Here is a 57,671-nt window from a genome sequence, read left to right as displayed (position 1 = left end):
GACGGCCACTCCGGCGAGATGATCTTCCCGGTGCCGCGGGCGATCGCCGACCTCTCGGCGATCGTCGAGCTGTACCCGGGCGACCTCATCTGGACCGGCACGCCGGCCGGCGTGGGCCAGGGCCGCAAGCGCTACCTGCGGGCCGGCGAGCGCCTCGACTCGTGGATCGAGGGCATCGGCACGATGTCCCAGACCTTCATCGACTAGCCGCCACCTGCGGCGTACTTCGGTACCGAATCGGCGCGTCCCCGGCGTACCGAAGTCCGCCGCAGGTCGGCGGCCGTTCGGCGGAACCAGCTAGCGCAGGTACTTCGCCAGGTCGGCGGTGAGCTCGGCAGCGGCCGCATCGCAGGCCGGCGACATCCAGGCCATGCCGAAGAACCCGTGGATGAAGTCCGGGTAGGCGCGCAACGTGACGTCGACGCCGGCCTTCTCCAGCACCTCGGCGTACGCCGTGCCCTCGTCGCGCAACGGGTCGTAGCCGGCCACCGCGACGATCGTGGGGCACAGGCCACTCGGATCGCCGTACAGTGGCGACATCCGGGGATCGGTCCGGTCCGCGGAGCCGGCGTACGCCCGCTCGAAGGCGTCCATATCGGACTTCGTGAGCCGGTAGCCCGTGGCGTTCTGCGTCTTGGACAGGTAGTCGCCCTCGAGGTCGACCGCCGGGTAGAGCAGCAGCGCGGCGGCGAGCTCCTGCTGCTCGTCGCGGGCGCGCTGCGCGATCGCGGCCGCGAGGTTCCCGCCGGCCGAGTCGCCGGCGACCGCGATCTTGCCGCCGCCGAAGGACTCCACGTCGGCGGCGACGGCGAGCAGCGCGGCCCAGCAGTCCTCGTACGGCGTGGGGAACGGATGCTCCGGCGCCAGCCGGTAGTCGACGCTCACGACCGTCGCCCCGGTGTCGCGGGCGATCCGCGCGCAGAACCGGTCGTGCGAGTCGAGGTCGCCGACGACCCACCCGCCGCCGTGGAAGAACACCACGGTGCCGGGCGAGCGCTCGGCCGGCGTGTAGACGCGTGCTCCGAGGTCGGTCCCGGCCAGGGTGCGGTCCTCGGTGGCGATCCCGTCAAGGCCCTGCTCGGCCGCGCGGGCGGCGACCAGGTATGCCTCGCGCGAGGCGACCGGGTCGGTGCCGTCGAAGATCGGCGGTGCGCCCGCGGCCTCGATGGCGTCGAGCATCTTCTGGGTGTCGGGATCTACGGGCATGTGGCGCTCCTCGGCGTCGGCGCGAACAGGATCTCTCGCTCGCAACCTACGCCAGTCACCGCGCCCGCGTTACGGCCGTCACGCCGGCGACGGCTGTCGATCGCGGCACTTCGGGCGTAAGATAGTTCGCACTACTAAATGAATCTGGCCTTCCGCTTCCGACTCCGACGCCGCCCGCCGACGCAGACTCCCACCAAGGAACGCATGTCCTCGCCCACGCCCGTCCTGGCCTCGCGCCCCGCCCTCGTCGTCGCCGTCCTGTCGCTCACCGGCATGACGGTGAGCATCATGCAGACGCTCGTCGTCCCTCTCCTGCCGCACCTGCCCGGCATCCTGCACGCCGCGCCGGACGACGCCACCTGGGTGCTCACGATGACGTTGATGTTCGGTGCGGTGTGCACGCCGATCGCCGGACGGCTCGGCGACATGGTGGGCAAGAAGCGCATGCTGCTGATCTCGATCAGCGCGATGGTCGTCGGATCCGTGCTCTGCGCGCTCGCGACCGGTCTGCCGCTCATGCTCGTCGGGCGCGCCTTCCAGGGCGCGGCGATCGGCTCCATCGCGCTGGGCATCAGCCTGATGCGCGACGTGCTACCGCGTGAGCGCCTCGGCTCGTCGGTGGCGCTGATGAGCGCCACGCTCGGCATCGGCGGCGCGATCGGGCTCCCGCTCGCCTCGATAGTCGCGGAGCACCTGTCCTGGCACTACCTGTTCATCGGCTCGGCCGTGCTCGGCGCGATCGCCATCGTCGGCGTCGTCGGGTACGTGCCCGAGTCGCCGGTCCGCTCCGGAGGCTCCTTCGACGTCCGCGGCGCCCTGACGCTGTCCGCGCTGCTGGTGGCGGTGCTCTTCGCGTTCACCAAGACCCGCGCGTGGGGCTGGGGCGACGCGCGAGTGCTGGGCTGCTTCGCCGCCGCCGTCGTGCTCGCGCTCGTGTTCGTGCGTACCGAGCGCCGCAGGGCGCACCCGCTGGTCGACATGCGAGTCACCGCGCGGCCCACCGTGAAGTACACCAACCTGGCCTCGATCCTGGTCGGCTTCGCGATGTACAGCTCCAACCTGGTCATCACCCAGCTCATCCAGGCGCCGGTCGACACCGGGTACGGCTTCGGCAAGAGCATGGTCGTCGCCGGCCTGTGCGCCGCGCCGATGGGCCTGCTCATGATGGCCGTCTCGCCGTTCGCCGCCCGGCTCATCACCCACCACGGTCCGCGCTTCACCTTCATGGCGGGCATCGCGGTGATCGCGTTCGGCTTCACCCTCGGCGTGTTCCTGCTGCAGGAGGTGTGGGAGGCGGTCATCGTCACGATGTTCGTCGGCACCGGAATCGCGCTGTCGTACGCCGCCGCCCCGACGCTCATCATGCGTGCCGCGCCCCCGTCCCAGACGGCCGCCGCCAACAGCGTCAACACCCTGTCGCGCTCGATCGGCACGTCGCTCGCGTCGGCCGTGCACGGCGCGATCCTGGCCACCGCCTTCGTGGCCGGCGGGACGTCGTACGGCCCGTTCGACCCGTTCCAGCTGTGCTTCGCCCTCGCCGTCGGCGCGTGCCTCGTCGCGCTGGTGCTCGCCTGGCGGATCCCGCCGACCCCGGCCGCGACGACGGCCGCCGGTGACGCGGGCACCCTCGACGGCAGCGGGACGCCGGTCGCCGACGACGAGCTCGACAGCCAGCGCGTGTCGCACCCCGCGCGCCGCGTGCTCGTCGTACACCGTCCGCGCAGCCGCCGGACCGCCTCCCGCCGTCCGGCCGGGCACCGCCCCCGGAAGTAGAGTCACCGAGAATCCTGTTCGCGTGCGCCGACCGGGCACGCGTCGCCACCACTAGGAGACCCATCATGCGCAGAGCCGCCATTGTGAATCCCGTCCGCACTGCCGTCGGCACGTACGGCGGATCCCTCAAGGGGGTGCCGGTCGAGGACCTCGCGGCCACCGTCGTCAAGGAGGTCATGAAGCGCTCGGACGTCGATCCCGCACTGATCGAGGACGTCGTGTTCGCGCAGTCCTACCCCAACGGCGAGACCCCGTGCATCGGCCGCTGGGTGGCGATGCACGCCGGGCTGCCGACCGAGACCCCCGGCATGCAGCTCGACCGCCGCTGCGCCGGCGGGCTCATGTCGATCGTGACCGGCGCGATGATGGTCCAGTCGGGCGCCGCGGACGTCGTGGTCGCCGGCGGAGCCGAGTCCATGAGCCGGATTGAGCACTACACCACCGGCGCCCGCTGGGGCACCCGCGCCGGCGGCATGATGCTGCACGACCGCCTCGACCGGGGCCGCGAGCGCTCGCAGCCGACCTGGCGGTACGGCGAGATCAGCGGCATGATCGAGACCGCCGACGTCCTTGCCGCCCAGCAGGGCGTCACCCGTGAGGAGGCGGACGAGTACTCCGTGCGCTCCCACCAGCGCGCCGCCGACGCCTGGGAGAAGGGCGTGTTCGACGACGAGGTCGTCGCGGTGGAGGTCCCGCAGCGCAAGGGCGATCCGGTGCCGTTCACCAAGGACGAGGGCATCCGGCCCGGCACGAGCATGGAGTCACTGGCCAAGCTGCGCGTGCTGCGCAAGGACGGCGTGGTCACCGCCGGCAACGCCTCGCAGCAGAACGACGCGGCGGCGGCGTGCCTGATCGTCGCCGAGGACAAGCTCGACGAGCTGGGCCTGGAGCCGATGGGCTTCCTGCACAGCTGGAGCGCGGTCGGCTGCGAGCCGGGGACCATGGGTTGGGGCCCCGTGCCCGCCGTCGCGAAGCTGTTCGCCAAGAGCGGCCTGTCGTGGGATGACATCGACCTCGTCGAGCTCAACGAGGCGTTCGCCGCCCAGGTCCTCGCCGTGCTGAAGGGCTGGGGCTGGAACGAGCCCGACAAGCTCAACGTGAACGGCGGCGGCATCTCGCTGGGCCACCCGATCGCGGCCACCGGCGTCCGAATCATGACCTCGCTGCTGCACGAGATGCAGCGCCGGGACGCCAAGTACGGCCTCGAGACCATGTGCGTGGGCTCGGGACAGGGCATGGCCGCGGTCTTCGAGCGCGCCTAGGCCTGCGCGGCCGGCGACCCGGCGTCCGGCGTCCGGGGGCCGGCGTCCGGGGGCCGGCGTCCGGGGGCCGGCGTCCGGAGATCGTCGCCCAGGAGGCCCACTGTCCACCCCGAGTGGACAGTGGGCCTCTCGCGTGTGGTTTTCCGGAGTACCGGCTGGCGGAGAGCCGGTTCGGAGCCGGAGGCAGCGCGGCCTACCGGGACCCGACGGCCCGTCGGGTCCCGGTATCTGGGATCACGTTCCCGCGAATTGGAATCTTGTTGGGCCGCCTTGTAAACTGAAGAGCGCTCTGGCCAATGCCGTCCAGGCAGTACTTCGATGTCAAACCTCGGAAGAACAGGACGGTGGCTTCATGTCGTACGCCGGTTTCTCTGCACTGCCCGCCAACCAGGGGCTGTACAACCGCTCGTTCGAGCGCGATGCCTGTGGTGTGGCCATGGTCGCCACGATGCGCGGCCATGGCGGGCACGACATCATCCAGCATGCGCTGACCGCCCTGCGCAACCTCGACCACCGCGGCGCCACCGGCGCCGACCCGCTGGTCGGTGACGGTGCCGGCATCCTGATGCAGGTCCCCGACGCCTTCCTGCGCCAGACGGTCGACTTCGAGCTGCCGACCGTCGAGTCGTACGCCGTGGGCATGGCCTTCCTGCCCCGCGACGCCGACGAGCGCGCCGCGACCGTCGCGCAGATCGAGGAGCTGGCCGCGGCCGAGCACCTGAAGGTCCTCGGCTGGCGCGACGTGCCGATCGCGCCGGACATCCTCGGGCAGGTCGCCCGCGACTGCATGCCGCACTTCGCGATGCTGTTCGTCTCCAGCGCCATCGGCAAGGCGACCGGCATCGGCCTCGACCGTATGGCGTACTGCCTGCGCAAGCGCGCCGAGCACGAGGCCAAGGTGTACTTCGCGTCGCTGTCGGCGCGCACCCTCGTCTACAAGGGGATGCTGACCACCGGCCAGCTCGAGCCGTTCTTCCCCGACCTCGGCGACGCCCGCGTCCAGACCAAGCTGGCGCTGGTGCACTCCCGGTTCTCGACCAACACCTTCCCGTCGTGGCCGCTGGCGCACCCGTTCCGGATGATCGCCCACAACGGCGAGATCAACACGGTCAAGGGCAACCGCAACTGGATGCGGGCGCGCGAGTCGGCGCTGACCTCCGACATCCTGCCCGGCGACATCAAGCGGCTGTTCCCGATCTGCTCGCCGGAGGCCTCCGACTCGGCGTCCTTCGACGAGGTCCTCGAGCTGCTGCACCTCGGCGGCCGCTCGCTGCCGCACGCCGTGCTGATGATGATCCCGGAGGCGTGGCAGAACCACGAGTCGATGGATCCCGAGCGGCGCGCGTTCTACGAGTTCCACTCGATGTTCATGGAGCCGTGGGACGGGCCGGCCTGCGTGACCTTCACCGACGGCACCCTCGCCGGCGCCGTCCTCGACCGCAACGGGCTGCGCCCCGGACGGTTCACGGTGACCAAGGACGGGCTCGTGGTGCTCGCCTCCGAGTCCGGCGTCCTGGACCTGGACCCGGCGGACGTCGTCCGCACCGGCCGCCTGCAGCCGGGCCGGATGTTCCTGGTCGACACCGAGCACGGCCGGATCATCGAGGACGACGAGGTCAAGTCCGGCCTGGCCGCCGCGCAGCCGTACCGCGAGTGGCTCGAGGACGGCGTGATCCACCTCGAGAACCTGCCGGAGCGCGAGCACATCGTGCACACCGCGTCGTCCGTGGCGCGTCGTCAGCAGACCTTCGGCTACACGCACGAGGAGCTGCGGATCCTGCTCACGCCGATGGCCGCGACCGGTGGCGAGGCGCTCGGCTCCATGGGCACGGACACGCCGATCGCGGTGCTCTCCAAGCGCCCGCGGCTGCTGTTCGACTACTTCACCCAGCTGTTCGCGCAGGTCACGAACCCGCCGCTGGACGCCATCCGCGAGGAGCTGGTGACCTCGCTGGCGACCACCATCGGTCCCGAGCGCAACATGCTCTCGGTGTCGCCGACGCACGCCCGCCAGCTCGCGCTGCCCTTCCCGGTGATCGACAACGACGAGCTCGCGAAGATCGTGCACATCAACGCCGACGGCGACCAGCCCGGCTACGCCACGCACGTCGTGCGCGGCCTGTACGACCACCTGCGCGGTGGCCAGGGCATCGCCGAGCGGCTCGAGGAGATCTTCGCCGAGGTCTCCGAGGCGATCGGCAAGGGCGCGCGGTTCATCGTGCTGTCCGACCGCGACTCGGGTCGCGACTACGCGCCGATCCCGTCGCTGCTGCTGACCAGCGCCGTCCACCACCACCTGATCCGCGAGAAGACCCGCACCCGGGTCGGCCTCATCGTCGAGGCCGGCGACGTCCGCGAGGTGCACCACGTCGCGCTGCTGGTCGGCTTCGGCGCGGCGGCGGTCAACCCGTACCTCGCGATGGAGTCCGTGGAGGACCTCTGCCGTCGCGGCTTCATCGAGGGCGTCGGCCCGGACAAGGCGGTCCGCAACCTCATCAAGGCGCTCGGCAAGGGCGTGCTGAAGGTGATGAGCAAGATGGGCATCTCGACGGTGCCGTCGTACTGCGGCGCGCAGGTGTTCGAGGCGGTCGGCCTGAGCCAGCAGCTCGTCGACAAGTACTTCACCGGAACCGTCAGCCAGCTCGGCGGGATCGGCATGGACGTCATCGCGAAGGAGGTCGCGCAGCGGCACGCCGTCGCGTACCCGCCCGAGGGAGTCGAGATCCCGCACCGTCCGCTGTGGACCGGCGGCGAGTACCAGTGGCGCCGCGACGCCGAGCCGCACCTGTTCAACCCCGAGACGGTGTTCCGGCTGCAGCACGCCACCCGGCAGAAGCGCTACGACATCTTCAAGAAGTACACGCAGGCGGTCGACGGGCAGTCCGCCCAGCTGATGACGCTGCGCGGGCTGTTCGAGTTCGCCGGCGCGGACGTCACCGGCCGGACGCCGATCCCGATCGACGAGGTCGAGCCGGTGAGCGAGATCGTCAAGCGGTTCTCGACGGGAGCGATGTCCTACGGGTCGATCTCCAAGGAGGCGCACGAGACGCTCGCGATCGCCATGAACCGCCTCGGCGGCAAGTCCAACACCGGCGAGGGCGGCGAGGATGTCGACCGGCTCATCGACCCCACGCGCCGCTCGGCGATCAAGCAGGTGGCCTCCGGCCGGTTCGGCGTGACCAGCCACTACCTGACCGAGGCCGACGACATCCAGATCAAGATGGCGCAGGGCGCCAAGCCCGGCGAGGGCGGCCAGCTCCCGGGCAACAAGGTGTACCCGTGGGTGGCCAAGACGCGGCACTCGACGCCCGGCGTCGGGCTGATCTCACCGCCTCCGCACCACGACATCTACTCGATCGAGGATCTCGCGCAGCTCATCCACGACCTGAAGAACGCCAACCCGAGCGCCCGCATCCACGTCAAGCTGGTGGCGGAGATCGGCGTCGGCACGGTCGCCGCGGGCGTGTCCAAGGCGCACGCCGACGTGGTGCTGATCTCCGGGCACGACGGCGGTACCGGCGCCTCGCCGCTGACGTCGCTCAAGCACGCCGGCGCGCCGTGGGAGCTCGGCCTCGCCGAGACCCAGCAGACGCTGAAGCTCAACGGCCTGCGCGACCGGATCGTCGTGCAGGCGGACGGCCAGATGAAGACCGGCCGTGACGTCGTCATCGCCGCGCTGCTCGGTGCCGAGGAGTTCGGCTTCGCGACCGCGCCGCTGATCGTCTCGGGCTGCGTCATGATGCGCGTCTGCCACATGGACACCTGCCCGGTCGGCGTCGCGACACAGAACCCCGAGCTGCGCGCGCGGTTCAGCGGCAAGCCGGAGTTCGTCGAGACGTTCTTCGAGTACATCGCCGAGGAGGTGCGCGAGCACCTGGCGGCGCTCGGCTTCCGCTCCATCCAGGAGGCGGTCGGCCACGTCGAGGCGATCAAGGCCGACAAGGCCGTCGAGCACTGGAAGGCCTCGGGCCTGGACCTCGCGCCGATCCTGGCCGCGGTCGAGGATCCGACCGGCGGTACGCCGTACAACTCCGGCAGCCAGGACCACGGCCTGGACAAGGCGCTCGACCAGCAGCTCATCGCGCTCGCCCGCCCGGCGATCGACAACGGCGAGCAGGTGCGCGAGACGGTCGCCGTCCGCAACGTCATGCGCACCATCGGCACGATGCTCGGCCACGAGGTCACCAAGTCGCACCCCGGCGGCCTGCCGGACGGGTCGATCGAGCTGACCCTGCAGGGCTCGGCGGGACAGTCCTTCGGCGCGTTCCTGCCCAAGGGCATCACCCTGCTGCTGCAGGGCGACGCGAACGACTACGTCGGCAAGGGGCTCTCCGGTGGACGCCTCGTCGTCCGGCCCGCCGACAGCGCCCCGCTGATCGCCGAGGAGAACGTCATCGCCGGCAACGTCATCGGGTACGGCGCGACCAGCGGCGAGATCTACCTGCGCGGCATCGTCGGTGAGCGGTTCTGCGTGCGCAACTCCGGCGCGATCGCGGTCGTCGAGGGCGTGGGCGACCACGGCTGCGAGTACATGACCGGCGGCACGGTGCTGATCCTGGGCCAGACCGGCCGGAACTTCGGCGCCGGCATGAGCGGCGGCGTCGCCTACGTGCTCGACCTCGACGAGCGGCTGGTCAACCCCGAGCTGGTCGACGTCATCGACCTGCGCGCGGGTGACCTCGAGGTGGTGCACCGGCTGCTGAACGACCACATCAAGTGGACCGGCTCGGCGGTCGCCAAGTCACTGGTCGACGACTTCGACGCCGCCCGCGGGCGGATCAAGGTCGTGCTGCCGCGTGACTACCAGCGCGTGCTCGACGTACGCGCCGAAGCAGAGGCCGAGGGGCTCGACCCCGACGGCAACGAAGTGTGGAGCCGCATCATGGAGGTGTTCAATGGCTGATCCCAAGGGTTTCCTGAAGTACCGCGAGCGCGAGCTCCCGAAGCGCCGTCCGGTCGACGTCCGGATTCGGGACTGGAAAGAGGTCTACGAGGAGCAGGACGACGCGCAGCTGCGCCGTCAGGCGTCGCGCTGCATGGACTGCGGCATCCCGTTCTGCCACTCCGGCTGCCCGCTGGGCAACCTGATCCCCGAGTGGAACACCTTCGCGTGGAAGGGTGACACCGCCGACGGCATCGAGCGGCTGCATGCCACGAACAACTTCCCGGAGTTCACCGGGCGGCTGTGCCCCGCGCCCTGCGAGACCGCGTGCGTGCTGGGCATCAACCAGCCCGCCGTGACGATCAAGCAGATCGAGGTGCAGACGATCGAGAAGGCCTTCGCGGCCAACCTCGTGACCCCGCTGCCGCCGGAGCGGCTCACCGGCAAGACGGTCGCCGTTGTCGGCTCCGGGCCGGCCGGCCTGGCCGCGGCCCAGCAGCTGACCCGCGCCGGGCACACCGTCGCGGTGTACGAGCGCGACGACAAGCCGGGCGGCCTGCTGCGCTACGGCATCCCCGAGTTCAAGATGGAGAAGTCGGTCCTCGAGCGCCGGATCAACCAGATGAAGGCCGAGGGCACCCGGTTCCGCTGCTCGGTGCAGGTGGGCAGGGACATCACCGCCAAGGAGCTGCGCGACCGGTACGACGCGGTGGTGATCGCGACCGGCGCGACCGTGCCGCGCGACCTGCAGGTGACCGGCCGCGAGCACACCGGCACCTACCAGGCGATGGACTACCTGCCGCAGGCCAACCGCACGGCGCTCGGCGAGGAGGTCGAGGGCCAGATCCTGGCCACCGGAAAGGACGTAATCGTCATCGGCGGCGGCGACACCGGCGCCGACTGCATCGGCACCGCGCTGCGCCAGGGCGCCAAGTCGGTGACCTCGCTGGAGATCATGCCGCAGCCCGGCGAGGAGCGGCCCGACCACCAGCCGTGGCCGACGTACCCGATGCTGTTCCGCGTCGCCTCGGCGCACGAGGAGGGCGGCGAACGGCTGTACGCCGTCTCGACGAAGGAGATCCTCGCGGACGAGGACGGCAACGTCCAGGCGCTGCGGGTCGCCGACGTCGAGATGAAGGACGGCGCGTTCACGGAGGTGCCCGGCTCGGAGCGGGAGATCCCGGCGCAGCTGGTGCTGCTGGCCATGGGCTTCCTCGGCCCGGAGCGCGAGGGGTTCGTCGAGCAGCTCGACGTCCCGCTCGACGAGCGCACGAACATCGTCCGCGACAACGAGTACATGACGTCGCTGCCGGGCGTGTTCGTCGCCGGCGACGCGGGCCGCGGCCAGTCGCTGATCGTGTGGGCGATCGCCGAGGGCCGCGCCGCAGCGAAGAGCGTCGACGAGTACCTCATGGGGATCCCGTCGCAGCTGCCGCGTCCGGTCAACCCGACCGACCGTCCCCTGGCCGTCTGAGACTGCTCCAACGGTCGTCGAGCGAGCGAGCCCCCAGGGCGAGCGACGTCGAGACGCGGTGAGCCGCGAGTCGGTCGTGCTCGCGCACACTCGCCGGCTGCGGCGTCTCGACGTCGCCTCCGCTGGCGCTCCGGCTCGCTCGACGACCGTGGGACGGCTCCGGCTCGCTCGACGACCGTGGGACGGCTCCGGCTCGCTCGACGACCGTAGGACGGCTCCGGCTCGTTCTACGACGGCGTAATGGCTCTGCTCAGCCGGTGAAGGGCGCGCCGTCGTACCGCTCGAGGGTCACGAAGTCCTCGACGGGACGCCGGCGGAGCCTGGTCAGCTGCTTGACGGGCTTGCCCAGCGGCAGCAGCGCGGCGACGGCGTGCGTGGCCGGGATGCCGAGCAGCTTCTGGATCTCCGGCTCGCGCGCGGTCGCCATCGTGGTGAGCGTCCCGCCGAAGCCCTCGTTGCGAGCCCCCAGCAGGATGTTCCACACGAGCGGGTAGATCGACGCGCCGGGCGCCACCGACACCCGCTCGAGCTCCTGGTCGATGGCGGCGACCCGTTCGAGGTCGACGCTGACCACCAGCAGCACGTCGCAGGTCACCATCGGCTCGGTGAGCATCGAGGGGACCCGGGTCGTCGCGATCTCCTCCGCGCTGGGCCCCGGCGGGTAGAGCGGGTTCCACGGGCCCTCGCCGGCCTTCGACTGGGCGGCGTAGCGCCGTCCGGCGTACATCGACAGCTCCTTGAGCTCCTCGCGCACGGCACGGTCGCGGACGACGGTGATGTGCGCGCCCTGCCGGTTGCCGCCACTCGGCGCGAACCGGGCGTTGTCCAGGATGCGCAGGAGCACGTCGTCCGGCACCGGCTCACCGGTGAAGTCCCGGGCGGCGAAGGTCGTGCGCATGACGTCATAGAGGTCCATCGACCCACCGTAGCGACCCGATGCCCCGATCGGCGGCCCGCGGCCACCGGCGACCTCGGGCAGGCGACGGAAGAGGTGGGCGGTCGAGCGGCCGGTGGCCGGCGTCCTACGGGAGGTGAGTCGCCGGGGTCGGCTGGTCGAGGGGAGCCGTCGCCGATGGCCGGCGCAGCGAGGCGAGCAGCGCCGCGAGGCCGTGGCCGGCCCGCCCCTCCGTGCGGCCGGAGGTGCGCACCCGAGGCTGCCGCGGCGTCGCGACGGTGCCTCCGCCGCGCCGGATCCGGCCCAGCAGGCAGTGCTCCTCGCCGTGCGGGACGTCGCGGAAGCCGCCGGCCGCCAGGTAGGCGTCCAGCCGGACCGCCAGGTTGGCGGCGTAGACGTGCGCGTGCGCCGCTTCGGGCCGGAGCCCGTCGGCGATGATCCGGTCGTACGCCGCCCGCTCGCCCGCCGTGGCGGTCCAGTCGACCAGGTCGGTCATGCCGGCGACGGCGACCGCGTCGACCCGCCGCGCCGCGGCGAGCAGGCCGGAGATCCAGTCCCGGGGGACCACGGAGTCGGCGTCGGTGCAGAAGAGCCAGGTGCGGTCCGCGGGCATCGACGGCTCGCGCAGCACCGAGATCAGCCGGCGCCGTACGCCGCCCACGGTGGTCGAGTCGCGGTCGCGCACCACCACCGCATCGACGTCGCCGTGGCCGAGCACGTCGGCCGCGACGGTGAACGTCTCGTCGCTGCACCGGTGCGCCGAGACCCCGACGCGGAATCTCGCCGGCAGCTCCCGGCCGGCGTGCGCGACGGCGTCGAGCACCGCGTGCAAGGCGTCGCCGACCAGTTGCTGCTCGTCGTGCGCGGGCATCGCCACGATGACGTGCTCGACGCGGTGCGGCATGTTCATCCGGTACCTCGGAGGGTTGTCGGTCACCGGGTCGGCTAGCGGATCGGTTCTCAAGATACCTGCAGAGCGGGTACCGCGCCGTCCACCCAGCACCTAGGCTGGCGGAAGCCGGCCCAGCCACGTCGCGGGCGACGCACGCAAAAGAGTCTCGAGGATTCCCGAATGACCACACCGAAGCGCGAAACGAAGAAGACGACGACCAAGAAGCCCAGCGCTGTGCCGAAGAAGGCGCCGGCAAAGGCCGCGAAAGCCGCGAAGGCCGCAAAGGACACCGGAGGGGTGCCCACTCCCGCACCCGCCGACCTGCTGCCGGCCCAAGGCGCCGCGGCAACCGAGACCGAGGTGGACACCGTGCGCGGCAACGGTGACGAGACACATCAGCGGACCAGCCAGCGTGGGCACACCATGACGACCGCGCAGGGTACCCCCTTGTCCGACGACCAGAACTCCCAGAAGGTCGGCGAACGCGGACCCGTCCTGCTGCAGGATTTCGTGCTCCGCGACAAGCTGTTCCACTTCGATCACGAGCGGATCCCCGAGCGGGTCGTGCATGCCCGCGGATACGGTGCTCGCGGATACTTCGAGTGCTACGAGCCGCTGACCGACATCACTCGCGCCGACCTGTTCTCCGAAGCCGGACGCCGTACGGAGGCATTCGTGCGGTTCTCAACGGTGGCAGGCAATCTAGGATCGCCGGACCTGCCCCGAGACATCCGCGGGTTCGCCGTCAAGCTGTACACCAACGAGGGCAACTGGGACCTGGTCGGCAACAACGCGCCGGTCTTCTTCATCCAGGACGCAATGAAGTTCCCCGATCTGGTGCATGCCGCCAAGGAGGAGCCGGACCGCGGCTTTCCCCAGGCGCAGACCGCGCACGACACCTTCTGGGACTTCGTCTCGCTCACGCCGGAGTCGACCCACGCCGTGTTCTGGGCGATGAGTGACCGTGGCATCCCGCGCAGCTTCCGGATGATGGAAGGGTTCGGCGTGCACACCTTCCGGTTCGTCGACGCCGGCGGCCGGTCGACGTTCGTGAAGTTCCACTGGAAGCCGGTGCTCGGAATGCAGTCGGTGGTGTGGAACGAGGCGTTGAAGGTCAACGGCGCCGACCCCGACTTCCATCGCCGCGACCTCTACAGCTCCATCGGCGCGGGCGATCCGGCGGAGTGGGAGCTGTGCATCCAGACCTTCGACGACGACTTCGCCGACCAGTTCGAGTTCGACGTCCTCGACCCGACCAAGATCATTCCCGAGGAGCAGGTGCCCGCTCGCCCGGTGGGCCGGCTGGTGCTCGACCAGGTGGTGGACAACGTCTTCGCTGAGATCGAGCAGGTGGCGTTCTGCACGCAGAACGTCGTCCCGGGGATCGACTTCACGAACGACCCGCTGCTGCAGGGACGCAACTTCTCCTACCTCGATACGCAGCTCAAGCGGCTGGGCAGCCCCAACTTCACGCACATCCCGGTCAACGCGCCGCGCTGCCCCGTGATGAACTTCCAGCGCGACGGACACATGACGACGACGCGCCCCTCAGGGCGGGCGTTCTACGAGCCCAATTCGCTCGGCACCGGTGAGAATCCCCGCGAGAACGCCGATCTGGGCTTCACGCCGTACTCCGGCGAGGAAGGTGGCGCCGTCCGGGCGCTGCGCGCGGAGTCGTTCGCCGACCACTACAGCCAGCCGCTGCAGTTCTTCGCCAGCCAGACCGAGGTCGAGCAGCAGCACATCGTCGACGCGTTCGTGTTCGAGCTGAGCAAGGTGCAGACGCCCGCCATCCGCGAGCGGATGGTCGCCAACCTGCGCAACGTCGGTGACGTCGGCGATCGGGTCGCCGAGGGGCTCGGGATCGAGCCGCCCGCGCCCGCGCCGGCAGCGGTGCCGACCCGTACCGACCTCGCGCCGTCGCCGGCATTGAGCATCCTGCAGAGCGCCCGCGAGACGATCGAGGGCCGCAAGCTCGGCGTGCTGATCGGTGACGGCACGGATGCCGCCCTGCTGAAGGCGCTGACCGACGGGGTCGCCAAGGCCGGCGGCATGGTCGAGCTGATCGGCAGTAAGGTCGCGGGCGTGACCCTCGGCTCGGGCAAGACGCAGCCGCTCGACCAGCTCATCACCGGGGCGCCGTCGGTGCTCTACGATGCCGTGGCGATCCTGCTGACGGCGGACGCTGCCGTCCAGCTCGCCAAGAATCCTGCTGTGAAGGACTTCGTGAACGACGCTTTCCATCACTACAAGGTGATCGGGGTGTCGCCGGACGCCGACGCCGTCCTCGGCTCTCTGGGCGACACGAGCGCCGACGCGGGCGTGATCGCCCTGTCGAAGAAGTCGGTCGACGACCTCATCAGCCGCTGGGCCGCGGGACGGGTGTGGGATCGCGACCTCGGCTGAGCGGGGCATGATGGGGGCATGAGCAGGCAGATAACGCCGGAGGGGCATCCCGTCGAGCTGTGGAGACCGGTGCTGGAGCGCCTGCCGCGGGTGCCGTTCGCCGATCTCGCCGACGGTCTCGTCGCCGGCTCGTCCGGATCGGGCGCTCCGTCCGGCGCTCGGATGCTCGTGGTGAGTGCGCATCCCGACGACGAGACGCTCGGCGGAGGCCGGCTCGTCGCGGACTGGACGCGTGCCGGAGGTGCGGTGTACGCGGCGACCGCCACGGCCGGCGAGGCGTGCTTCGACGTGGTGGGGCACGAGTGGCCCGATCTCGCCGAGACCCGCGTGGCGGAGTGGCGCGCCGCGCTCGGCGTGCTGGGTGCGCGACCGATGCGCTGCCTGGGACTGCCCGACGGCGCGCTCGCTGCGCACGAGGGGCGCCTGGTGGAGCTGCTGCGCGAGCTGGTCGACGAGGCTCGACCCGACGTCCTCGCGGGCACCCTCGACGTCGATCCGCACCCGGACCACATGGCTGTCGGCCGGGCGCTCAGCGTGGTGGCGCGCGAGCGTTCCCTGCCGTTGGTGGAGTGGCCGGTGTGGCTCACCTACTTCTCCGAACCCCCGGCCCCCGGCGGGTTGGTGGTCGTGGGCTGCTCGCCGGAGGCGGAGCGGGCGAGGGACGTCGCGTGGGAGTGCTTCACCAGCCAGCGTCGTCCCGCCGCCGAGGACCTCGGCGCGGTGGTGCCGCCCGAGCTCGTGGGTCGGCTCACCGAGCAGCTCGCGATGCGGGTGCTGCCCGGCGCGCGGACCGGTAGGGTGGCACGGTGAGCGCGCCGGACTTCGATCGCATGTATTCCGAGGAAGCCGACCCATGGAGGGTGGGCTCGAGCTGGTACGAGCAACGGAAGATGTCGGTCGTCCTCGCGGCCCTCTCCGATCCGACGTACCGGCGTGTGCTCGATCCGGCCTGCGGAACCGGCCATCTGGCGCTGCAGCTGGGTGCGCGCTGCGGCGAGGTCGTCGCGCGTGACGCGTCCGCCGCGGCCGTCGAGCTGGCCAGGGCGACCTGCGCGGAGGCTCCCGGCGTACGCGTCGACCAGCAGGCCCTTCCCTACGGTGGCGGGGATCCAGCGGGCCCGTTCGATCTGATCGTGCTGTCGGAGTTCCTCTACTACCTCGATGCCGATCAGCGCGTGGCCGCGATCGAGAGTGTGCTCGTCCGTGCAGCGCCGCGGGTCGAGGTCGTCGCCGTGCACTGGCGGGAGCAGCCCGAGGACGGGACGGCGAGTGGTGACCTCGTCCATGAGCAGGTGCGCGATGTGCTGCGGGGCAAGGGATTCCGCCATCAGGTGGCGCTGTTCGACGAGGAGTTCGTGCTCGACGTCCTCACGCGCGGCCACGACCGGCACACCGAGTGATCAGCGGCTGATCAGCCACTCGGGCCGAGGAGAGCGCGCCCGAGCGCGACCTGGTCACGCTCGGCATGATGCTGCCGGACGTAGACGCGCAGGTCGTCGACGAGGCGCGCGTACGGCTCGTCGGACGTAAGCGGCCCCGGCCCCATTGCGTGGTCGGCGTGTCGGATGACGTCCTCGGCGGCGCGCGCGCACACATCCCGCACGCGGAGCGCATAGGGCCACGCAGCGTCTCGGGCGACGGCGTCCCGCGCGATGTCAGCGGCCGCCTGGCGCAGCGCGCCCCGGGCGCCGAGAAGCGCACTGTCGCATGCGCCCAGGTGCATCAGCGTCACGTCGTCCTGCCGGCCGGCGATCACCGCCTCGCGCAGCCGCAGGGCGATGCCGACTGCTGCGCCGTACCAGATGGCGGCGACGCCGATGCCACCCCACGCGAAGCCTGGCCGTGCGAGGTACCACTGCGGCTCGCCGACGGGGACGGCCGGGACGTCGTCGAGCGTGATGCCGGAGGAGCGGATCAGCGACAGCCCGCTGCTGACCCAGGGTGCGTCGTCGATCCGGACGCCGGGTTGCCGGAGGTCGATCAGGAACAGCCCACGTCGCTCGTCGTCCACCCAGGCGGTGACCAGCGCATGCGACAGCTCGCTGGCGAGCGAGCACCACGGCTTCGGACCGGTCAGCCGCCACCCGTCGGCGGCCTGCTCGCCGCGCAGACGGCCGCCTGGTCCCTCCGCGGCATACACGCCCAGCGTCGCGTCGGCCGGGGCAGACACCCCTGCCTGGGCGAGGATCGCGAGCGCGTCGAGGTGGGGTTCCACCGCTCGGGTCACGGTGAGGTCGACCGACGCGGCGCGCGCGAGGGCGTCCCAGGTCGTCAGCAGCGATCCGGGGTCCGCGGGGGAGAGCTTCTCACCGAGTGCGCGCGCCAGGTCGAGCGCGCCGGGAAGGTCGCGTCGCGCGGCGGACGCCGCAGCGCGCATCCCGTCGTCGCCGTTCGGGTCGAGCCACCATGCGTGCATCCGCACCCCGTTCCACCGAAGGACCCGCCCGGCGGCTCGGCCAGGGAGATATGCCAGAGGGGACTTGCCGCCGTAGAAGCAAGTCCCCTCTCGGTGTCTCGTGGTCGGGGTGGCGGGATTCGAACCCACGGCCTCTTCGTCCCGAACGAAGCGCGCTACCAAGCTGCGCCACACCCCGTTGAACACCGAAAGACAACTTTACTCGATCGGTCATGCGGAACGCGAGCCGGTGTGAGCGGAGCGACGAAGTCTACGGTTCGTCGGCTCCCGCGGGTCCGTGACGACTGAGGACCTCCGCGAGGGCGGGGTCACCGTCGGCGCCCTCTGCGGCGGAGTTCGACTGCTGGAACAGCGCATCGAGAACGAGCTCGGCCTGCAAGCCGGTGATGCGGGTGTTGATCTGCGGTGTGCGGTCGCGGTCCACCCAGGGCGGCGGGATCCAGACCGGGATCCCGGCACGCATGTCGACCCGCCAGCCGCATTGCTCGAACTCGCGGTGGTGGTAGCCGCAGATCATCGTCAGGTTGTCGACATCGGTGCGGCCGCCCCGCCACCACTCGACGACGTGGTGCACCTCGCACCACTCGGGCGGGATCGTGCATCCCGGGAAGCTGCAGCCCTTGTCGCGGCCGGTCAACGCCTTCACCTGCGCGGGACTGGCGAAGCGTCGGGCTCGCCCGTAGGCGATCACGCCTCCCGCGGCGTTCACGAAGGTCGGGATGATCTCGGCCTGCTCGGCCAGCCGCAGCAGCTCACCGATCGAGAGGCGGGTGCCCAGGCTCGTGCCGGCCGCCACCCGAGGCAGCAGCCGCCCGCTGAACGGGCCACCCTCGGGATCCGCGCGATCGAGTCGGTCCGCGCCGTTCGGTGCTGTCGCGCCGTCCAGGCGGGCGAGCGCGGCGCGCAGCTGGTCGAGGTCGATGGCGACGTGCAGCGTGGTGCGCGCTCCGCCGGTGCGCGGTAGCGCATCGGAGTCGAGCAGCCGGTCGACCGCGTCCTCGAGCGCGTCGTGCTGGCGTTGCTCGAGATTGCGCGTGTCGCGCTGGCCGGCGTCCTCGCTCGGCTGCGGCGCCGCGAGCGGGGACAGCAGCGCCTGCAGCTTGGCGTGCAGCTCCCGGGTCAGGTTCCCGCTGATCGAGTGCGTGCCGTCGCGTTGCTCCTCGCCGAGCCGCAGGCCACGACGCGCCCGCATGGTGTCCTCGTTGGGCAGCGACCCGTCGGGTAGCAGGCAGTCGTCGATCACCCGGGCCGCCTCGGCGAGCTCGACCGGTGTCAGGGAGGCGGCGAACCGCACCAACGTCTGCTCTGCCCGCGCCGCATCGTCCGGGTCGACGGCCGTGTTCGTCGCCAGCCTCGCGACGGCGCGGGCGATGACGGCGTGCTGGTCGGCGCTGAGCTCCCCGGCGCGGACCGCGTCGCGGAGCACGGGGTGCGGACACTCGAGGGTGCCCGCGCTCAGCTCGTTCCGCGCCCGCAGCTGCTCCGCCTGACGCACCCGCGCCTTCGCGGCGCCCGGCTGCAGCTTCACCAGCCGTACCAGCGCCGCCGGCAGGCTCGGGGCCGCCACGTATGCCGGAAGCCGTTCTTCCTCCGCGGCCTCGATCAGCAGCGCGTCCACCGCCGCGAGTGTCCCGCGGTGTGCTTCGAACCGCTGCAGCACGTCGACGAGTCGATCTGCGCCCAGCGCCATCAGATCGCCACGGTCGCCGACTCCGAGGAGTCCGTCGATGCCCGCGCGGAGCTGGCCCAGATAGCCGGCGATCTCGGCATCGAGCTCCAGGGCGCCCGGTGAGCACTCGAACGGGGTCCCGGACGCGGGGTCCCACGGCGCCGCCGGTGGTGCGTCGGTGTGGCCGAGGTGAGGATGGCCGTCGGCCGCTGGGTGTTGAGTGCCCGGTCGCGTGTCGAGGAAGGAATCGTCGGTGCCATCCATCATGCTCACCTCCCGTCCGGCCTCCTACCATGAATCGTACACATGTTCGAACAAATGTGCAAGGGATCACACCGAGATTCTCGGGTGACGTGCCCGGCTGACGCGCTATAGCCGGGGGATGCGGCCGACCGGCGGCTCACTGCGTCTCGACGTCGCTACGCCTATCGGCTCCGCTCGCTCGACGACCGTGGGGGCGGGCCGGCACGGCGACCCCGGGGGCTCGACGACCGTTGGGGGCGGGGCGGCACGCCAACCCGGGACCTCGACGACCGTGGGGGGCTCGACGGGCGTTGTGGGTGGGTCAGGCGGGCCGGGGGATAAGCGTGAGGAGGGTGGCCTCCGGGCGGCAGCAGAATCGCACCGGCGCGTACGGCGACGTTCCCAGGCCGGCACTCACGTGCAGGGGAGCGGTTCGGCCGGACGGCGACGTCCAGTCCGACATCCACCGCACCCGCGACCGGTCGATGCCACAGTTCGTCACCGCGGCGCCGACCATCGGAATGCGCACCTGGCCGCCGTGCGTATGGCCGGCGAGCACCAGGTCGTAGCCGTCGTCGACCATCGGGTCCAGCACCCGCGGCTCGGGAGAGTGCGTGAGCGCGATGCGGACGTCGGCGTCGCGGTCCGCAGCCCCGGCGATCGCGGCGTACCGGTCGCGGCGGGTGTGCGGGTCGTCGACGCCGGCGAGCGCCACGGACAGGCCGCCCGCCTGCACCGACCCGCGCCGGTTGTTCAGGTCGAGCCAGCCGTGCGCGGTCAGTCCCTCGCGGAGTCCGGTGAGGTCGAGGCGGTGCCCGCGCCGGTGCACCGTGGTCCGGGTGAAGTACCGCGTCGGGCTCTTGGCGACCGGCGCCCAGTGGTCGTTGTTGCCCCACACGAACGCGCCCGGCAGGTGCAGGAACGGCTCGTGGGCGCGCAGCGAGTTCTCGAACGCGCTCTCGTCGCCGCCCAGGTGGTCTCCCGTCGACAGCACGAGATCGGGCGCGAGGTCGGCCAGCGAACGCACCCACGCGACCTTGCGCCGCTGCTGCGGGGTGACGTGCAGGTCGGCCAGCTGCAGCACCGTGAGCTGTCTGGCCCCGGCGGGCAGGACGGCGACCTCGAAGCGGCGCAGGGCGTACCAGTTGCGTTCGATCAGCGTCGCGTAGCCGGCGGTGAGGGCGCCGGATGCGACGAGGCCGCCGCTGATCGCGGCGGCCCGTCGTACGGCGCTGGAGCTAGCGATGATCAGCCCCCACCGTTTCCGCGGCCGTTCCCGTTGTTGCCGCCCCCGTTGCCGGTGCCGCCGTTCGGCGGTGCCGCCGTGGGCTGCGGCGCGGGCGCCGTCGGCTGGGGAGCAGGCGCCGTCGGCTGGGCCGGTGCGCTGGTCTGCGCCGCCGGCACGCAACCGGTGGCCGGGTCCTGGCCGGGCTGGCAGGGCTGCCCGGCCGGCGCCTTGCCGGTCGAGACGCTGTAGGTGATCGTGGTGCCCTCGGGCACGGCGGACCCGGCGGGCGGGTCCTGCGAGGCGACCACGCCGGCCGGGAGCGTGGAGTCGACCGGCGTCCCGCTGTCCTCCGCGGGGTAGCCGGCCTGCTTGGCCATCGACTTGCAGTTTGCCGGCGACTGGCCGACGCAGTTGACGTTGAGCACCGTCGTCTTGCCGTTGGCGACCGCAGGATCCTGGGGTGGGAAGTAGCTCGCGCCCACCTGGGGCAGGATGCTCTGCATCGCCAGGTTCCAGATGCGCGCCGGGTAGCCGCCACCGAAGCCTTCCTCGCCGCCGCCGGGAGAGGGCAGTGGCTTGTTCGACTTCGGATCGAAGGCGAGCACCGAGGCGATGATGTCCGGCGTGAAGCCGACGAACGAGTACGCGCGGTTGTCCTGCGCGGTACCGGTCTTGCCGGCGATCTGGTAGCCGGGGACATAGGCCCGCTTGCCGGTCTGGCTCGGGTTGCCCGGCATGACGTCCTTGAGCAGGATCTGGTTGATCGTGTCGGCGACGCCCTGCGAGACGGCGCCCGGGGTGCAGTTGGTGCCCGGCGTGTACCAAGGCTTGTTGGTCTGCGGGTTGACGGCCGTCTTGGCGTCCGGCCCGGCGATCCACATGATCGGCGTGGGCTCGCACTTGGTGCCGCGGTTGGCGATCGTCGCGTAGGCTACGGCGAGCCGCAGCGGGCTGGTCGCCTCCGGGCCGAGGGTGAACGACGCGCGGTTCTCCGCCGCAATCTGGTCGCGGATCTTCGTGTCGCCCGGTGCCCAGAGGCCCATCGCGTACGCCGCGTCGGTGATCGGCTTCAGGCTGCCGATGTGGTCCTCGAGCGCCACGAAGTAGGTGTTCGAGGACATGTACAACGCTTTCCACAGCGGCAGCTTCGGCGGGTAGTTGGGGGAGGCGTTCGAGACTTCGTACGAGATGCCCTGCTGCGCCATGATCTTCGACTTGTACGGCGGCGGCGTGTTGAGCTCGAAGTTGATCCCGGTGCCCTCGTTGAGCGCGGCGACCGTCGGGAAGATCTTGTACACCGACCCGGCGCCGTCACCGTTGGGCTGCACCGGGTAGTTGAACACCGTCTGCGAGGGGTCGTTGGGGTCGTTGCCGTACTTCTTGTTGACGCCGAGGGCGAGGACCTGGCCGTCCTTGACGTTCAGGATCGGCATGGTCGCGATCCGCTGATCGGCGTAGCCGTAGATCGACGGGTCGCTGTTGAACGACGTCGAGGCGCTGACGATCGCGTTGTTCGCCGACTCCTGGTACGACGGGTTCAGCGAGGTCTGGATCGTGAGGCCGCCCTCCTTGAGGGTCGCCTCCGGGATGCCGAGGTTCTGGGTGAGGTACTGCCAGACGTAGTCGCAGTAGAAGCCCGCGCCGTTCGGCGCCTCCGAGCACGAGCGCGACGGCTTGGCGCCGTTGCCGCTGAGCGTGATCGGCTTCTTGATCTCCTCGTCGCGCTGCGCGGTGGTGATCTTGCCCTGGTCGGCCATCAGGGTCAGGACGACGTCCCGCCGCTTCTTGGTCTGGTCCGGGTTGTGCAGCGGGTTGTACTTGGTCGGGTTCTGCACGATGCCGGCGATCATCGCGGCCTGCGCGATGTCGAGCTGCGCCGGCTCGACTCCGAAGTAGGTCTGCGCGGCGGCGCGGACGCCGTACGCCCCGCCGCCCATGTTCATCAGGTTGAGGTACTTCTCGAGGATCTGGTCCTTGGTGAGGGTCTTCTCGAGGTTCAGCGCGATCTTCGCCTCGCGCAGCTTGCGCCCCAGGCTCTGCTCGGTCGCCGCATCGCGTTCCTTCTGCGTCTTGGCCTGATAGAAGAGCGTGTTCTTGACCAGCTGCTGCGTCAGTGTCGACGCGCCCTGCGAGACGCCGCCCTTGACCGCGTTCTGCACCGCCGCGCGGAACATGCCCTGGAGGTCGACGCCCTTGTGCTCGTAGAACCGCTTGTCCTCGACCGCCACGATGGCCTTCGGCAGCCATTCGCCCATCTGGCTGAGCGGGATCGGCTCGCGGTAGTAGTTGTAGTAGTGCACGAGCGGCTGGCCGTTCGCTGCCAGCACGGTGGTCACCAGGGCCGGGTTGGACTCTTGGAACTGCGTGTCGAGATCGTTCACCGCCGACGCTGTGCTCTTGGCCGCGGCCCCCGCCCCACCGAAGGCAGGAAAGAGCATGGCGGCGAGCACCAGCCCGCCGGCGGCGATGGCGGCGACCAGCTTGACGATGGTCGCCATCTTGTTGAATGCGCGGCTTGACACTTGGCCAGCCTACGCAGTCACCAGTCACAAGCGGGTAAATCGTGAACGATGCCTCTAGGCCGCGTCGCCCCGCAAGCCTCAGCGGGTGGCGAGAGGCCCGCAAGCGTGAGAGGATCGACGTTTCCGTTTTTGGGGGCTCCCATCGAGCAGGCAAGTGTGAAGTGGGCGTGAAGCCCGGGTCGTGTCTGGCCGGGCCGCGTCACGAGTCGCACCTTTGTTGGTCTCCTTACCTAGAGGCAGCGGTAGAACGCGGCCGTCATTACGAGGAGATGCCCCCATGTCGAGCACGATTGTCTTCACCGCCGCGGCACGCTCCCCGATGGCCGACTGGGCGAGCGAGGCCCGCTGCCGGGGCATCGACCCGGAGGCCCTGTTCGTGCAGGGCGCGGCCCAGCACCAGGCCAAGAAGATCTGCGACGGCTGCCCGGTGCGCGTCCAGTGTCTCGCCGACGCGCTCGACAACCGCACCGAGTTCGGCGTGTGGGGCGGGATGACCGAGCGCGAGCGACGCGCCCTGCTGCGGCGCAACCCCGACGTCGCCTCCTGGCGCGAGCTGCTGACCTCCGACGACCCCGACGCCAAGATCGCGTAATCGCCGGCGCCTTCTGCGGGGCAGCGGAGCACGATAAGCGGCCCGAACCGCCACTGGCAGCCCCGCAGATCGGCCGGGAACCGGGTCAGGACTCGGCGAGCCGAGCGCCGATCTCGCGCAGGTCGTCCAGGTCGTGCGCGTCGGTCGGCAGCGCGGCGACCTCCCCGAGCGGGACGTCGGGATGCGCGGTGACGAACCGCTGCGCCAGCGACTGCTCGCGCAGCGCGAGCTCGATCCGGTCGGCGTGCACCCGCAGCGCGGCCGCGGTGACGGCGCCCTCGTGGGTCGGCTCCTCGTCCTCCGGCCAGAGCCGGTCGGCCGCCTCGCGGGACTTCTTCGCCGCGAGCTCGGGCGCCTCGGAGTAGTGCACCCGGTTCATCACGACGCCGGCCAGCGGCATCGTCTCCCCGACCAGCCGGTCGACGAAGTACGACGCCTCGCGCAGCGCGTCCGGCTCGGGTGTCGCGACCACCATGAACGACGTCCCCGGCTGGCGCAGCAGGTTGTACGTCGCCTCGGCGCGGGTGCGGAAGCCGCCGAACATGGTGTCGAGCGCGGCGACGAACTTCGAGATGTCGCCCAGCACCTCGCTGCCCACGATCCGCGTGAGCACCTTCGAGAACAGCCCCATGCCGGCGCTGACGATCTTCAGCGACATCCGGCCGCCGCCGCGCGCGGGCGCGAGCAGCACCCGCAGCACCTTCCCGTCCAGGAACCGCGCCATCCGCTCCGGCGCGTCGAGGAAGTCCAGCGCCGAACGGCTCGGCGGAGTGTCGATCACGATGAGGTCCCACTCGTCCTTCGCGACGAGCTGGCCGAGCTTCTCCATGGCCATGTACTCCTGCGTGCCGGCGAACGAGCTCGACAGGGTCTGGTAGAAGGGGTTGTCGAAGATCTCCTGCGCCTTCTGCTCGTCGGTGTGCTCGAGCACGATCTCGTCGAACGTGCTCTTCATGTCGAGCATCATCGCGAACAGCTCGCCGCCCTCGACGCCGACGACCTTGCGCGGGACGTTGTCCAGCTGCTCGATGCCCAGCGACTGGGCGAGCCTGCGCGCCGGGTCGATCGTCAGCACGACGACCCGCCGTCCGGTCTCGGCGGCCCGCAGCGCGATCGCCGCGGACGTCGTCGTCTTGCCGACGCCGCCGGCGCCGCAGCACACCACGACGCGGGTCTCGGGGGAGGTCAGCAACCCGTCGACGTCCAGCCGGTCGGCGCCGCGGGGACGCAGGGTGAGGCGCGGCCTAGACATCGGCGACCTCGTCTGCGCCGGTCTGCTCGCGGATCAGCTCGGCGAGGTCGCCCAGCGCGTCGGCCGTCATCTGGCCGTGCAGCCGCGGCAGCTCGGTGATCGGTACGCCGAGCGAGGGCAGGTCGGCCCGCGCCTGCTGCTCGACGGTGAACCGCCGCGCGTAGTCGACCAGCTCCGCGCGCAGCGGCTCGGCGTACGACGCGGCGAGCCCGGCCGTCTTGAGCCCGGTGGAGATCTGCTTGAGCGGATCGTCGCCGGCCGCGATGTCGTCGAGCTCGCCGGCCGACATCTGCGGCTCGGTGGCCATGTTGACCACGACCGACGCGATGTCCAGACCGCTGGAGCGCAGGTCGTGCGCGGCCTCCAGGGTCTCCTGCACCGGCATCTCCTCCAGCAGCGTGACGAGGTGGATCGCGGTCCGCGACGAGCGCAGGAGGTCCATCACGCCGTCCGACTGCTTCTTGATCGGGCCCACCTTCGCCAGCGCGGCGACCTCGCCGGTGACGTTCAGGAACCGGCCGATGCGCCCGGTCGGCGGCGCGTCCAGGACGACGGCGTCGTACGCGCGCTTGCCGCCCTTGGCCCGCGTCGTCGCCTCCTTGACCTTGCCGGTCAGCAGCACGTCGCGCAGGCCGGGGGCCACGGAGGTGGCGAAGTCGATCGCGCCGACCCGCCGCAGCATGCCGCCGGCGCGGCCCAGCCCGTAGAACATGTCGAGGTAGTCCACGAGAGCGGCCTCGGGCTCGACGGCGAGCGCGTAGACCTCGCCCTCGCCGGGTGCCGCGGCGATGGGGCGCTCGGCGTACGGCAGCGGGGGGATGTTGAACAGCTGGGCGATGCCCTGCCGGTCCTCGACCTCGACCAGCAGGGTGCGCCGGCCGCCGGTCGCGAGGGCGATGGCGAGCGCGGCGGCGACGGTGGTCTTCCCGACGCCGCCCTTGCCGCTGACGACGTGCAACCGCGCATCGGTCCACCAGGCGGGGGTCAAGGCAGCGTCCACGTCGCCAGCGTAGTGCGGCCGCGGCGCTCGCGAAGCCCCGATCCGGAGGAACCGGTGTGGTGCGCGCGACCCACTGCGGCCCTCGCCGGATCGGCGCCGTACGGCATACCCCTAGAGTGAGGGCATGGCTGACAAGACGACGTGGGAGTACGCCACCGTGCCGCTGCTGACCCACAACACCAAGGCGATCCTCGACACGTGGGGCGAAGACGGCTGGGAGCTCGTCACCGTGACCCCCGGCCCGACCGGCGAGCAGCTGGTCGCGTTCATGAAGCGGCCCCGCAGCTAGCCCGTCAGACCGGGCGGCGCGCCCACCCCGAAGAGAGGTTCTCCCGAATGTCCGATGTCCACACCAGGCTCGCCGAGCTCGGGATCGAGCTTCCACCGGTCGCCAAGCCGGCCGGGGCGTACGTCCCCGCCCTGCGCAACGGCTCGCTCGTCTACACGTCGGGGCAGCTGCCCCTGGTCGACGGCAAGCTGCGCCGCACCGGCAAGGTCGGCGCCGAGGTCTCGCCGGAGGACGCGTACGACGACGCCCGGCAGTGCGCGATCAACGCGCTCGCGGCCATCGACGCCCTGGTCGGGCTCGACAAGGTCACCCAGGTCGTGAAGGTCGTCGGCTTCGTGGCCAGCGATCCGTCGTTCACCGGCCAGCCGAAGGTGATCAACGGCGCCTCCGAGCTGCTCGGCGAGGTGTTCGGGGAGGCCGGTGCGCACGCCCGCTCGGCCGTGGGCGTCGCCGTCCTGCCGATCGACACGCCGGTCGAGGTCGAGATCGTCGTCGAGGTCGGCGCGTGAGCGCGCCGAGCCAGCCCAAGCTGGCCTCGACGGTCCTGTTCGTGCGCGACGGCGAGGCCGGCCTCGAGGCCTACCTGATCCGGCGGGTCAAGCAGATGGCGTTCGCCGGCGGCATGACCGCCTTCCCCGGCGGCGGCGTCGACCCGCGTGACCTGGACGCCGAGTTCGGCTGGATCGGCCCGGAGGCCGGGTTCTGGGCGGACGCGTTCAGCTGCGACGAGCGGTCCGCGCGCGCCCTGGTCGCCGCCGCCGTCCGCGAGACGTTCGAGGAGGCCGGCATCCTGCTGGCCACCGCCGGGCGTACCGCGGTCGTCGACACCGACAACGACGAGTGGGAGGCCGAGCGGCAGGGACTGCTGAACCGCGAGCACTCCCTCAGCGAGCTGCTGGAGAGGCGCGGGCTGTCGCTGCGGGCCGATCTGGTGCGGCCCTGGGCGCACTGGATCACCCCCGAGCAGGAGCCCAAGCGCTACAACACGAGCTTCTTCCTGATGAAGCTGCCCGACGGCGTCCACCCGCGCGCGATCTCCACCGAGCACGACAAGGCCGAGTGGGTCGGCGTCCACGACGCGCTCGCCGAGGCCCAGACCGGCGTCCGGCCGATGCTGCCGCCGACCATCGCCACGCTGACCGACCTCGCCCGCTTCGGCACCGCCGACGAGGCGATGGCCGGCGCGCCGCCGCGGCGCATCCAGCCGATCCAGCCCGCCCTGGTCGAGATCGACGGCGTGCTGCAGGTGCGGCTGCCGGACGGGACGCTGATGAAGCCGTCGGTCCGGATGGGGCCGGGACGGTCCGTCGCCGACTAGCGATCCGCCGGCCATGTGCCACGTGCGGTGGGTTGCACCCCGCTCCCGCGTGATGCGGTGGGATGCACCCCGCTATCGAGCGGACAGCGGGGCACAACCCACCGCGTCCGCACACCGGCCCGCAGGACAGTGACCCGCAGGATCAGACCCGGAGCAACACACCCGAGGATCGACAGACCCGAGCACGAGGAGAGCCGCCATGACCCACCCGCTGTACGAGACCCGGCGGGACGTCGCGCCGTACGCCTCGGTGGTGCTCGCCAACAATCCCAACGTGATGACGCTCGACGGCACGAACACCTGGCTGCTGCGGGCGTCCGGGCGCCGCGAGGCGATCGTGGTCGACCCCGGCCCGGAGGATCTCGAGCACCTCAAGGTGGTCGCCGCCGAGGCCGGCACCGTCGTCGAGGTGCTGCTGACCCACGGGCACTGGGACCACTCGGAGTCGGCGCGCACCTTCCACGAGATGACCGGCGCGCGGGTGCGCGCCCTCGACCCGCAGCACCGGTACGGCGGCGAGGGGCTCGGCGAGGGCGACCTGATCGCCGCCGCCGGTGTCGAGGTGCGGGTGATCGCCACCCCGGGGCACACGAGCGACTCGCTGAGCTTCGTGGTGGACGACGGCGAGAACGCAGCGTCCGTGCTGACCGGCGACACGATCCTCGGCCGGGGAACGACGGTGATCGCGCACCCCGACGGCAACCTCGGCGAGTACCTGGCCTCGCTGGAACGGCTCAAGGCGTACGGCGACGCGACCGTGCTGCCCGGCCACGGACCCGAGCTGGCGTCGGCGGGCAAGGCCGCCGCCTTCTATCTCGAGCACCGCGCGCAGCGGCTCCAGCAGGTGCGCGACGCGCTCGGCGTACTGGGTCCGGACGCGAGCGCGCGTCAGGTCGTCGAGCACGTCTACACCGACGTCCCCGAGTCGAACTGGCCGGCGGCCGAGCTGTCGGTCAAGGCGCAGCTGGAGTACCTCCGCTCGAACTGAGGCCGTCTCACGATTCGAGAACGACCAGGCGGCAGGGCGCGGCGCGTTTGTTGCGCGCCGCGGTGATGTGTGCATGAATGTCAGCACTCGCCCTCATCGAGAGGGCCGTCACCTTGCCGCTCGCGCTGCGATCCAGCCGGTGGTGCGTGACGAGACCGCTTCCTCCACGCGAACCGTGGACGCATCCCCGGAGGTCCTGCCGTGCCCGAACCGATCCACCACAGCGTCGAGCAGAATCGCGACGTCGATGCCCGGCCGCGCCGGCTCAGCGATCGTTACGAGGTCGAGGACGGGACCGTCTACCTCTCCGGGGTGCAGGCCCTCGTGCGCCTGCCGATGGACATCCGCCGCGCCGACCGCCGGGCCGGCCTGAACACCGCGGCGTTCGTCTCCGGCTACGAAGGCTCGCCCCTGGCCGGGTACGACCTGGAGCTGATCCGGCAGAAGAAGCTGCTCGGCGAGCACGACATCGTCCACCAGCCGGGCCTCAACGAGGAGCTCGCCGCCAACGCCGTCCAGGGCACCCAGATGGCGCCGCTGCAGACCAGCGCTACCAAGGACGGCGTGGCCGGCATCTGGTACGGGAAGGCACCCGGCCTGGACCGCGCGACCGACGCCATCCGGCACGCCGTGCTCGGCGGTACCCATCCGCTGGGCGGTGTCCTCGCGCTCGTCGGCGACGACTCGATCGCCAAGAGCTCCACCGTCCCGTCCTCCTCCGAGACCGCGATGGCCGAGCTCGGCATGACCGTCCTCTCGCCGTCCGACCCGCAGGACATCCTCGACCTGGGGATCCACGGCATCGCCATGTCGCGGTTCAGCGGGCTGTGGACCGGCATGAAGATCGCCACCAACGTCGCCGACGGTGCCGGCTCGGCGCAGGTGAGCCCCGACCGGGTCAAGGTCGTCGTCCCGGACAACACGTTCGACGGGGTGCCCTACCGTCACGAGCCGACCATGCACCTGCTGCCGCCGCACCTGGCCGCCCTCGAGGAGTCGCTGGTCGGCAAGCGGCTCGAGCTCGCCCGGCGGTACGCCGCGGCGAACGGCCTCAACCGGCGGACCGGCGCGGCGGCGGCCAAGGTCGGCATCGTGACCTCGGGCATCGCCTACCTCGACGTGATGGAGGCGCTCGCGAACCTCGGCATCGACGAGGAGTCGATGCAGCGCCACGGCATCTCCGTGCTCAAGCTCGCGATGGTGGCCCCGCTGCTGCCCGAGGAGATCGACGACTTCGTCCGTGGTCTCGACGAGCTCGTCGTCGTCGAGGAGAAGCGGCCGCTGATCGAGCAGCAGATCAAGGATCTGCTGTTCAACGTCGCCGACGCCCCGCTCGTCGTCGGCAAGCACGACGAGAACCGCGAGCCGCTGCTGCGCGCCCACTACGACCTCGGCGCCGACGTGATCACGGAGGTGCTCGCGCGCCGGCTGTCCAAGCGGCTCGACATCCCGTCGGTCAACGCGTGGCTGACCGCGCGGCTCGCTCCGCCGGTGCCCGCGCCGGCACGGCGCCGCCAGCTGCCGCTGCTCCCGCGGACGCCGTACTTCTGCTCGGGCTGCCCGCACAATCGCTCCACCGTCGTCCCGGCCGGCTCGATCGTCGGCGCGGGCATCGGCTGCCACGCCATGGCGATGTTCCTCGACGAGGACCGGGTCGGCGACGTCCTCGGCACCTGCCAGATGGGCGGGGAGGGCGCACCGTGGGTCGGCATCGAGCCGTTCGTCGGCGACAAGCACCTGTTCCAGAACATCGGCGACGGCACCTTCCACCATTCCGGCTCGCTCGCCGTCCGGTTCGCGGTCGCGGCCGGCGTCAACGTGACCTACAAGCTGCTCTACAACTCCGCGGTCGCGATGACCGGCGGGCAGGACGCCGTCGGCGGCATGTCGGTGCCGAGCATCGCCGCCGAGCTGCTCGCGGAAGGCGTCAAACGGGTCGTCGTGACCACCGAGGAGCCGCACCGCTACGACGGCGTCACGCTGCCCAAGGGCGTCGAGGTGCGGCACCGCGACAAGCTGCTGCAGACGCAGGAGGAGCTCGCGGCGATCCGCGGCGTGACCGTGCTGATCCACGACCAGGAGTGCGCCACCGAGCTGCGCCGCAAGCGCAAGCGTGGGCTGGTCGCCGAGCCCGAGACACGGATCTTCATCAACCAGCGGGTGTGCGAGGGCTGCGGCGACTGCGGGGACAAGTCCAACTGCTTGTCGGTCCAGCCGGTCGAGACCGAGTTCGGCCGCAAGACGGCGATCCACCAGCCCTCCTGCAACAAGGACTACTCGTGCGTCGAGGGCGACTGCCCGAGCTTCCTGACGGTCACCCCCGGCACGGGCGCCGCGCAGGCGCCGAGGAGGGTCGCGCCGCCGATCGACGCCGCGATCCTGCCGGACCCGGAGGTGCACGTGCCGGAGGACGAGTTCGCGATCCGGTTCACGGGCATCGGCGGCACCGGGATCGTCACCGTGTCGGCCATCGTCGCGCAGGCCGGCATCATCGCCGGCCGGCACGTGCGTACCCTCGACCAGCTCGGGCTCGCGCAGAAGGGCGGTGCGGTCGTCTCCGACATCAAGATCGCGGCCCGGCCGATCGAGGCGGCCAACAAGATCTCGACCGGCGAATGCGACCTGTACCTCGTGTGCGACCTGCTGGTCGGCGCCTCCGACGCTAACCTCGCCGTCACCGCGGCCGACAAGACGATCGCGGTGATCAACAAGGCGCACACGCCGACCGGGGCGATGGTCGCGCACACCTCCGTGCTGTTCCCGCCGGACGACGCCACGGTGGGACGGATCGACGACGCCACCCGCGCCGACCGCAACACCCTCGTCGACGCCCGGCTGGCCACGCTGGGCCTGTTCGGTGACGACCAGTACGCCAACGTGTTCCTGGTCGGCGTCGCGTTCCAGGCCGGCGCGCTGCCGATCCCGGCGTCCGCCATCGAGGAGGCGATCACGCTCAACGGCGTCCGGGTCGAGCAGAACATCCAGGCCTTCCGCCGCGGACGTCAGCTGGTCAGCGACCGGGCGGCGGTCAACGACGCCGTCGACGCGTTGGGGCTGGATCACCTGCGCGAGAAGAAGAACGCGAGCGCGCCGTCCAACGCCGGCGTCGCCGTCGCCCGCGCGCTCGGCGGCGAGGACGGCGAGCTGCGCCGGCTGGTGACGCTGCGTGCCGGGGAGCTCGTCGAGTACCAGAACCGGGCGTACGCCGCGCGCTACGTGCAGTTCGTCGAGAAGGTCCGGGCCCGCGAGGCGGCCGTCGCGCCGGGCTCGACGGCGCTCGCCGAGAACGTCGCCAAGCAGCTGTACAAGCTGATGGCCTACAAGGACGAGTACGAGGTGGCCAGGCTGTCGCTGGACCCCAAGCTGCGCGCCGACATCAAGGCCACCTTCGGCGAGGACGCCTCGTTCGCGTTCAAGCTGCACCCGCCGATGCTGCGGGCGCTGGGCATGGACTCCAAGATCGCGCTGCCGCAGCCGGTCGGCGAGGCGGCGTTCAAGGCTCTGGTCAAGATGAAGCGCCTGCGCGGCACGCGGCTGGATCCCTTCGGCAAGGCGGAAGTACGGCGCGTCGAGCGCGCTCTCATCGACGACTACCGCAGCGAGATCGACGGGCTGCTCGGCACGCTGAGCGCGGCGAACCTCCCGGTCGCCGCGCAGATCGCCGACCTGCCGGACATGATCCGCGGGTACGAGGAGATCAAGCTGGGCAACGTCCGGGCCTATCGCGACCGGCTCGCGACGCTGCGCTCGAACTACGCCCGCACGAGTACGTCCGGGAAGGCGACCGAGGGGGTCCAGTAGCGCGGCGATGTGACGACGATCGCGAGACAGTTGACCGCGGGGCGGATGGCGTGCTCGAATATGCGCACCATCCAGAGCGGCTGAGAGATCTGGCTCGACGACGCCGCAGCAACCACCCCGATCTCGGGACAGGTGCTCACGCCAGGATCGATGGAGGACTCCATGCGCCACACCGCCCCGCCGCGGTCGCACCATCCGCACCTGCGCATCTTCGTGGACCTCATGCGCCGCGGCGTCGGCGACTGTTGCTGACGCCCGCCTAGCACCGCCTCCGTCTCTCGCGCGCGCCGCGCGCCGCCTTCTTCTCGGTTCGATCGCCTACCCGGCGGTCGATCCTCGCGCATCATCTTCACGTCTGGTTCCGAATTCCCATGTGCATCGCCTGCCCTCCCGCCTCCGTCCGCCCCTTCGAACGCGCCGTGGCCCGCTCGGTGTTCCGCCGCGCCGCCTACCCCACCTGGATCATCACCGGCTCCACCGACGACGGCCCCGTGGGCTTCACCGCGACCTCCGTCGTCTCGGTCTCCATGGAGCCACCGCTGGTGAGCTTCAACCTCAGCCGGACGTCGTCGTCGATCGGCGCGATCCGCCGCGGCGACCGGATCGCCGCGCACCTGCTCGACGCCGCGCAGACCGACCTTGCCGGCCGGTTCTCGCGGGACCCCTCCGCGCGGTTCCCCGACGACGGCAGCTGGCGACCGGACAGCAACGGCCTGCCGGCGCTCACCGACACCTGCGCCCGCCTGGTCCTCGTCGTCCGCGAGCTGGTGGAGGCCGGGGACTCGTACGTCGTGCTCGCCGCCGTCGAGAAGGGCTCGGTCAACTCGGCGGTCCCGCTGCTGCACCACCGCGGCGCGTTCACCCCCGGCGACCGCCTGCTCCCGTCCGCCTCCTAGCCCAGCCGCTTTCCCATCATGAAAGGGATGTCATCCTCATGACCTCCGCACCCCTGCACTTCGCCTACTGGGTCCCCAACGTCTCCGGCGGCCTCGTCGTGTCGAACATCGAGCAGCGCACCAGCCACAGCCCGGCGTACAACATCGACCTGGCCCGCACCGCCGAGCAGGTCGGGTTCGACTACGCGCTCACCCAGGTGCGCTACCTCGCGTCGTACGGCGCGGACGCGCAGCACGAGTCGGTCAGCTTCTCGCTGGCGCTGCTCGCGGCCACCGAGCGGCTGAAGGTGATCGCCGCCGTCCACCCGGGGCAGTGGCCGCCGCACGTGCTCGCCAAGCTCGCGGCCACCGCGCAGGAGACCACGAACGGCCGGTTCTGCCTGAACGTCGTCTCCGGCTGGTTCAAGCGCGAGTACACCGACCTCGGGCTCGACTGGCTCGATCACGAGGAGCGCTACCGGCGCAGCGAGGAGTTCATCGAGGTGCTCCGCGGGCTGTGGGACGAGGACGGCTTCACCTACCGCGGCGACTTCTACCGCACCCGTGACGTCACGTTCCGGCCCCAGCCGAAGGTGGCGCCCGAGGTCTTCCAGGGCGGCAACTCGACGTCCGCCCGCGCGATGGCGGCCCGCCTGTCGGACTGGTACTTCATGAACGGCAACACCGTCGACGGCGTCCGCGAGCAGGTGCTGGACGTCGGGGCCCAGGCCGAGCGCAACGGCCACCGCGTGCGGTACGGGCTCAACGGCTTCGCCGTCGTCCGCGACACCGAGGCGGAGGCGACCGCGGTCGTCGAGGAGATCATCGCCAAGGCGGACGTCGACAAGGTCAACGACTTCGGCGCCGCCGTGCAGCAGGCCGGTCAGGCGACGTTCGACAGGAAGGGCATGTGGGCCGACTCGGAGTTCAAGGATCTCGTGCAGTACAACGACGGGTTCCGCACCGGCCTCATCGGCACGCCGGAGCAGGTCGCGCGGCGCATCATCGAGTACAAGAAGGCCGGCGTCGACCTGCTGCTGCTGGGCTTCCTGCACATCCGCGAGGAGGTCGAGCGATTCGGCCGCGAGGTCATCCCGCTGGTCCGCGAGCTCGAGGCCGACCTGGATCGCCAGCTCGTCGCGACCCCGTAGCCAAGGATGGTCGGCGGCCCGGCCGCGGGCCGGCGGCCGCCCCTAGACAGATGCCGTCGACTTTGGCACGTTGACCAGCACAGCGGTGTACGCCGCTCCGAGCCGAACATTGACAGGAGCATCCATGTCCTCGACCGAGCTGATCGACCCCGTCGCCCTGCGTGGCCGGCAGAAGCCACTGAAGGACGCCTACCGCGAGGACCCGGCGTCCGCGATCGTGGTCAGCACGGCACGCGCCGTCATCGACCCCGACAGCCTCTCGGCGACCGTCTCGACGTGGGCGGGCGACGTCCGCGCCGGGTTGCACCCGGCCGCGGGCGGCGACGGCTCGGAGGCCTGCTCGGGGGACATCCTGCTGGAGGCCGTCGCGGCCTGCGCGGGCGTTACGCTGCGCTCGGTGGCGGTCGCCATGGGGGTGCCGTTCCGCAGCGCCGAGGTACGCGTGCGCGGGACGTGGGACGCGCGCGGCACCCTCGGCGTCGACCGCGCGGCGCCGGTGGGCCTCACCGACATCGTGCTCGAGCTCGACATCGACTCGGACGCCGAGGACAAGACGATCGACAAGCTGATGGAGCTGACCGAGCGGTACTGCGTGGTCGCGCAGACGCTCGCCGAGCCGCCGACGGTCACCTTCACCCGCGCCGGATAGCCGGCGCGCCGCGCGGGAGGGCTCCCGGGCGCCGGCGGCCCCGAGGGTGCCTCTAGCATCCGGGGATGACCTCGTTGAGCCATGCAGACACCGACGGATTCTTCGGCGAGTACGGCGGGCGGTTCCTGCCGCCGCACCTGGAAGCCCCGATCGCGGAGGTCGCCGCGGCGTACGCCGAGGCGCGGCAGGACCCCTCGTTCATGGAGGAGTACGCCGCGCTGCTGGCCGACTACGTCGGGCGGCCGTCTCCGCTGTTCCTCGCCCGCCGGCTGACCGCGGAGTTCGGTGGCGCGAAGATCTACCTCAAGCGCGAGGACCTCAACCACACCGGCGCGCACAAGATCAACCACTGCCTGGGCGAGGCCCTGCTCGCCAAGCGGATGGGCAAGCGGAAGCTGCTGGCCGAGACCGGCGCGGGCCAGCACGGGGTCGCCCTCGCGACCGCGGCCGCCATCCTCGGCCTCGAGTGCGAGATCCACATGGGCGCGATCGACGTGGCCAAGCAGCACCCGAACGTCGTCCGGATGCAGCTGCTCGGCGCCACCGTGGTGTCGGTGACGGACGGCGGCGCGTGCCTGAAGGACGCCGTCGACTCGGCGTTCGGGGTGTTCGCCGCCGACTACGCCGACACGTTCTTCGCCATCGGCTCGGTCGTCGGTCCCGACCCCTACCCATCGATGGTGCGCGACTTCCAGTCGATCGTCGGCAACGAGGCGCGCGAGCAGATCCAGCTCAAGGAGGGCCGGCTGCCCGACGCGCTCGTGGCCTGCGTCGGCGGCGGGTCGAACGCGATGGGGCTGTTCTCGGCGTTCCTGAACGACCCGTCGGTCGCGATGTACGGCGTCGAGCCGTCCGGCAAGAGCCTCGACGTCGTCGGCGAGCACGCCGCGACGATGACGCTCGGCTCGACCGGCACGCTGCACGGGATGAAGACGCTGATGCTGCAGGACCACGAGGGCGAGCCGACCGCCGTCCACTCGATCGCCTCGGGCCTGGACTACCCGGGCGTCGGGCCGCAGCACGCCCACCTGAAGGACGTCGGCCGCGTCCAGTACGTCACCGCCAGCGACGCCGACACGCTCGCGGCCTTCCAGCTGCTGTGCCGCACCGAGGGCATCATCCCGGCGCTGGAGAGCTGCCACGCGATCGCGCACGCCGTCCGGCTCGCGCCGACGCTGAGCACCGACGGGATCATCGTGGTGAACCTCTCCGGCCGCGGCGACAAGGACATCGACTACATCGCCGACCGCCTGGGGATGTCCGCCCCCGCCTGAGCAAGCAAGCCGTTCTGCGGGGCAGTGGAGCACGGTAATCCGCCGATAGCGTGCTCCGCTGCCCCGCAGAAGGTCAGCGCGCGACGTAGTCGGCGAGCGCCTTGCCGGTCAGCGTCTGCTTGCGGCCGCGCAGCGCGACCATCTCGGACGGCGTCCCCTCGAAGACCACCGTGCCGCCGTCGTGGCCCGCGCCCGGGCCGATGTCGATGATCCAGTCGGCGTGCGCCATGACGGCCCGGTTGTGCTCGATCACGATCACCGAGCCGCCGTCGTCGACCAGCTTGTCCAGCAGCGCGAGGATCCGGTCAACGTCCGCCAGGTGCAGGCCGCTGGTGGGCTCGTCGAGCACGAACACCGACGCCGGCTCGGCCATCGCGATGGCCAGCTTGAGGCGCTGACGCTCGCCGCCGGACAGCGTGTTCAGGGGCTGCCCGAGCTTGAGGTAGCCCAGGCCCACGTCGACGAGCCGCCCGAGCATGGTCGCGATGGTCTTCGCCGTGAACAGCGCCGCGGCGTCCTCGATGCTCATGTCGAGGACGTCGACGATCGTCCTGCCGTGCAGGGTGTACTCGAGCACCTCGTCGGCGAACCGGCGTCCTTCGCAGACCTCGCAGGTGCGGCCGGTGTCGCCCGGGATGACCGGCTCGGTGAACACCAGCCCGAGTCCCTTGCACTCGGGGCAGGCGCCGTCGGAGTTGGCGCTGAACAGTGACTCCTTGACGCCGTTGGCCTTGGCGAACGCCTTGCGGACGTGGTCCAGGACGCCGGTGTAGGTGCCGGGGTTGGAGCGCCGCGAGCCGCGGATCGGCGACTGGTCGACGAACGAGACGCGCTCGTCGCGGGGCAGGTTGCCGTGGATCAGCGAGGACTTCCCGGAGCCCGCGACGCCGGTGATCACCGTCAGCACGCCGAGCGGGACGTCGACCGTGACGTCGCGCAGGTTGTTGGTGCTCGCCTTCTCGATGTTCAGGGCGCCGGAGGGCGAGCGAACGGCGCTCTTGAGCGCGGCCTTCTGCGACAGGTACTCGCCGGTGCGGGTCCCGGCGTCCTTCAGGCCGGCCAAGGGGCCGGCGTACGTCACCTCGCCGCCGTTCGCGCCGGCGCCCGGCCCGAGGTCGACGATGTGGTCGGCGCGTTCGATGACGTCGGGCTTGTGCTCGACGACGAGGATCGTGTTGCCCTTGTCCCGCAGCGCCTCGAGCAGGGTGATCATCCGGGTGATGTCGTGCGGATGCAGCCCGATCGTCGGCTCGTCGAACACGTAGCTGATGTCGGTGAGCGCCGAGCCGAGATGGCGCACCATCTTCACCCGCTGCGACTCGCCGCCGGACAGCGTCGCAGACTCGCGGTCCAGCGACAGGTAGCCCAGCCCGATCTCGGTCATCCCGCGGAGCAGCTCCCGCAGCCCGGCCACGATCGTCGCGCAGCCGGGAGCGTCGAGGTTCTCGAGCCACGCCAGCAGCTCGGAGACCTGCATGCGCGACGCCTCGGCGATCGTGGTGCCCGCGACGGTCGCGGTGCGGGCGGCCTCGTTCAGGCGGGTGCCACCGCAGTCCGGGCAGACGCCGAACGTGGCGATCCTCGCGACGTACGCCTTGATGTGCGCCTGCTTGGGAGGACGCTCCTTGCTGAGGAACGTGCGCTCGATGCGGGGGATGAGGCCCTCGTGGGTGAGGTTGATGCCGCCGATCTTCACCTTCGTGGGCCCGGCGTGCACCAGCCACTGCCACTCCGCCTCGGTGTACTCGGCGAGCTTCTTGTCCGGATCGAGCTTCTCGGACTCGCCGTACAACCGCCATCCCCAGGTGCCCGGGCCGAACCCTGGCGCGAGGATCGCCCCCTCGTTGAGGGTCTTGCCGCGGTCGACGATCTGGTCCAGGTCGAGCGTGGAGACCTTGCCGGTGCCTTCGCAGGTCGGGCACTGGCCGCCGGTGACGCTGAACGTGCGGTGCTCGCGGGTGCCGTCCGACTTCTTCAGCACGCCGCTCCCGCTCGCGGTGGCCACGTTGAACGAGAAGGCCATCGGCGACCCGACGTACGGCTCGGACAGCCGGCTGAACAGCATCCGCAGCAGGGTCGCGGCGTCGGTCGCGGTCCCCACCGTCGAGCGGCTGTTGGCGCCCATCGGCTCCTGGTCGATGATGATCGCCGGGCTGATGTTCTCCATGCGATCGACCTCGGGACGAGCCAGCTTCGGCATGAAGCCCTGCACGAACGCCGGGTAGGTCTCGTCGATCATCCGCCGCGACTCGGCCGCGATGGTGCCGAACACCAGCGACGACTTGCCCGAGCCGGAGACGCCGGTGAACACGGTCAGCCGGCGCTTGGGGATGTCGACGTCCACCGACTTGAGGTTGTTCTGGTGCGCCCCGCGCACCCGGATCCGGTCGTGGCTGTCAGCGGCGTGCGCCATCGGGACTCCTCGATTAGGGGTGCCTACGAATTCTGCGGGGCAGCCGGTGACGCTATCGAGCCGATAGCGTCACCAGCTGCCCCGCAGGTCGTCGTTATCCGGAGGGTCAGCGGGCGCGACGCGCCAGCCGCTCCTTGTCCAGGATGATCACGCTCTTGCCCTCGAGGCGCAGCCAGGACCGCTGCGCGAAGTCGGCGAGTGCCTTGTTCACGGTCTCGCGGGAGGCGCCGACCAGCTGGGCGAGCTCCTCCTGGGTGAGGTCGTGCGTGACGCGGAGGTTGTCGCCCTCCTGCTGGCCGAACTGCTTCGAGAGGTTCAGCAGCGCCTTGGCCACGCGGCCGGGGACGTCGGTGAAGATGAGGTCGGCGACGATGTTGTTCGTGCGCCGCAGCCGGCGGGCGATGACCCGCAGCAGCCGCTCGGCGAGGTCGGGGCGGTCGGTCAGCCACGGACGCAGCGCGGCCTTCGGCAGCCGCGCCACGCGGACGTCGGTCAGCGCGGAGGCGGTCGACGTCCGCGGACCGGGGTCGAACAGCGAGAGCTCGCCGAACTGGTCGGACGGTCCCATGACGGCGAGCAGGTTCTCGCGGCCGTCGACCGACTTGCGGCCGATCTTGACCTTGCCGGCGAGCACGATGTACAGGCTGTCGCCCTGCTCGCCCTCCTTGAAGATGACCGATCCGCGGGCGAGATCGAGGAACTCGAATGATCGTGCGAGCGCTTCCTGGGCCTCTTCGTCAACGCCCTGGAACAAGCCTGCCCGGCCTAGTACCTCGTCCACGTGTCCTCCTGTGTTGATGCGGGCCGCGCCCGCGGGTGTTTCGGGTTAATCGTCCTGGTTCTTGCGGCGCGCGATGCGACCGCGCCACCGATCCATCGCCTTGCGGAGTCCGCCGGAGATGATGTTGTCGACGTCCTCTTGCTTGGCATGGTCGAGGAAGCGTTCGACTTCTTCCGGGTCGTTCGCCCGGCGCAGCGGCGCCTCGACCTTCTCCATGAATAGCAGGAACAACAGCAACCCGAAGGGGAAGAGGACGACCAGTAGGGCGGCCACTCGACCTCCTTCTCGTGCGTCTCGTCAGGCCCAGCGGCAGGCCTCACAGTGATCTTGAACAACTGTAGTGACCATTTTGCCGCATGTGCACGCGTGAACAAAGCAACTTGGCCCGGGGCGGAAACGAGCCGCGCGCCACACTCGCGCCACACACGACGGCTGTCGGACGCCGGACCTAGGCTGGCTGCGTGACCGACCACGCACCGCAGACCGCACCGAATCCGCCTCGGCGGCGCCGCAGCGCCGCGCAGTGGGCCGCCGAGACGCCGCTGGCCCGCACCCGACGGGCGCGCGCCATCGACCGCGAGCTGACCGAGCTGTACCCCCAGGCACACTGCGAGCTCGACTTCAGCACGCCCCTCGAGCTGTCCGTGGCGACGATCCTGTCCGCGCAGTGCACCGACAAGCGGGTCAACCAGGTCACCCCCGCGCTGTTCGCGCGCTACCCGGACGCGGCGGCGTACGCCGGGGCCGACCGCGCCGAGCTCGAGGAGATGATCCGTCCGACCGGCTTCTTCCGCAACAAGACGTCCTCGCTGATCGGGCTCGGCCAGGCGCTGCTCGAGCGGCACGGCGGCGAGGTGCCCCCGCGGCTGGACGACCTCGTGAAGCTGCCGGGCATGGGCCGCAAGACCGCCAACGTGGTGCTCGGCAACGCGTTCGGCGTGCCCGGGCTGACCGTCGACACGCATTTCGCCCGGCTGGTGCGGCGCTGGGGTCTGACGTCGCTGGAGGACCCGGTCAAGATCGAGCACGCGATCGGCGAGCTGATCCCCAAGCGCGACTGGACGATGTTCAGCCACCGGGTGATCTTCCACGGCCGCCGGATCTGCCACGCCCGCAAGCCCGCCTGCGGGGTCTGCCCGCTCGCGCGGCTGTGCCCGTCGTACGGCGAGGGTCCCACCGAGGCCGCGGCGGCGGCGAAGCTGGTCAAGACGGACGCCGACTTCCGCTAGCGGACGCGTTGCCCGGCCGGGGACGTCGTCCCCCGAGGGCGGCCGGCACCCCGGGCGCCCGGCGCCGCGCGGGTAACCTGGTGCCGTGCGCATGAGGGTCCTGGCAGCGGTGGCGAGCATCGCCGTGCTCGCCGGCTGCGGGGCGGAGGGCGCGGGCGGCGGCGCACCGGCGTCGGTCCCGCCTGCCGCCAAGGCGCCCCCCTCGGAGTTCACCGTCGGCTGCCCGGCATTCGGTGCGCCCGCCGCGAAGGGCGCCGGCGGGGCGAAGAACGGCGCGCTGCCCGCGGTCTCGCTCGAGTGCCTCGGCTCCGAGGGCGACCCGATCACGCTCAACGGCACCCCGCCCGGCCCGACGGTCATCAACCTGTGGGCATCCTGGTGCGCGCCGTGCCGCGCCGAGATGCCGATCATCGAGAAGCTCGCGCAGCAGGGCCACGGCACCGTTCAGGTGCTCGGCATCGCCACCGGTGACGCGCGGTCCGCGGCGACCGCGTTCGCGGTCGAGTTCGGCATGACCTTCCCCAGCGTGCTCGACCCGAAGAACAAGGTCGTGGGCGCCCAGGGCCTGCAGGGCCTCCCCGCGACGCTCTTCGTCGACGGCTCCGGTGACGTGGTCTACGTGCACCCCCTGCCGTACAAGTCGTACGACGAGCTCGCCTCCGACGTCGCCGAGCACCTCAAGGTGACCCTGTGACGGCCCACGAGGCACCGCCGGCGTACCTCGGCCGGCTCATGCACAAGATCCAGACGGTCACCGCCGACGACATCCACCGCTTCAGCCCGCCGTCCAGCGGTGTCGCCCGCCGTTCGGCGGTGCTCATCCTGTTCGCCGAGAGCGACGACGGCCCCGACGTGCTGCTGACCGAACGCGCCTCCCGGTTGCGCAAGCACTCCGGCCAGGTCGCCTTTCCCGGCGGCTCGATCGACCCGGAGGACGCCGACGAGTACGCCGCCGCGCTGCGGGAGGCCCGCGAGGAGGTCGGGCTGGACACCGACGTCGTGTCGATCCACGGGCGGATGCCGGACCTCTACATCCCGGTGACCCGCTTCGCGGTCGCGCCGGTGATCGGGACGGCGCCGGAGGACTACACCCTCGGCGCGCTCGATCCCGGGGAGGTCGAGCGCGCGACGCGGGTTCCGCTGTCGATGCTGGCCGACCCCGACCTGCGCTACACGGTGACCGCGCCGACGGGCTACCGCGGTCCGGCGTTCGTGGTGGCCGACCTCTTCGTGTGGGGGTTCACCGCCAACGTCGTCGACTCGATCCTGCGCCTCGGCGGCTTCGCGCGCGAGTGGGACCGCGGGCGCACGATCCCGCTGCCGGAGCGGTTCCACCGATGAGGCGGTGGCGTCGCGGCCGGGGCGCGGCGGTCGCCGGTGTCGCCCTCCTCGCGGTCACGGCGGGATGCGGCGGCCAGCAGCCGGGTGCGGCACGGTCGTCGGCGTCCCGCTCGGTCACCGTCGAGGCCGACGGCACGCAGGTGATCGCTCTCGGCGAGACCGACCAGTACCGCTTCACCCCCGAGGAGCCGCACGTGCATCCGGGGCCGGTGCGCATCGACTTCCGCAACACGTCGACCACGAACACGCACAGTCTCGCCTTCAAGCCCGGCGGCCCCACCGCGGAGATCCCGTTCGTGAACCCCGGCGAGAAGAAATCGATCAAGTTCGATATCCAGACGCCGGGCGAGTATCGGTTCTTCTGCACCTTTCACGAGTCGCTCGGGCAGCGCGGCGTGCTGGTGGTCGACCCTTCGTGACCGGTCTGGTCGTCGACGCCGTCGCGGTCGCCGTCGTCGTCACCCTCGCCGCGTTCGGGTTCCGCAGCGGCTTGCTGCGCGCCGGTTCGGCGCTGGCCGGGCTGGTGGTCGGGCTGGCGCTCGCCGTGCCGGTGGTCGGCTACGTCGGTCGCCGCATCGAGTCGCCGGCCTGGCGGCTCGCGGCCGTGCTCGCGGTGCTCGTGGTCATCGCCAACCTGGGGTACGTGGCGGCCCTGGCGCTCGGCAGCCGGCTGCGCTCCCGCGTGAAGCGGCGCCTCGCGCAGGGCGTCGACCGGGCCGCGGGCGGGGCGCTCTCCGCGGTGCTCGGGGTGCTGCTGGTGTGGATGCTCGCCGTCCCGCTGGCGTCCTCTCCGATCCCCGGCGTGTCGCAGGCGGTCCGGGGGTCGGTGCTGCTGCCCGGTATCGACGCGGTCATGCCGCGGTCGGCCCGGGCGCTGTACGACGCCATCGACCGGGCGCTGCAGGCGCAGGGCCTGCCGGACGTCGTCGGGCCCATGCAGCAGACCAACGTCGCGGACGTCGCGGCGCCGGACGCCGCCGCGTCGGCCGATCCCGAGGTGGTCGCCGCCGGCGGGTCGGTGGTCAAGGTGGTGGGCGAGGCGCCGAAGTGCTCCCGGATCATCGACGGTTCGGGCTTCGTGTACGCGCCCGGCCGGGTGGTCACCAACGCGCACGTGGTCGCGGGGACGTCGTCCCTGCAGGTCGAGGCGTCGAGCGGCACGCATGACGCGACCGTGGTGTACGTCGACGAGCACCTCGACCTCGCCGTCCTCGACGTGCCCGGCCTGTCCGAGACTCCGCTGCCGCTGGAGCCCGTCGGTCGGGAACCGGGCGAGGACGTCGTGGTGGCCGGGCATCCGCGGGGTGGCCCCCTGGAGCTGACGGCGGCGAGGGTGCGCGCGACCGGCCCGGTGACCGGGCCGACGTTCCGCGGCGACGCGCTCACCACCCGCGACGTGCTGATGCTGCGCGGCCGCGTCGTGCCGGGCAATTCCGGGGGACCGGTGGTCGATCTCGACGGGAAGGTGGTCGGCGTGGTCTTCGGTGCGGCGGCCGACCAGCCGGATGTCGGCTACGCGCTGAGCGTCGCCGCGGTGAGCGACGATCTGGCCGCGGCGGCCGCGGCGCAGCAGCCGGCCGCCACCGGCGCCTGCTACCCGTAGGCGCGCAGCCAGCCGACCAGCTCGTCGGTGACGGTCGCCGGTTGCTCCTCGGCCGGGAAGTGGCCGCAGTCCGCCAGCAGCCGCCAGCGGTAGTCCGCGGAGGTGTAGGCCTGGGCCCCGTCGGCCGTGCGAGGCAGCACGCACGGGTCGTCCGCGCCGTGCAGCTGCAGCACCGGTGCGTCGGCCCGCCGGCGCAGCGACTGCACGAACGCCAGGCCGTCGGGACGCATGAGCGAGCGCACCATCCAGCGGAAGTACTCGGCCGCGCCGTACGCCGCCTGCGGCACGCAGATCGCCGCCCGGTAGAGCGCCACGGCGTCCGCGAAGTCGCTCGTGACGCGCCAGGGGCCGGCCCACGACGTCATCAGGTCGGCGATCTTCGCGCCGTGGTCGTGCACCAGCCGCGCCTCGGGCAGTCGCGGCGGCTGCGCGGCGAAGATGTAGGAGGAGGCGCGTCGCTGCGCGTCGGCGAACACCATCTCGCGCCGCCAGCGGCGCGGGTGCGCCGTGCCGAGCACCGCGAGCCCGCGCACCATGCCGGGGTGCAGCGCGGCCATCGTCCAGCCGATCATCCCGCCCAGGTCGCTGCCGACGATGTAGGCGTCCGAGCGCCCGAGCGCCCGCACGAGGCCGGCGATGTCGCCGGCCGTCGTGACCGGGTCGTACGGACGCGGGGGCTTGTCGCTGGCGCCGAGGCCGCGCAGGTCGGGGGCGACCACCCGGAAGCCGGCGTCGGCGAGGGCGGGGATCTGGTGGCGCCACGCCCACCAGAACTGCGGGAAGCCGTGCAGCAGCACCACCAGGGGTCCGCGTCCGGCCTCGGCCACGTGCAGGCGGACGCCGTTGGCGGTGATGTCGCGATGGGTCCACGGACCGGGCAGCAGCAGGTCGTTCGGCTCGGTCGGGGTCATGCGCCCGCCGGGCTAGCGCCGCGGCAGGGAGTGCTTGCCCAGCGGCTCGTCAGGCGACTTGACGGCGTCCACCAGCTCCTTGTTGCGCTTCATGCTGTCGATCGTGCGCTCGGGGGCGCGGACCTTCTTGACCTTCTTCAGGCCGATCATCGCGAGCACGCCGGCGATGAGCATGAACAGCACGAACACGATCAGGTAGGCGAGCCAGCGCGGCAGCCCGATCGCGACGAGCCCCTCGGCGAGGACCACGAAGAAGAACGGGATCGACAGCGCGGCCACCGCGCCGGCGGCGGCGAGCAGGCCCGATCCGGTCACGCCCTTCTTCACCTCGGCCTTGACCTCGGTCTTCGCGAGCTCGAGCTCGGAGCGGATCAGGGTGGAGAAGTGGGTGGAGGCCTCCTTCACCAGGGTCCCGACGCTGGGATGGGCGACCTCGAGATCGTCGGCTGCGTGGCGTGGGCGTGGTGTCGACATCCGTCATCTCCTGCACATCAGTGGCCGAGTGTGCCGGCCGGCCATCGTTCGATCTGCTTGCGAGTCTAGGGAACTCGGTGCCCGCGTGTGGTCATTCTGGGTCCTCGCCGTCCCTGGCGGCATGGAAGCGGTCACGCGTCTTGACCAGGATCGCGCCCAGCACCGAGGCGATCAAGGAGGCGAGCAGGACGCCGGACTTGCCGATCGCGAGCGTCGCGTCGTCGTGCAGCGCGAGCTCGCTGATCAGCAGCGACACCGTGAAGCCGATACCGGCGAGCACGCCGATCGAGCCGACGTCCGCCCACCGCACGCCCTCGGGCAGCACGGCGAGCCGCGAGCGCACCGCGAACAGGGCGCCGAGGGTCACCCCGATCGGCTTGCCGAGGACGAGCCCGAGGAGGACGCCGACGCTCACCGGGTCGGTGAACAGGTGCCCGAGCGCGTGGCCGTCGACGGTGATCCCGGCGGCCGCCAGCGCGAACAGCGGGACGACCAGGCCGGCGGAGAACGGCTGCACGCGATGCTCGAGCCGGACGGCGGGCGAGTGCTCCTCCCCGCCGTCCCTCTTGACCCGCGTGAGCAGGCCGAGGGCGACGCCGGCGATGGTGGCGTGCAGCCCGGACGCGTGCACGAAGTACCAACAGCCGAGCCCGATCGGCACGTACAGCAGCACGCTCCAGGTGCCCTGCACGCGCAGCTGCTGCAGGACGGCGTACGCGACCAGCAGCCCGACGGCGACGGCCAGCGAGACGAGGTCGATGCCGCTGGTGAACACGATCGCGATGATCAGGATGGCGCCGAGGTCGTCGACGACCGCGACGCTGAGCAGGAAGATGCGGATGCCGCTGGGCAGGTGCGAGGCGACGATCGCGAGGACGGCGAGCGCGAAGGCGATGTCGGTCGCCAGCGGGATCGCCCACGCCTTGGCGGCCCCCTCGACGCCGTGCGTCTGCCAGAGACCGATCAGCCCGGGCACCAGCATGCCGCCGAGGGCGGCGAACACCGGCAGGACGGCGAGCTTGGGGTTGCGCAGCTGGCCGACGGCGAGCTCGCGCTTGAGCTCGAGGCCGACGACGAAGAAGAAGAGGGCCAGCAGCCCGTCGGCTATCCAGGCGTGCACCGTGAGGTCCAGGTGCAGCGCCGAGGGCCCGATCCGCGCGCCGAGGACCGAGTGGTACCAGTGCTCGGCGCCGGTGTTGGCCAGCACCAGCGCGAGGACGGTGGCGGCGAGCATCACGAGCCCGCCGACGGTCTCGGTGCGCAGGTACTGCACCGCTTCGCGCAGCGCCTCGCGGGTGAGGGTGACCTCGTTCTCCAGCGCCCGTTCCGCCACCCTGCTCGCCGGTCCGTGGCCGCGATCGGCCAAGGCCTCGGTCAGTGCGCGGCGGCGTGCGGCGACTCGCCGGGGGATGCGGCGGGACAGGGTGAATCAGCTCCCAGGGGGGTGCAGCGACGGTGGCGTCGGCGCCGAAGCGGACGTTCGCGGCGCCGACACCACCCTACGGGAGCGGCCGCCCGCTAGGCGTCGGCGGCGGGCTGGCCGCTGAGCTTGGCCTGGATCTGGTCCATCACCGTCGAGTCGGCGAGCGTCGTGACGTCACCGATCTCCCGGTTCTCGGCGACGTCCTTGAGCAGCCGCCGCATGATCTTGCCCGAACGGGTCTTCGGCAGCTCGGGGACGACCATGATCTGCCGCGGCTTGGCGATGGGTGAGATCTCCGAGGCGACGTGGTTGCGCAGCTCCTGCACGACCGCGTCGCCGGAGTCCTCGACGCCGCCGCGCAGGATCACGAAGGCGACGACCGCCTGGCCGGTCGTCTCGTCGCTCGCGCCGACGACGGCCGCCTCGGCGACCTTGGGGTGCGAGACGAGCGCCGACTCGATCTCCGTGGTCGACATGCGGTGCCCCGAGACGTTCATGACGTCGTCCACGCGGCCCAGGACCCAGATGTCGCCGTCCTCGTCCTTCTTCGCGCCGTCGCCGGCGAAGTACATCCCCTCGAAGCGCGACCAGTAGGTGTCGACGTACCGGTCGTCATCGCCCCAGATCGTCCGCAGCATGGAGGGCCAGGGCTTGGTGATGACCAGGTAGCCGCCCTGCCCGTCGGGCACCGGGACGCCGGAGCTGTCGACGACGTCGGCGAAGATGCCGGGGATGGGGCGCATGGCGGAGCCCGGCTTGGCCGCGGTGACGCCCGGCAGCGGCGAGATCATCACCGACCCGGTCTCGGTCTGCCACCAGGTGTCGACCACCGGCACCGAGTCGTGGCCGATCACCCGGCGGTACCAGACGTAGGCCTCGGGGTTGATCGGCTCGCCGACCGAGCCCATCAGGCGCAGGGTGCCGAGGTCGTACTTGGCGGGGATCTCCTCGCCCCACTTCATGAACATCCGGATCACGGTGGGCGCGCAGTAAAGGATGGACACCTTGTACTTGTCGATGATCTCCCACCAGCGGCCCTGGTGCGGGGTGTCGGGCGTGCCCTCGTACAGCACCGACGTGGTGCCGTTGGCCAGCGGCCCGTAGACGATGTACGAGTGGCCGGTCACCCAGCCGACGTCCGCCGCGGTCCAGTAGACGTCGGTGTCGGGCTTGATGTCGAACAGCGCCCAGTGCGTGTACGCGCAGCCGGTCAGGTACCCGGCGCTGGTGTGCAGGATGCCCTTCGGCTTGCCGGTCGTGCCCGAGGTGTACATGACGTACAGCGGGTGCTCGGCGTCGAACGCCTCCGGCGTGTGCTCGGGGCTCTGCCCGCCGACGAAGTCCTCCCACCACTTGTCGCGCCCGTCGGTCATCGGGGTGTCCTGGCCGGTGCGGCGGACGACGAGGACGGTGTGCACGTCGGGCGTCTTCTCCAGCGCCTTGTCGACCGTGTCCTTCAGCCCGGCGGGCTTGCCGCGCCGGTAGCCACCGTCGGCGGTGATCACCACCTTCGCGCCGCAGTCGAGGATGCGGGTGGCGAGGGAGTCGGCGGCGAAACCACCGAACACGACGGTGTGGACGGCGCCGATCCGGGCGCAGGACAGCATCGCGAAGACGGTCTCGGGGATCATCGGCATGTAGATCGCGACGGTGTCGCCGGCCCGCACCCCGAGCTCGGTGAGCGCGTTGGCGCCGCGGCTGATCTCGTCCTTCAGGTCGGCGTACGTGATCTCGCGGGTATCGCCCGGCTCGCCCTCGAAGTAGTAGGCGACCTTGTCGCCCTTGCCGGCCTCGACGTGCCGGTCGACGCAGTTGTAGGCCACGTTGAGCTTGCCGTCGGCGAACCACTTGGCGAACGGCGGGTTGCTCCAGTCGAGCGTCTGGGTCGGCTCGGTCTCCCAGGTCAGCCGGTCTGCCTGCTTGCGCCACCACGCCTCGAAGTCGGACGCGGCCTCGTCGTACGACTCGGCCGTCAGATTGGCCTGCGCCGCGAAGTCCGAGCTGGGCACGAAGGTGCGCGTCTCGTGCAGCAGGTTGTCGATCGTCGGTGACTCTTCGGACATGCGTGCCTCCAGATCAGCAGAACCGTTTCTGTCAATCTAGCGCTATCTGGCGCCGTGGACGGATCGGCGAGATGATCGAGACCGCGGGCGCCGACGATGCCGCCGTCAGCGGCAGGGCACCCGTGCACACCGAGGACCTGAGGAGCTCATCGTGGGAATCGCGCGACTGGTAGGACGCTTGACCATCGGAGGCTTTTTCGTCGGGCACGGGCTGCAGAAGCTCCGCGGCTGGTTCGGCGGTCCGGGGCTGGAGGGCACCGAGCAGATGATGGCCTCGCTCCGGCTGCACCCGACCCGGCAGAACGCGCTGGCCGCCGGCGTCACCGAGACCGCGGGCGGCGCGCTGGTCGCCGCGGGCCTGTTCACGCCGCTGGCGGCCGCCGGGCTCATCGGCGCGATGACCACCGCCGTCCGCACCGTGCATCTGCCGAACGGGCCGTGGAACGCCAACGGCGGGTACGAGTACAACCTGACGTTGATCACGGCGCTCGCGGCGCTGGTCGAGAGCGGACCGGGGAAGCTCTCGCTCGACCACGCCCTCGGCATCGAGCGGCGCGGGACCGGCTGGGCGCTCGGCGCGGTGGCGCTCGGGGTCGCCGCGTCCACGGCCACCACCCAGCTGTCCCGCCGGCTGGCGACCCAGCACGAGCTCGAGGGCGCGGGTATCTAGCTGCTCGTGACGCATTGAGACCCCGGAAGTCTTGATCGCACGCAATTAGGTATTGGACGTCGTCTCGACCGCGGTTTACGTTCGGTGCGACGGCAGGAGGACCGCGTGCAGATCCAGCGCATCGAGGCGATTCCGTTCGCCATTCCCTACGCCAAGACGCTGCGGTTCGCCAGCGGCGAGGTCGACACGGCGCGGCACGTGCTTGTCCGGGTGCACACCGACGACGGTCTCGTCGGCACCGCGGAGGCCCCGCCACGACCGTTCACCTACGGCGAGACGCAGGCCTCGATCATCGCCGTCATCAGCGGGCTCTTCGCCCCGGCGCTGAGCGGCACCAGCATCTTCGCGCGCGAGCAGGTTCGCGCGGCGCTGCACCGCACCGTCGGCAACCCGACCGCGAAGGCCGCCGTCGACATGGCGATCTGGGACCTCGTCGGACAGGCGACCGGCCGCTCGGTGACCGAGCTGCTCGGCGGGTGGACGGACGAGATGCGGGTGTGCCACATGCTCGGCTTCGACTCTCCCGAGGTGATGGTCGAGCAGGCCCGACGGATGCGCGAGCGGTACGGCATCACGACGTTCAAGGTCAAGGTGGGCCGGCACCCGATCGCGCTGGACGTCGACGTGTGCCGCGCGCTGCGCACCGAGCTCGGCGACGACATCGAGCTGTACGTCGACGGCAACCGCGGCTGGACGCCGTCGGAGTCCGCGGAGGCCATGCGGCAGATGGCCGACCTGGGGCTCACCCTCGCCGAGGAGCTCTGCCCGGCGGACGACGTGCTGGGCCGCCGCTGGCTGGTCCGGCAGAGCGCGATCCCGTTCGTGGCCGACGAGAGCGTGCCCACCCAGGCCGACGTCACCCGCGAGCTGCTCGGCGGCTCGGCGACCGCGATCAGCATCAAGACCGCGCGCACCGGCTTCAGCGACTCCCAGCGCATCCTCGGGCAGTGCGAGGGCCTGGGCGTCGAGACCGTGATGGGCAACCAGATCGACGGCCAGATCGGCACGGCCTGCACGGTCGCCTTCGGGGCGGCGTTCGCCGCCACCGCCCGCCGCGCAGGTGAGCTGTCGAACTTCCTGGACATGTCCGACGACCTGCTCGCCGAGCCGCTGCAGATCGTCGACGGGCGGCTCGCCGTCCGCCCCGGTCCCGGTCTGGGGCTGACGGTCGACGAGACCAAGCTCGCGCACTACCGCGAGGACTAGCACCCACTCACCGCACCACCACGAAAGGACCGGCAATGACCGATTTTCAGGAGGAGACGACCGCCCGCGCGGCCGACTCGGGCGCCGGGGCGACCGCGGCGTTCAAGGCCAAGCAGCAGGCCGGCGTCGCGGACACCGACCCCGAGCGGGTCAGCCTGCTCGCCACGGAGGTGCTCAGCGCCGTCCACGACACCATCCGCAAGCACCAGGTGACGTACGCCGAGTACGACGCGCTGAAGAACTGGCTGATCCAGGTCGGCGAGGACGGCGAGTGGCCGTTGTTCCTCGACGTCTGGGTCGAGCACGTCGTCGAGGAGGTCAACAGCGCCGATCGCAAGGGCTCCAAGGGCACCATCGAGGGCCCGTATTACGTGCCCGGCGCGCCGGAGTTCCAGGGCACCGCCCAGATGCCGATGCGCGACGGCGAGCCCGGGACGCCGCTGCGGTTCGAGGGCCAGGTGCGCGACCTGGACGGGAAGCCGATCCCGCACGCGAAGCTCGAGATGTGGCACGCCGACGCCCAGGGCTTCTACTCGCAGTACGCCCCGGGCATCCCGGAGTGGAACCTGCGCTCGGCGGTGGTCGCCGACGAGGAGGGCCGCTACGTCTTCAACACGGTGCGGCCTGCGCCGTACCAGATCCCGACGGACGGCGCGTGCGGCAAGCTCATCGCCGCCGCCGGCTGGCACGCCTGGCGCCCCGCGCACATCCACATGAAGGCCTCGGCGCCGGGCTACCGGCTGATCACCGCGCAGCTGTACTTCCCGGGCGACGAGCACAACGCCGACGATGTCGCCTCTGCCGTCAAGCCCGAGCTGATGCTCGACATCCAGAAGGACGGCGACGCCGAGAAGACCGTGTACGACTACGTCCTGGACCCTGCCTGATGCTGTACGCCGTGAAGATGGACGTGCACATCCCGCACGACGCCGACCCCGCGCAGATCGCCGAGACGATCGCGAAGGAGAAGGCGTACTCGCAGGACCTGCAGCGCGGTGGCGAGTGGCGCCACATCTGGCGGTGCGCCGGTCAGTACTCGAACATCAGCATCTTCGACGTCGCGGACAACGAGCGGCTGCACGAGATCCTGTGGAATCTGCCGCTGTTCAAGTACATGTCGGTCGAGGTGACGCCGCTGGCGACGCACCCCTCAGACATCGCGCTGCTCGGCGGGGAATAGTCCGCGGACGACGTCCAGCACCCGCGCCAGCAGCGGCGAGGCGTCGTCCTTGCGCCATGCCGCGGCGAGGCGGACCAGCGGCGGCGCCGGCGTCAGGGGCACGTACCGGACGCCGGGGATCGTCAGGTGCCGCACCGACTCCGGTAGCAGGGCGACGCCCGCGCCGGCCGCGACCAGCGACACGATCGTGGCGGTCTCGGCCGCCTCGATGGCGATGTCGGGGGAGAAGCCGGCGCGGGCGCACGCCTCGGTGACGGCGGCGTGCACGACCGAGCGCCGGCCGCCCGGGTAGCCGACGAACCGGCTCCCGGCGAGGTCGCGGAGGTCCAGTGATTCGGCGCTCGCCAGCGGGTGCGGGTCCGGCAGCGCGGCGATGAGCGGCTCGTCGGCCAGCGGAAGCACGGCGAGCTCGGGCGCGTCGACGGGGCCGCGCAGCACCCCGAGGTCGATGGTGCCGTGCAGCAGCGCGGCGGTCTGCGCGGGCGTGAGCATCTCGCCGGAGAGCACGATCTCGACGTCCGGCAGGGCGGTGCGGATCGCGCGGGCGACCTGCGGCATCACCTGGTAGGACGCCGACCCTACGAAGCCGATGCGGATGGAGCCGGCGCTGCCCTGCGCGATGCTGCGCGCCTCGGCGGCCGCGGCGTCCACCTCGGCCAGGATCGCCCGGGCCCGGTCGGCGAACGCGAGCCCCGCCGGCGTCGGCTCGACGTGGCGGGTGGTGCGCGCGAGCAGCTGCGCGCCGATCTCGTCCTCGAGGCGCTTGATCTGCTGCGACAGCGGCGGCTGCGCCATGTGCAGCCGCGCGGCGGCGCGCCCGAAGTGCCGCTCCTCGGCGACGGCGAGGAAGTACCGCAGATGCCGAAGCTCCACCGGTCTCCCCTCGCGATCGCTAGCTGCAGCCGAGCGCCTGGCGCAGTGCCTGCAGATTCTGCTCCATCGCGCTGAGGTAGTCACCGGAGGGCGGCCGTACCTCGAGGGTGTTGAGGACGGCCGTCTTCGCGCCGGTCTCGGCGGCGACCGTCTTGGCGTACTTGTCGCTGACCGCCTGCTCGTAGAAGATCGTCGTCACGCCGTTCGCCTGCACGAACTGCTGGACCTCGTCGAGCTTCTGCGGGGACGGCTCCTCCTCGGTCAGCCCGGCGATGCCGACCTGCTGCAGGCCGTACGCCTTGGCGAGGTAGCCGAACGCATTGTGCGTCGTGACGATGGCGGTGCGCTCGCAGTTGGCCAGCCCCGCGGTGAAGTCGGCGTCGAGATTCTCCAGCTTGGTCTGCAGCGCGGCGAGGTTCTGCTCGTACGTCGACGCCCCCGCCTCGTCGATCTGCACGAGGTGATCCTTCACGGCCGCGGCCAGCGCCAGCATCCGCTTGGGGTCGAGCCAGATGTGCGGGTCCAGCGTCTCCTGCTCGTGGTCGTGCCCCTCGTGGGACTCCGCGTCGCCGTGGCCGAGCTCCTCGTAGCCGCCCTCCAGAGGCGTCACGGTGCTGACGTCGAGGACGTGCGCGGGGTGCTCGTTGCGCACCGCATCGTCGAGGGCCGGCTGCAGCCCCTTCTCGTAGATCACCAGGGAGGCCGCGCCGACGGCGCCGATCTGCTTGGCGGTCAGCTCCATGTCGTGCGGCTCGGCGCCGGGCTGCGCGAGGTTCAGCACCGTCTGGCTGTCCCCGGCGATGCTGCCGGCCAGGTACTCCAGGGGGTAGAACCCGACGACGACGTCCCCGCTGCCCTCCGCGGTGCAGGCCGAGAGCGACAGCCCGCCGACCCCGATCGCCGTGATCGCGACGAGCCGGCGCAGGCCGCGCCGCCGCGCTCCGGTGCGCGAGGCGCGCCGGCGCGGCTCGGCGAGACGGGAGCAGGACGTGCGGCAGCCGGGGGAGCGCGTGAGGGGCATGCAGAAGAGCAAACGCCCGCGCGGAATTTATTGTCAAAGTCGCATGCGTGAATGCGACGTCGGCGTCCTCGCCGGGGAGGACCTCCGGAAATCGTCAGCCGTGCGGCCTGTCGTCCACCCCAGGTGGACAGCGGGCCGCACGGCCGACGTTATGGGGAGTGCTCCGGCGGTCGCGCCGGGACCGGCTAGCGGACGCCGACGAGGTCGACGACGAAGACCAGGGTCTCGTTGGGCGCGATCGCGCCGGGGGCGCCGTACTCGCCGTAGCCGAGGTGCGGCGGGATGGTGATCTTGCGCCGGCCGCCGACCTTCATCCCGACGATGCCCTGGTCCCAGCCCTGGATGACGCGCCCGGCGCCGAGCGGGAAGGACAGCGACTGGCCGCGGTCCCAGGAGGCGTCGAACTGCTTGCCGGTCGACCAGGACTTGCCCACGTAGTGGGTGTCGACCGTCATGCCCGCCTGCGCCTCGGCGCCGTCGCCCACGGTGATGTCCTCGATCTGCAGCTCCGCCGGCGGGGTGCTCTGCGGGATCTCGAACTCGGGCTTGCTGTTCGTGTGGTTGGTGTCCATCCGGCAACCCTATCCCCCGGGCGGACGGCGCCCGCCCGGGTCGGCGGGCCCGGCCGCTGCACGCTCCGGCGGTGGCTAGGCTGGAGCGCGTGCCGACTGCTCCCGCGACCGATCCGCTGCTGCCCCTCGTCGACCTTCCCGGCGTCGCCGAGGCGTGTGCCCGGGCTCGCGAGGACGTCGACCGGCTGCTGAAGCATCGGGTGCTGCGCAAGCAGTCCGCCGACGTCAGCGGGGAGTCGCTGATCCGCGGCGCGCGCGCGTCCGCCGAGCTCGAGGACCACGGCTACCAGCTCGAGGCGGTGCGGGCGGGGACGATCGACGACCCGGTCGTCACCGGCTGCCTGCGCGTCGCCGGCGGCCTCGGCCGGATCACCGAGACCTGGGAGAAGGCACCGCTGCAGGCGATCGCCGCGCTGCACCTGCAGGCGGCCCGAGGGTCGCTGCACAACGACGACCTCGGCCGGCCGGTCGGCGGCCCGGAGGTCTCCCGCAGGCTGCAGCAACTCGCCGACACCGTCCGCGCCCCGCGCTCCCGCGACCTGCCGGGCGTCGTCGTCGCCGCCGTCGTGCACGGCGAGCTCCTCGCGCTCAGGCCGTTCGCCGCGCTCAACGGCGTGGTCGCGCGCGGCGCTGCGCGGGTGGCGCTGATCTCCACCGGCGTCGACCCGAAGGCGCTCGCCGTCCCCGAGGTCGGGCACGTCGCCGAGCGCCGCGAGTACGAGCAGGCGCTGGCCGCCTACCGGGGCGGGACGCCGGAGGGCGTCGCCCGCTGGATCGTGCACTGCGCGGGCGCGCTGTCGGCCGGCGCGGTCGAGGGCCTGGCGATCTGCGAGGCGGTCCTGCGCGGCTGACCTTCCGCTCGGTGGCCACCGGGCTTCGTTCTGCGACCTTCGGCCCTCGACAACTCCGGCGTACCGCGATAGACAGGTGATCGCGGTCACGTCGCTCGTTCGCCCCTCGACGAGTCACCGATCGGCCGCGTCCCGGAGACCGACCACGAGGAGTCCGCTGTGATGAAGACCAAGGCCGCCGTCGTCTACGAGACCGGAAAGCCGATCGTCGTCGAGGAGCTGGAGCTCGACGACGACCTGCGCGAGGGCGAGGTGCTGATCCGGTACACCCACGCAGGGCTGTGCCACTCCGACCTGCACATCAAGAACGGCGACATGGAGGCCCAGCTGCCCATGGTGCTCGGCCACGAGGGGGCCGGCGTGATCGAGAAGATCGGGCCGGGCGTCACCCGCGTGAAGGCCGGCGACCAGGTGGTCTGCTCGTTCATCCCGAACTGCGGCACCTGCCGCTACTGCGCCAACGGGCAGCAGTCCATCTGCGACATGGGTGCCGACATCCTCATCGGCGGGCTGCCGGGCGATCACTGGCCGATGAAGAACTCCAAGGGCGACAAGGTCGGCGCGATGTGCATGATCGGCACGTTCAGCCAGTACGGCGTCATCCACCAGGCCTCGTGCGTCAAGGTGGACGACGACGTGCCGCTGGACAAGGCGGTCCTGGTCGGCTGCGGTGTGCCGACCGGCTTCGGCTCCGCGGTGAACACGGCGAACGTGCGCCCCGGCGAGACCGTCGTCGTGTACGGCATCGGCGGCATCGGCATCAACGCCGTGCAGGGCGCGCGGTACGCCGGCGCGAAGAACCTCATCGCCGTCGACCCGCTGGAGAACAAGCGCGAGAAGGCGATGGAGCTCGGCGCGACCCACGCGTTCGCCACCGCCGAGGAGGCGATGGCGAAGGTCACCGAGCTGACCCGCGGGCAGATGGCCGACAAGCTGATCATCACCACGGGCCTGGTGGAGGAGCCGCAGATCACCGCCGGCTTCCACACGATCGGCAAGGGCGGCACCGTCGTGCTGACCGGCCTGAACCGGCTCGACCTGGACAACATCAAGCTGCCCGGGTCGCTGATGACGCTGTTCCGCAAGACGGTCAAGGGGTCGTTGTTCGGCGACTGCAACCCGACCACCGACATTCCCAAGATCATCGGGCTGTACCAGTCCGGCGACATCAAGCTCGACGAGCTGATCACCCGCACGTACACCCTCGACGAGGTCAACCAGGGGTACGACGACCTGGAAGAGGGCAAGAACGTCCGTGGCGTGATGGTCCACGAGCACTAGGCATCGCACGAGCACTGGGCATAATGGCGGCAGACCCCGACGTCCTCGACTCGAGGGCGCCGGAGGTCTGTCGCCGTGTGCGCGACCGAGGAAAGCTGAGTGAGCAGAAGAGAATGAGTATTTCGTACGCCGATCTCGGCGATGAGGTCATAGGACGCGAACGCGAGGTCGAGCTGCTGCTCGCCGCGCTCGAGGCCGGCGCCCACGTCGTGCTGGAGGGCCCGCCCGGGACCGGGAAGACGACGCTGCTGCGGGCGGTCGCCGCGCGCCAGCACGTGCCGTTCATCTTCGTCGAGGGCAACGCGGAGCTGACCCCGGGCCGGCTCGTGGGGCACTTCGACCCCGCGCAGGTGCTGGCCCAGGGCTACACCCCGGAGATCTTCGTCGACGGTCCGCTGCTCGAGGCGATGCGCAGCGGCGGTCTGCTGTACATCGAGGAGCTGAACCGGGTGCCGGAGGAGACGCTCAACGTGCTGCTCACGTCGATGTCGGAGGGGGAGGTGCACGTGCCGCGGCTCGGCTCGGTGCGGGCCGCCGACGGCTTCTCGTTCGTCGCGGCGATGAACCCGTACGACTCGGTCGGCACCGCGCGGATCTCCGGCGCGATCTACGACCGCACCTGCCGGATCGCCATGGGCTACCAGTCGCCGGAGGCCGAGAACCAGATCGGCGTGCTGCGCGCCCCCGAGGTCCCCGACGACTGGCGCGCGAAGGTCATCGAGCTGGTGCGCTCGACGCGCGACCACTCCGACGTGCGGGTCGGCTCGTCGGTGCGCGGCGTGATCGACCTGGTGAAGGTGGCCAGCGCGCTGGCCCAGGCGCGGGGCATCCCGGTCACCGACTGGCATCTCGGGCTGGACGCCGCCACGGTCGCGCTGTCCGGCCGCGTGCGGCTGCACGAGTCCTCCTCGCGCACCCCCGAGGAGGTCGTGCGCGAGCTCTACGAAGCGGTGTTCGGCCGCGAGCCGAAGGACGAGGACGACGACTCGGGGGAAGCGTAGACCCGGCTGACCAGGGTTCCGAGGCGGCGCAGCCGCCGCCCCCGGGACGAGGCCAGTCGGGTCCGAAGCAGCGCACCAAGGGCCGGCAGGAGCTGTCGGCGAACCCGATGTTCTCGGACGTCTCGCCCGAGGTCGGCGAGCTGGACGAGGCCGCGGTCGACGAGGCCATGGAGTCCAACCCGGACGACATGATGGCGTTGCTCGGCGAGCTGGTGCAGGCCACCGACGAGGAGCTGCGACGCAAGGCCAAGGAGCTCGCTGCGCGGTTGGTGCTCGACCGGGCGAGGGTCGGGCAGCCCGGCGGTCGCGGGACGGCGCGGATGCGCCGGATCCCCGCCGACCGCGGCGGTGACATCGACCTCGACGCGTCGATGGACGCGATCGTGGAGGCCCGCTCGGGCGCTCGGATGCCGTCTCTGGAAGAGATCTGGGCGCGCGACTGGGCGCGCACCGACCTGGCCATCTGCGTCGTCCTCGACACGTCCGGTTCGATGACCGGCGACCGGCTGACGGCCTCCGCGCTGACCGCGGCTGCCTGCGCCTGGCGGGCGCCGGCCGAGCTGGCGGTGCTGCAGTTCGCCAAGGAGGTCAAGGTGCTGCGCCAGATCGAGGGCGGGAAGCTCACCGGGCCGCTGGTCGGCGAGGTGCTCGCGCTGCGCGGGCACGGCGTCACCGGGCTCGCCGGGGCGCTGCGGGCCGCCGCGGACGAGCTCGGCCGGGC

The 57,671-nt window shown here is 71.2% G+C and carries 50 protein-coding genes, 1 tRNA gene and 1 riboswitch (1 of these 52 running past the window's edge); of the genes, 31 read left to right on the top strand and 20 right to left on the bottom strand.

Translation table 11 applies throughout. The annotated features are described in order from the left end of the window. Nucleotides 1-207: the end of a fumarylacetoacetate hydrolase family protein gene (locus F8A92_RS05845; protein ID WP_228389242.1), read on the top strand. The gene continues 591 nt to the left of window position 1, outside the view; the window shows 207 of its 798 coding nt (coding positions 592-798); its start codon lies off the left edge, out of view; it ends in the stop codon at nt 205-207. A gap of 90 nt (nt 208-297) precedes the next feature. Here the strand turns inward: F8A92_RS05845 and F8A92_RS05840 are convergent, their stop codons facing one another. Next, entirely contained in the window at nt 298-1,206 is a 909-nt protein-coding gene (locus tag F8A92_RS05840; RefSeq protein WP_153504214.1) for an alpha/beta hydrolase, read from the bottom strand. 204 nt (nt 1,207-1,410) lie between these two features. On the opposite strand from F8A92_RS05840, the gene F8A92_RS05835 reads away from it, so the two are divergent. The 4 genes from F8A92_RS05835 to F8A92_RS05820 all read left to right on the top strand — a co-directional run bounded on the left by F8A92_RS05835 (nt 1,411) and on the right by F8A92_RS05820 (nt 10,597). Further along, nucleotides 1,411-2,979 (top strand): MFS transporter, encoded by a 1,569-nt coding sequence (locus F8A92_RS05835; protein WP_153504213.1) that lies wholly within the window; start codon nt 1,411-1,413, stop codon nt 2,977-2,979. 65 nt (nt 2,980-3,044) lie between these two features. Then, nucleotides 3,045-4,241, top strand: a complete 1,197-nt coding sequence (locus F8A92_RS05830; protein ID WP_153504212.1) for an acetyl-CoA C-acetyltransferase — start codon at nt 3,045-3,047, stop codon at nt 4,239-4,241. Nucleotides 4,242-4,593: 352 nt separating this feature from the next. Further along, the gene (gene gltB / locus F8A92_RS05825; protein WP_153504211.1) at nt 4,594-9,144 is read left to right on the top strand and encodes a glutamate synthase large subunit; all 4,551 of its coding nucleotides are present in this window, start codon (nt 4,594-4,596) and stop codon (nt 9,142-9,144) included. Continuing rightward, complete coding sequence (locus tag F8A92_RS05820; protein ID WP_153504210.1) at nt 9,137-10,597, top strand: glutamate synthase subunit beta; 1,461 nt, start codon at nt 9,137-9,139, stop codon at nt 10,595-10,597. The genes gltB and F8A92_RS05820 overlap by 8 nt, the downstream gene beginning before the upstream one ends. A 250-nt stretch (nt 10,598-10,847) precedes the next feature. Here the strand turns inward: F8A92_RS05820 and F8A92_RS05815 are convergent, their stop codons facing one another. After that, complete coding sequence (locus tag F8A92_RS05815) at nt 10,848-11,513, bottom strand: nitroreductase family protein (protein ID WP_153504209.1); 666 nt, start codon at nt 11,511-11,513, stop codon at nt 10,848-10,850. Nucleotides 11,514-11,619: 106 nt separating this feature from the next. Further along, entirely contained in the window at nt 11,620-12,402 is a 783-nt protein-coding gene (locus tag F8A92_RS05810; protein ID WP_153504208.1) for a glycosyltransferase, read from the bottom strand. Between the two features lie 162 nt (nt 12,403-12,564). Here F8A92_RS05810 and F8A92_RS05805 point away from each other — a divergent pair, with 162 nt between their 5' ends. Genes F8A92_RS05805 through F8A92_RS05795 form a run of 3 tightly spaced genes read left to right on the top strand, consistent with a single transcriptional unit; the run spans nt 12,565 to nt 16,190 of the window. Continuing rightward, nucleotides 12,565-14,790: a catalase gene (locus F8A92_RS05805; protein ID WP_153504207.1), complete on the top strand. Its 2,226-nt coding sequence runs from the start codon at nt 12,565-12,567 to the stop codon at nt 14,788-14,790. Nucleotides 14,791-14,808: 18 nt separating this feature from the next. Further along, on the top strand, nt 14,809-15,600 hold the full coding sequence (locus F8A92_RS05800) for a PIG-L deacetylase family protein (RefSeq protein WP_153504206.1): 792 nt from the start codon (nt 14,809-14,811) through the stop codon (nt 15,598-15,600). Beyond that, nucleotides 15,597-16,190, top strand: a complete 594-nt coding sequence (locus F8A92_RS05795) for a methyltransferase domain-containing protein (protein ID WP_153504205.1) — start codon at nt 15,597-15,599, stop codon at nt 16,188-16,190. The genes F8A92_RS05800 and F8A92_RS05795 overlap by 4 nt, the downstream gene beginning before the upstream one ends. Nucleotides 16,191-16,201: 11 nt before the next feature. Here the strand turns inward: F8A92_RS05795 and F8A92_RS05790 are convergent, their stop codons facing one another. The 5 genes from F8A92_RS05790 to F8A92_RS05770 form a co-directional block, all read right to left on the bottom strand. Further along, a complete protein-coding gene (locus F8A92_RS05790; protein ID WP_153504204.1) occupies nt 16,202-17,206 on the bottom strand; it encodes an acyl-CoA dehydrogenase family protein in 1,005 nt (334 codons plus the stop codon). Between the two features lie 101 nt (nt 17,207-17,307). Next, nucleotides 17,308-17,384 (bottom strand) — tRNA-Pro (locus F8A92_RS05785). Between the two features lie 72 nt (nt 17,385-17,456). Then, on the bottom strand, nt 17,457-19,142 hold the full coding sequence (locus F8A92_RS05780; protein ID WP_228389248.1) for an HNH endonuclease signature motif containing protein: 1,686 nt from the start codon (nt 19,140-19,142) through the stop codon (nt 17,457-17,459). A 298-nt stretch (nt 19,143-19,440) separates the two neighbouring features. Then, nucleotides 19,441-20,202 carry a metallophosphoesterase gene (locus F8A92_RS05775; RefSeq protein ID WP_228389241.1) on the bottom strand — a complete coding sequence of 254 codons (762 nt, stop codon included), beginning with the start codon at nt 20,200-20,202 and terminating at the stop codon, nt 19,441-19,443. Between the two features lie 164 nt (nt 20,203-20,366). Continuing rightward, nucleotides 20,367-22,868: a penicillin-binding protein gene (locus F8A92_RS05770; RefSeq protein WP_153504202.1), complete on the bottom strand. Its 2,502-nt coding sequence runs from the start codon at nt 22,866-22,868 to the stop codon at nt 20,367-20,369. A gap of 277 nt (nt 22,869-23,145) precedes the next feature. Between F8A92_RS05770 and F8A92_RS05765 the strand changes: the two genes are divergently transcribed. Next, entirely contained in the window at nt 23,146-23,460 is a 315-nt protein-coding gene (locus F8A92_RS05765) for a WhiB family transcriptional regulator (RefSeq protein WP_323368423.1), read from the top strand. Between the two features lie 85 nt (nt 23,461-23,545). On the opposite strand, the gene F8A92_RS05760 is transcribed toward F8A92_RS05765, so the two are convergent. Further along, complete coding sequence (locus tag F8A92_RS05760) at nt 23,546-24,712, bottom strand: ArsA family ATPase (RefSeq protein WP_153504201.1); 1,167 nt, start codon at nt 24,710-24,712, stop codon at nt 23,546-23,548. Further along, complete coding sequence (locus F8A92_RS05755) at nt 24,705-25,712, bottom strand: ArsA-related P-loop ATPase (protein WP_153504200.1); 1,008 nt, start codon at nt 25,710-25,712, stop codon at nt 24,705-24,707. Before F8A92_RS05755 ends, F8A92_RS05760 begins: the two co-directional genes overlap by 8 nt. Nucleotides 25,713-25,836: 124 nt before the next feature. Here F8A92_RS05755 and F8A92_RS05750 point away from each other — a divergent pair, with 124 nt between their 5' ends. The 9 genes from F8A92_RS05750 (at nt 25,837) to trpB (ending at nt 36,057) form a co-directional block, all read left to right on the top strand. Further along, the gene (locus tag F8A92_RS05750; RefSeq protein WP_153504199.1) at nt 25,837-26,001 is read left to right on the top strand and encodes a DUF4177 domain-containing protein; all 165 of its coding nucleotides are present in this window, start codon (nt 25,837-25,839) and stop codon (nt 25,999-26,001) included. 47 nt (nt 26,002-26,048) lie between these two features. Then, nucleotides 26,049-26,510, top strand: a complete 462-nt coding sequence (locus F8A92_RS05745) for a RidA family protein (protein ID WP_153504198.1) — start codon at nt 26,049-26,051, stop codon at nt 26,508-26,510. Then, on the top strand, nt 26,507-27,319 hold the full coding sequence (locus F8A92_RS05740) for an NUDIX hydrolase (protein ID WP_153504197.1): 813 nt from the start codon (nt 26,507-26,509) through the stop codon (nt 27,317-27,319). The genes F8A92_RS05745 and F8A92_RS05740 overlap by 4 nt, the downstream gene beginning before the upstream one ends. Before the next feature lie 199 nt (nt 27,320-27,518). Further along, complete coding sequence (locus F8A92_RS05735) at nt 27,519-28,307, top strand: MBL fold metallo-hydrolase (RefSeq protein ID WP_153504196.1); 789 nt, start codon at nt 27,519-27,521, stop codon at nt 28,305-28,307. A 201-nt stretch (nt 28,308-28,508) separates the two neighbouring features. Further along, nucleotides 28,509-32,108 carry an indolepyruvate ferredoxin oxidoreductase family protein gene (locus tag F8A92_RS05730; RefSeq protein ID WP_228389240.1) on the top strand — a complete coding sequence of 1,200 codons (3,600 nt, stop codon included), beginning with the start codon at nt 28,509-28,511 and terminating at the stop codon, nt 32,106-32,108. Between the two features lie 64 nt (nt 32,109-32,172). Next, nucleotides 32,173-32,265: riboswitch (SAM riboswitch) on the top strand. A gap of 262 nt (nt 32,266-32,527) precedes the next feature. Further along, nucleotides 32,528-33,004 (top strand): flavin reductase family protein, encoded by a 477-nt coding sequence (locus tag F8A92_RS05725; protein ID WP_228389239.1) that lies wholly within the window; start codon nt 32,528-32,530, stop codon nt 33,002-33,004. Between the two features lie 38 nt (nt 33,005-33,042). Continuing rightward, entirely contained in the window at nt 33,043-34,134 is a 1,092-nt protein-coding gene (gene sfnG, locus F8A92_RS05720; RefSeq protein WP_153504194.1) for a dimethylsulfone monooxygenase SfnG, read from the top strand. A 124-nt stretch (nt 34,135-34,258) separates the two neighbouring features. Continuing rightward, the gene (locus F8A92_RS05715; protein WP_228389238.1) at nt 34,259-34,783 is read left to right on the top strand and encodes an OsmC family protein; all 525 of its coding nucleotides are present in this window, start codon (nt 34,259-34,261) and stop codon (nt 34,781-34,783) included. A gap of 65 nt (nt 34,784-34,848) precedes the next feature. Next, the gene (trpB, locus tag F8A92_RS05710; RefSeq protein WP_153504193.1) at nt 34,849-36,057 is read left to right on the top strand and encodes a tryptophan synthase subunit beta; all 1,209 of its coding nucleotides are present in this window, start codon (nt 34,849-34,851) and stop codon (nt 36,055-36,057) included. A gap of 73 nt (nt 36,058-36,130) precedes the next feature. Here trpB and F8A92_RS05705 read toward each other — a convergent pair whose 3' ends face one another. The 3 genes from F8A92_RS05705 to F8A92_RS05695 form a co-directional block, all read right to left on the bottom strand. Continuing rightward, complete coding sequence (locus F8A92_RS05705; protein ID WP_153504192.1) at nt 36,131-38,470, bottom strand: ATP-binding cassette domain-containing protein; 2,340 nt, start codon at nt 38,468-38,470, stop codon at nt 36,131-36,133. Nucleotides 38,471-38,576: 106 nt separating this feature from the next. After that, nucleotides 38,577-39,251: a Crp/Fnr family transcriptional regulator gene (locus F8A92_RS05700; protein ID WP_153504191.1), complete on the bottom strand. Its 675-nt coding sequence runs from the start codon at nt 39,249-39,251 to the stop codon at nt 38,577-38,579. Between the two features lie 45 nt (nt 39,252-39,296). Beyond that, a complete protein-coding gene (locus F8A92_RS05695; protein WP_153504190.1) occupies nt 39,297-39,524 on the bottom strand; it encodes a hypothetical protein in 228 nt (75 codons plus the stop codon). A gap of 188 nt (nt 39,525-39,712) precedes the next feature. Here F8A92_RS05695 and nth point away from each other — a divergent pair, with 188 nt between their 5' ends. The 5 genes from nth (at nt 39,713) to F8A92_RS05675 (ending at nt 43,424) form a co-directional block, all read left to right on the top strand. After that, nucleotides 39,713-40,480: an endonuclease III gene (gene nth, locus F8A92_RS05690; protein ID WP_153504189.1), complete on the top strand. Its 768-nt coding sequence runs from the start codon at nt 39,713-39,715 to the stop codon at nt 40,478-40,480. 91 nt (nt 40,481-40,571) lie between these two features. Then, complete coding sequence (locus F8A92_RS05685; RefSeq protein WP_228389247.1) at nt 40,572-41,174, top strand: TlpA family protein disulfide reductase; 603 nt, start codon at nt 40,572-40,574, stop codon at nt 41,172-41,174. Then, on the top strand, nt 41,171-41,821 hold the full coding sequence (locus tag F8A92_RS05680; protein WP_228389237.1) for an NUDIX hydrolase: 651 nt from the start codon (nt 41,171-41,173) through the stop codon (nt 41,819-41,821). Before F8A92_RS05685 ends, F8A92_RS05680 begins: the two co-directional genes overlap by 4 nt. Then, on the top strand, nt 41,818-42,240 hold the full coding sequence (locus F8A92_RS18550; protein WP_194291375.1) for a cupredoxin domain-containing protein: 423 nt from the start codon (nt 41,818-41,820) through the stop codon (nt 42,238-42,240). The genes F8A92_RS05680 and F8A92_RS18550 overlap by 4 nt, the downstream gene beginning before the upstream one ends. After that, nucleotides 42,237-43,424, top strand: a complete 1,188-nt coding sequence (locus F8A92_RS05675; RefSeq protein WP_194291374.1) for a MarP family serine protease — start codon at nt 42,237-42,239, stop codon at nt 43,422-43,424. Before F8A92_RS18550 ends, F8A92_RS05675 begins: the two co-directional genes overlap by 4 nt. Here the strand turns inward: F8A92_RS05675 and F8A92_RS05670 are convergent. The 4 genes from F8A92_RS05670 to acs all read right to left on the bottom strand — a co-directional run bounded on the left by F8A92_RS05670 (nt 43,415) and on the right by acs (nt 48,295). Further along, nucleotides 43,415-44,335 carry an alpha/beta fold hydrolase gene (locus tag F8A92_RS05670; RefSeq protein ID WP_153504186.1) on the bottom strand — a complete coding sequence of 307 codons (921 nt, stop codon included), beginning with the start codon at nt 44,333-44,335 and terminating at the stop codon, nt 43,415-43,417. The genes F8A92_RS05675 and F8A92_RS05670 overlap by 10 nt on opposite strands. A 12-nt stretch (nt 44,336-44,347) precedes the next feature. After that, nucleotides 44,348-44,809 (bottom strand): phage holin family protein, encoded by a 462-nt coding sequence (locus F8A92_RS05665; RefSeq protein ID WP_153504185.1) that lies wholly within the window; start codon nt 44,807-44,809, stop codon nt 44,348-44,350. A 91-nt stretch (nt 44,810-44,900) separates the two neighbouring features. Continuing rightward, nucleotides 44,901-46,142 (bottom strand): Na+/H+ antiporter NhaA, encoded by a 1,242-nt coding sequence (gene nhaA / locus F8A92_RS05660; RefSeq protein ID WP_228389236.1) that lies wholly within the window; start codon nt 46,140-46,142, stop codon nt 44,901-44,903. 185 nt (nt 46,143-46,327) lie between these two features. Beyond that, a complete protein-coding gene (gene acs, locus F8A92_RS05655; protein WP_153504184.1) occupies nt 46,328-48,295 on the bottom strand; it encodes an acetate--CoA ligase in 1,968 nt (655 codons plus the stop codon). 151 nt (nt 48,296-48,446) lie between these two features. On the opposite strand from acs, the gene F8A92_RS05650 reads away from it, so the two are divergent. The 4 genes from F8A92_RS05650 (at nt 48,447) to catC (ending at nt 51,351) form a co-directional block, all read left to right on the top strand. Then, nucleotides 48,447-48,965 carry a DoxX family protein gene (locus tag F8A92_RS05650; RefSeq protein ID WP_228389235.1) on the top strand — a complete coding sequence of 173 codons (519 nt, stop codon included), beginning with the start codon at nt 48,447-48,449 and terminating at the stop codon, nt 48,963-48,965. Between the two features lie 105 nt (nt 48,966-49,070). Beyond that, entirely contained in the window at nt 49,071-50,171 is a 1,101-nt protein-coding gene (locus F8A92_RS05645; protein WP_153504182.1) for a mandelate racemase/muconate lactonizing enzyme family protein, read from the top strand. Between the two features lie 35 nt (nt 50,172-50,206). Then, entirely contained in the window at nt 50,207-51,058 is an 852-nt protein-coding gene (gene catA / locus F8A92_RS05640; RefSeq protein ID WP_153504181.1) for a catechol 1,2-dioxygenase, read from the top strand. Further along, nucleotides 51,058-51,351, top strand: coding sequence for a muconolactone Delta-isomerase (catC, locus tag F8A92_RS05635; protein WP_153504180.1), 294 nt, complete (start codon nt 51,058-51,060; stop codon nt 51,349-51,351). The genes catA and catC overlap by 1 nt, the downstream gene beginning before the upstream one ends. Here the strand turns inward: catC and F8A92_RS05630 are convergent. The 3 genes from F8A92_RS05630 to F8A92_RS05620 all read right to left on the bottom strand — a co-directional run bounded on the left by F8A92_RS05630 (nt 51,322) and on the right by F8A92_RS05620 (nt 53,817). Continuing rightward, entirely contained in the window at nt 51,322-52,224 is a 903-nt protein-coding gene (locus F8A92_RS05630) for a LysR family transcriptional regulator (protein ID WP_153504179.1), read from the bottom strand. The genes catC and F8A92_RS05630 overlap by 30 nt on opposite strands. A gap of 19 nt (nt 52,225-52,243) precedes the next feature. After that, nucleotides 52,244-53,245 (bottom strand): metal ABC transporter substrate-binding protein, encoded by a 1,002-nt coding sequence (locus F8A92_RS05625; protein WP_153504177.1) that lies wholly within the window; start codon nt 53,243-53,245, stop codon nt 52,244-52,246. A 185-nt stretch (nt 53,246-53,430) separates the two neighbouring features. Then, a complete protein-coding gene (locus tag F8A92_RS05620; RefSeq protein WP_153504176.1) occupies nt 53,431-53,817 on the bottom strand; it encodes an FKBP-type peptidyl-prolyl cis-trans isomerase in 387 nt (128 codons plus the stop codon). Between the two features lie 89 nt (nt 53,818-53,906). On the opposite strand from F8A92_RS05620, the gene F8A92_RS05615 reads away from it, so the two are divergent. The 4 genes from F8A92_RS05615 to F8A92_RS05600 form a co-directional block, all read left to right on the top strand. Continuing rightward, nucleotides 53,907-54,668, top strand: coding sequence for a Fic family protein (locus F8A92_RS05615; RefSeq protein WP_153504174.1), 762 nt, complete (start codon nt 53,907-53,909; stop codon nt 54,666-54,668). 162 nt (nt 54,669-54,830) lie between these two features. After that, nucleotides 54,831-55,949 (top strand): NDMA-dependent alcohol dehydrogenase, encoded by a 1,119-nt coding sequence (locus F8A92_RS05610; protein WP_153504172.1) that lies wholly within the window; start codon nt 54,831-54,833, stop codon nt 55,947-55,949. Nucleotides 55,950-56,062: 113 nt separating this feature from the next. After that, the gene (locus F8A92_RS05605; protein ID WP_153504170.1) at nt 56,063-56,950 is read left to right on the top strand and encodes an AAA family ATPase; all 888 of its coding nucleotides are present in this window, start codon (nt 56,063-56,065) and stop codon (nt 56,948-56,950) included. Nucleotides 56,951-57,057: 107 nt separating this feature from the next. After that, nucleotides 57,058-57,671: VWA domain-containing protein (locus F8A92_RS05600; RefSeq protein WP_153504168.1), on the top strand; the 614-nt coding region annotated here is incomplete at its 3' end.

Origin of the sequence: Cumulibacter manganitolerans, assembly GCF_009602465.1 — a bacterium.
Classification (GTDB): Bacteria; Actinomycetota; Actinomycetes; order Mycobacteriales; family Antricoccaceae; genus Cumulibacter; species Cumulibacter manganitolerans.
The sequence above is the reverse complement of the archived record's forward strand: the minus strand, read 5'-3'. Positions and strand labels throughout refer to the sequence as shown.

Coding starts and splice junctions, on each gene's coding strand:
- F8A92_RS05840 (WP_153504214.1), bottom strand. CDS start 1,206: ATGCCCGTAGATCCCGACACCCAGAAGATGCTCGACGCCATCGAGGCC.
- F8A92_RS05835 (WP_153504213.1), top strand. CDS start 1,411: ATGTCCTCGCCCACGCCCGTCCTGGCCTCGCGCCCCGCCCTCGTCGTC.
- F8A92_RS05830 (WP_153504212.1), top strand. CDS start 3,045: ATGCGCAGAGCCGCCATTGTGAATCCCGTCCGCACTGCCGTCGGCACG.
- gltB (WP_153504211.1), top strand. CDS start 4,594: ATGTCGTACGCCGGTTTCTCTGCACTGCCCGCCAACCAGGGGCTGTAC.
- F8A92_RS05820 (WP_153504210.1), top strand. CDS start 9,137: ATGGCTGATCCCAAGGGTTTCCTGAAGTACCGCGAGCGCGAGCTCCCG.
- F8A92_RS05815 (WP_153504209.1), bottom strand. CDS start 11,513: ATGGACCTCTATGACGTCATGCGCACGACCTTCGCCGCCCGGGACTTC.
- F8A92_RS05810 (WP_153504208.1), bottom strand. CDS start 12,402: ATGAACATGCCGCACCGCGTCGAGCACGTCATCGTGGCGATGCCCGCG.
- F8A92_RS05805 (WP_153504207.1), top strand. CDS start 12,565: ATGACCACACCGAAGCGCGAAACGAAGAAGACGACGACCAAGAAGCCC.
- F8A92_RS05800 (WP_153504206.1), top strand. CDS start 14,809: ATGAGCAGGCAGATAACGCCGGAGGGGCATCCCGTCGAGCTGTGGAGA.
- F8A92_RS05790 (WP_153504204.1), bottom strand. CDS start 17,206: ATGCACGCATGGTGGCTCGACCCGAACGGCGACGACGGGATGCGCGCT.
- F8A92_RS05780 (WP_228389248.1), bottom strand. CDS start 19,142: ATGATGGATGGCACCGACGATTCCTTCCTCGACACGCGACCGGGCACT.
- F8A92_RS05765 (WP_323368423.1), top strand. CDS start 23,146: ATGTCGAGCACGATTGTCTTCACCGCCGCGGCACGCTCCCCGATGGCC.
- F8A92_RS05760 (WP_153504201.1), bottom strand. CDS start 24,712: ATGTCTAGGCCGCGCCTCACCCTGCGTCCCCGCGGCGCCGACCGGCTG.
- F8A92_RS05750 (WP_153504199.1), top strand. CDS start 25,837: ATGGCTGACAAGACGACGTGGGAGTACGCCACCGTGCCGCTGCTGACC.
- F8A92_RS05745 (WP_153504198.1), top strand. CDS start 26,049: ATGTCCGATGTCCACACCAGGCTCGCCGAGCTCGGGATCGAGCTTCCA.
- F8A92_RS05735 (WP_153504196.1), top strand. CDS start 27,519: ATGACCCACCCGCTGTACGAGACCCGGCGGGACGTCGCGCCGTACGCC.
- sfnG (WP_153504194.1), top strand. CDS start 33,043: ATGACCTCCGCACCCCTGCACTTCGCCTACTGGGTCCCCAACGTCTCC.
- F8A92_RS05715 (WP_228389238.1), top strand. CDS start 34,259: ATGTCCTCGACCGAGCTGATCGACCCCGTCGCCCTGCGTGGCCGGCAG.
- trpB (WP_153504193.1), top strand. CDS start 34,849: ATGACCTCGTTGAGCCATGCAGACACCGACGGATTCTTCGGCGAGTAC.
- F8A92_RS05705 (WP_153504192.1), bottom strand. CDS start 38,470: ATGGCGCACGCCGCTGACAGCCACGACCGGATCCGGGTGCGCGGGGCG.
- F8A92_RS05685 (WP_228389247.1), top strand. CDS start 40,572: ATGAGGGTCCTGGCAGCGGTGGCGAGCATCGCCGTGCTCGCCGGCTGC.
- F8A92_RS18550 (WP_194291375.1), top strand. CDS start 41,818: ATGAGGCGGTGGCGTCGCGGCCGGGGCGCGGCGGTCGCCGGTGTCGCC.
- F8A92_RS05670 (WP_153504186.1), bottom strand. CDS start 44,335: ATGACCCCGACCGAGCCGAACGACCTGCTGCTGCCCGGTCCGTGGACC.
- F8A92_RS05665 (WP_153504185.1), bottom strand. CDS start 44,809: ATGTCGACACCACGCCCACGCCACGCAGCCGACGATCTCGAGGTCGCC.
- acs (WP_153504184.1), bottom strand. CDS start 48,295: ATGTCCGAAGAGTCACCGACGATCGACAACCTGCTGCACGAGACGCGC.
- catA (WP_153504181.1), top strand. CDS start 50,207: ATGACCGATTTTCAGGAGGAGACGACCGCCCGCGCGGCCGACTCGGGC.
- catC (WP_153504180.1), top strand. CDS start 51,058: ATGCTGTACGCCGTGAAGATGGACGTGCACATCCCGCACGACGCCGAC.
- F8A92_RS05625 (WP_153504177.1), bottom strand. CDS start 53,245: ATGCCCCTCACGCGCTCCCCCGGCTGCCGCACGTCCTGCTCCCGTCTC.
- F8A92_RS05620 (WP_153504176.1), bottom strand. CDS start 53,817: ATGGACACCAACCACACGAACAGCAAGCCCGAGTTCGAGATCCCGCAG.
- F8A92_RS05610 (WP_153504172.1), top strand. CDS start 54,831: ATGAAGACCAAGGCCGCCGTCGTCTACGAGACCGGAAAGCCGATCGTC.
- F8A92_RS05605 (WP_153504170.1), top strand. CDS start 56,063: ATGAGTATTTCGTACGCCGATCTCGGCGATGAGGTCATAGGACGCGAA.